Origin of the sequence: Chryseobacterium sp. S0630 (genome assembly GCF_024158915.1) — a bacterium.
Classification (GTDB): domain Bacteria; phylum Bacteroidota; class Bacteroidia; order Flavobacteriales; family Weeksellaceae; genus Chryseobacterium.
On sequence record NZ_JAMZGF010000045.1, the window covers coordinates 1 to 44331 of the forward strand.

Here is a 44331-nt window from a genome sequence, read left to right on the forward strand (position 1 = left end):
CAAAAAAATCATCCTAAAAAAATAATATGGGTAGTTTATAAACAAAAACCGCCTCAAGGAAAATGAGACGGCTTCAAGAATAAAAAAACAGACATCCCTTAGAATGCCTGTTAGAGGTATAAAATTTAAAATTAAGGTTCTGTTTTTGTAGTTATTCCCTGGTTCCAATACTTGGCTTCCGGCATATAATAGAGATAAACATTACTTGATTTCCCTGTATATGTTCCGGCAAACTCTACTTTAAGGTCAAGATTAACGGTTTTTGTTTCCTCAGCATCAAAATGTTCCCAGTATAAAACCAGATAGTTATCAAAAATCTCGTAGTAAGAAACCAGTTTTTTCTCAATCATATCTTTCAGTAATGCATTTTGCAGAGTCAATCCGGCTGGTATACCAATTTTTGCTATGGTCATTGGCAGCTCACCGTTTATTTTGTTTTTTACAATAATGGTCATTCTCTTAGTCTCCCCTACTTTAGATATTCCGGATTTTAATTTAGTCTCCATGGTAACAGGAATGTCTTTGCTTTCCGGAGCCTGTAGTGTATAATATTGATATTCCAGCTTATAAGGGAGTCCATTTTTATTTGGATAATGAATATTAATAGTATTTTCTCCGGCTTTAAATGCTGATGAAGCACTTATCATAGGTGAGGCTTTTGCATCATTAATCCTGATATCAGGTTTTTCAGTTCCATATAATTTTCCATTCTTAGAGAAAAAATCTGATAATGCCTTTATTGCCAGTGTTGTGGCCTGTGTAGAACCGAAACCGTAATATCCATTGAGACCAATAAGCTGATCAGCTGCTTCAGCAATTTTCAACTCATTGAGTTTCTCATCTTTCTGAAGTGCCATTATATATAACGAAAGTGTTTCAGCATCTGCAGACATTCCCCATGAGCCTGTAAAAGTGATTTTAGATTTTATATTCTTCGTTTCATATTGCTGGTCCAGCATCTGCATCAGGTCATCATATTCCTTTTGTTTTCCTAAGTGAGCCGCAGCATTGGCAAGCAAAGCCAGCTGATAAGAATCTTTTGTAGCTAAAGCTCTTTTGAGCGTTACCTGAAAGGAGTCTTCAATTTCATTTTTAAACCCAAGTTTAGACAGAGCATATACAACATACATATTTCTAGACCAGGAAAATTCAGAAAACTCTTTTTTTGACTCATAGGGCTTTCTTACTTCAAATAATCCGTTGGCATTCTTTTTCGACAAAATAAATGAAGAAAGTCCCTGGATGAGCTTAGCATCCGGATTCACGTACTTCTTTAATTCCGTAAATTCCAATAACGCAAATGCTGAAAGAGCGACATCTGATTCTGCGGAACTGAAATATCCGAAACCTCCGTCTTTATTTTTATAACTCAGCAGCTTCTGGAATCCTTTTTTCAGGCTTTTTACCACCTGATGTTCAGTCGCCGTGTCTATTTTTTTATTTGATTTTAAATAATCAAGAATAAAAATGTTAGGATATACTGTTGATGAAAGCTGTTCAAAACATCCATGAGGCTCTTTTTTAAGTTGCTCTATGTCTCCAAACATCTTCAGCGCTGTACTTTCAAACACATAATAGGATGAATACAGGCTTCCATTGATATACTCCGGAATATTGATTTTGAGATCTTCTGTTTTGTTATTGATCATGGAAAACTGATGGAGGAATCCTTTTTCTTCTACTTTAAACGGAAGAATCATGGTTTCCCTGAAATCTCCGGACCTCACGGAAAACTGAATATCAGAATTCACAATCTCGTCTGTCTGTATTTTCACAAATAATCTTCCTGATTCTAATGGCTTCAGAGTGATAAGACTGTCAGAACTGATGAGTTTTACATGGTTCGGAACAATCATATCCATGGTCATTTTGCGCGTTTCAGAAGAATTATTTTTAATCACCACAGGAATTGTCATCTGATCTGTTCTCGTCAGGTATTGTGGAATTTTGGCATCTATTGAAATCAAACTCTGGGCAGCATACGTCGTTTCATCTCTTCCTAAAAGTCCCGATGCAGCAATTCCTTCTGTCATAATTCTGAAAGTGGAATTGGCATCAGAATTATAAAACTCCACTTTTGCCTTCCCATTTTTATCCGTTTCTACTACCGGATTCCAGTAAAGCGCTTCTCTGTAATCAAAACGGTAAGAGGTATTGGTTGTTTTATATTCAGGATAAACAAATTCTCTTGCTCCGTCATATGAAATAAGCTTTCCATAAGGCAAGGCTTGTATGGCGAGATAAGATTTAGGGGTAATATCAAAACTTATTTCTGATTTTCTGTTTTTGGATGAGTTGACGATCACTACTCCATTCACAGCTCTGCTTCCATAAATAGCAATAGCAGCAGCATCTTTCAAAACGGTAATACTGCTGATATCATTTGGATTGATCGTAGTATTAAAGTTTTCGATAGGAATACCATCTACAATGAATAGAGGGTTCTTATTGGTCATGGATGCCGTTCCTCTAATATTAATCTGTTCTCCTGCTCCTGGTTGTCCGGTGTTTGTTACCACTACTCCGGCAACTTTTCCACTCAACAGAGAAGTTACACTGGCATTCTGCATTTCCATAGAAGATGCTACTGTTGTAGAAGCAACCGCTAATTGGTCTTTCTTTACACTGTACCCCAGCACAACTACTTCTTCAATACTCTTATTTCTACTGATCGTATCAGTTTTTGACCTTCCACGGTTATTTACGTGATTGGTATTGTTTTTATTTTCTTTTTTTACTTCTTCTTTTCTCTCAGATTCCTTTACAATTTCTTCTACGTCTATGTTGGTAAGTTTCTGTTTTACCAAAGGATTAATATCCAGATTATAAGACAGAATCCTTATTTTCAACTGATGTTTAGGTTGAAAAGACTTTGCAATAATTTTATAAGAATTATTTGCATTTAAATCCGAAAAATAAAACTTCCCATTTTCTGCAACGGTCTGCTTGAGAATTTTTTTATTATCTGTATCCAAAAGAAAAACATCTGCTTTCACCGGCTTTTTGTTTTCATCTTCTACCACGCCATAGATTGTGTTTTTCTTTTCAGGAAGGTATTTGTATTTACTGGTCTTCAGAATTTCCGGAATAGGTTCAAAATATCGGTAACCGTTTGTCAGCATAACAAGATCTAAGCTTTTATCTGCTTTTTCTTCTTTTTTATCAAAATAAAACTGAGGTTTTTCAATTTTCCCTTTGAGCTCAGAGTCCATCAAAAGCCAGGAAATAATATGATTCTGCTTATCATCAGCATACGTCCATAGCTTATCATCTACCACACTTATTCCAAGATTGGCAGGAACAGGTTTATTATTTTCATCTGTAGTTTCAATATTCAGCATTACTTTTTCTCTCGGCAGATAATGTTGCTTTACAGGAGTAACTTTTATATTCAGCTGGTTTACTTTATTGGTAAAAACAATCCGTTCTGCAAGCGGCATATTGTTTTCCAGAACAGTGAACCTGCAGATTCCTGTGGGGAAATCCTTTTCTGCAATTTCCAAAGAATTCATACCTTTTTTCATCGAAATGATTTTCCTGTAAATGTCTTTTCCGCGGAAACTTCCCAGCAGCGTAATTGTTTTTTCCTGGGTAGAAACGATGGTAAAATTCAGGTTTTTATTTTCATTCTGAATATTCAAAACCAGTCCATCATTTTTTGCTACAGGGAGATTAAATGTCTGGGTAATATTCTCCGGCTTTACAACTTTTGCATAATAAAATTCTCCTATTTTAGGGGTAAACCGGAAGCTTCCCATTCCGAAATTGTAGGCTGAAATTTCTTTTATTTTTTCCTGATTCTGATTGTAAACTGCCAGAACAGCATCTACAGGCTTTTCAAACTCATCCAGAATTTTAAAGGCGATATTCTGTTCTATTCCATTGATAAAAGTTCCGCCTTCCGGTAAGAATTTCACATCCAGATTATTCAGAACAATAGGAATATTTCTGGAAATGGATTCTGTAAATCCGTCAAAATTCACTTTGATATTCAAAAGAGCATCAGAGGATTTCAAGATCTCAGGAAGCTTAAAGGTCAATAATTTTTTGCCTTCTTTATCGGTAATGAGTTTACCTTCTGAAACGGTTTCTCCGTTATGCATTACAGTGTAATCGGCTTCATAAAAAGGAATCGGAAGATTACTAAGACTTCTCATTGAAAAATCGGCACTTACCTCATCTCCCGGGCCATATCCTTTTTTAGGAAAATCAAGCTTCATTAAAATCCTTGGTGATACTATTTTCTGGAGGGTAATTTCTTTCTCAAACGCATTTTTACCTTCTTCATTCTGCATCCAGTTGGTAAAAGCTCTGATTTTATAGATGCCACCTTTCATATCTTCGGCAAAATAGAAGTCTCCCCGGGCGTATCCATTGGTAATTTCGTATTTTAATTTTCTCACAACACTTCCTGCAGGATCTGTTATTTCAAAATTTACGACTCTGCTTTCTTCGACCGGTAAATTATTGTTTCCTTTTACAACATATATTTTAAAATACATTTGCTCCCCAGGTTTATAAAAAACATGATTGGTCTGAATGTAGGTCTTTTCTTTTTCAAAGTCCTGAAATGATTGCTGCCCCTTCACAGAAAAGCCTGAAAACAATAAGCACAGCAGGGTGATATAGGTGGATATAAACTTGAGATTCATGAGTTAAAATTTAAGTGAAACAATACAGCCAAATGTTTTAAAGGAGGGCAGGTTAAAGAAATCCAGTCCTCTTCCATTACTCATATCATAAAAATTCTGGTTGGGATCTGCCCCATTATTAGCCTGCCAGAGCATGATATTGTTTACATAAAAAGTCAGTTTAAGATTTTGTTTCCTGTTGTTAATCGGGAAATCTGAGGAAAGTGATATATTGTTGATTCTTATATAATCTGCTTTTTGAACATAATTTTCAGCCACGCCTAAGTAGCCGTACCTCGACCATCTGTTCTCCAGAACATTTTGGTTGGGATCATAGAAATCAACAGGAATCTGATTGACAGTTCCATTGGCCTGTACGCCTTCGAAAATATAATTTTTGATATTCCTTTCTTCTCCTGAGGCATAAGAACGACCGTAGTAATTGAGAACAGCCTGCGTTCCGTTCCAAAGATGGCCTCCTTTTTTCCATTCCCAATTAATATCTAAAGACCAGTTTTTATAGGCAAAACTGTGGTTGAATTTCATCACAAAATCCGGTGTAGGATCTGCAATAATTTTCATTCCGTCTGCTTTTTTAGGAAACCCAAACTCATCAATGATCAGTTGTCCGGCTGCATTTCTTTCAAAGTAACTTCCCATCACAGCACCCAAAACCTGTCCTTCCGAAAGGGTTTTATAAATATCTTTAAATCCCGAAACGGCAAGGTTCTGATATCCGGGAACAATGCGGTCAACAATATCTTTGTATTTAAAGAATGAGACTTTATTGGTGATATAAAAATTATATCCAAGCTGCAACTTCTCGTAAGCAAAATTGAATTCATATCCGCTGTACGTATGATCTGCTACATTCTTTAACCTCAGCTGATTGTTTTCAAAGACAGGAAATATATCGTCAGTATTCTTTTTATTAAAATATTCTCCATCTACATTTATTTTATACCCAAGATTCAGCCTAGCTCCAATTTTCCATTCTTTGGTATTGATATTGGATAAACCTCTGAAGCTTTCCACTTCCTGTATCGGAAAGTATTGATTGTAATTTTCTGCATTCAGCAAAGTAGTAGAATACGAAGCATAGGATCTTGTAATTTCCGGCTCGGAGCTTAATTGTGTGTAGCTTCCTAATAATTTAAAATTGTAATTATACCAATTGAAGATCCCATTGAACGTCAAATAAAAGTTAGCCTTTGGAAGCCAATAATTATTTTTAAGTGAAGTATTGGAGATATAAAATGAATTTCCAAGATTAAAACCTGCTTCAAAATCATAATCGCGGATGTTCATATTATAATTAAAAATATGATCCTGTGAAGTTCTCTGATAGAGATATTTTTGATGGGTCAGGCTGTTATAAATGTCAGATTTTTTATCATTTAAAATAAAATTCAGACTGAAAGTATTTCTAAAGTCATAATTTCCCAATGAATAAGAGCCCTGTATATTGGAATGATAGGAGCTGTTGTTTTGGGTCCTTTCATTCGATACTCCGCTGATAAAACCATAAGTAGTGGGTTTATATTGATCCTGATTCCAGATAGTAATACTTTCATAGGACTGAGTAATATTCAGTTTAAATTGATCCCAGTCTTTTGCTACTTTCAGACTAAACTGTCTGTCCCGATTCTTATAGCGGTATTTGCTATCCTGCTCCAAAAGGAATGAAGGATTGTCTGCATATTTGCTGTAGCTTCTCTGCGAGCCATTATTCAGGAAAATATTTTGTTCATTTGAAAAAGAAACCGGTGTTAACAACGAGTTTTGGTAAGCTCTGTTGAACAGTCCTATTCTATTGGTATTGGTTGCTTTATCTTCTTCGTAATTAAAAGCAAGATTAATGTAATATTTACCCAAATCTGCATTCAGCTTTGCTTTAAGGGTATTGGTAATATCAAACTGATCAATAAAATACATCTGATTCTTTTGCTGCCCCAGATTCAGTGAAAGACGGATTTTTTCATTGTACCCCTGTTTTATAAAAGCATTTACATTCAACTGGTTATTGTAACCTACCGTTGTTCTAAAGAGGTTATTATCATATCTTTTTGCCCGCTGAAGTCCATCAATCCACGGAATCAGTTTTCCATTCTGATCGTACTCGTAAGGTAATCCATTAAATCCAAGGGTAGATAGATCTGGTCCAAAACTGAACATTTCATTCGTTTCAGGGCCTTTCCAAGCAAGATTTCCATTTTCAGATCTTCCCTGAACATACTTATTTTGAGTCCCCGGAACAGCATTCCTGCTTTTAATATCAAAAGATGTGGTAAAGCTTCCGTTAAAGAGTAATGTTGTCTCATTGATCCTTTTTAAAACATAAACACTATCATTCTTTTGCTTTAATTTTCTTATTTTATCAAAATATGAGTGAGATCTTTTACTTAGGAGGTTTTTAGTTTTTTCAATACTGAAATCATCTTTAACCTCCTTTGAAACAAGACTGTCATAGGCTTTACTGTAAATATTTTCTACACTTTTACTTCCTGTCTGACTTTCCAGAATCGCTTTTATTTCCCTGAGTTCATAGGTAGAAATAACATGGGTATTTTTCCCTTGATTCCACACAAGTGTATCATAAGGTTTAGCTGCAATAATCGCAAATCCTTCCTCATCAGTCAGTTCATAGATACCGCTGTTTTTATTATAAACCTTTAAAAAGTTCTGTTCTTTATTTTTGGTAGTTAAAAATTTTCCGGAATAATATAATTGTGAGTTTTGCGCATGCAAAAAGGTAATGGTAAATGGCAATAACAGCAAATAATTCTTTTTCATCGGTTATTAATATGCTTAAAAATATAAAAAAAGAAATTTCCTGGGAAATTTCTTTTTTTATGAATTACTTTTGAATTGTTTTATAGCTCTCTATCAGCCTTATAAATTCTGACCGATAGCCTTCTTCATCCTTACTTTTTCCCTGTTTAGCAAGGTTTTCAATATCGGAAAGATCTTTTTTGGTAATCAGTTCTGAGTTTCTTAGTACCAAACCGAACCAGGCTACGGAAGAGGCAAATTGAAAATCCGAACTTACTGAAGATTTATCTTCTTTTTTAATCACTTTAGTTATCTCAATGCTTTTGTCTCCATCAGGTTTTTTGTACCTGAACTTTACCGTTGCCATTTCATCTCCAAAGTTCTTTGTTTCTGAAGTTTCAGAGTATTTCAATTTTGTTTCTTTTGGTATAAATTCAGAATCTACGTTGGCCGGGATAACTTCATATAATGCAGTTACTGTATGCCCGCTTCCTAGTTCTCCTGCATCAATCTTATCATTTACAAAGTCTTCATTTCTCAGTTTTCTGTTTTCATAACCGATCAGTCGGTATGATTTTACATATTTAGGATTAAATTCAATCTGGATTTTTACATCTTTGGCAATGGTATAAATATTTCCTGCAAATTCTCTTCCCAGGAATTTATTGGCTTCCTGCATATTATCAATATAGGCATAATTTCCGTTTCCTTTGTCCGCCAGAATTTCCATGGTATTGTCTTTGTAATTTCCCATTCCATAGCCAAGGCAGGTAAGGAAAATCCCTGTTTTCCTTTTTTGCGTAATTAAAGTTTCAATATCTGAGGTAGAAGAAGCTCCCACATTAAAGTCACCGTCTGTTGCCAGAACAACCCTGTTATTTCCTCCTTTTATAAAGTTTTGCTTCGCTAGTTTATAGGCCAGTTCAATTCCTGCCCCTCCTGCTGTACTTCCTCCTGCCTCAAGCTTATCTAGTGCCTGAATTATTTTTTCTTTTTCACCTGCTGATGTTGGGGGAAGTACCATTCCTGCACTACCCGCATATACTACAATCCCAACCTTATCCTTAGGTCTGAGCTGATTCAGTAAAACTTTAAGAGAAGACTTCAGCAATGGCAGTTTATTTTCCTGACTCATTGAACCTGAAACATCAATAAGAAAAACAATATTGGATGCAGGCAGACGATCCATCGGAATATTTTTCCCCTGAAGTCCTATTTTGAGCAGTTTATGTTTAGGATTCCATGGAGATTCACTGTATTCTGTATTAATTGAAAAAGGATCGCCATTTGCGGGTTGAGGATAATTATACTTAAAATAATTAATCATTTCCTCTACTCTCACTGAATTTTTATCAACCTTAGATCCATAATTAATCATTCTTCTGACATTGGAATAAGAAGCATTGTCTACATCAATAGAGAAGGTAGAAACAGGTTGATTACGGGTTAATTCAAATGCATTTTCAACTAACGCTGCATATTCTTCATTGTTATAATCAATATCCTGATCAGCTTTTATTGTAGCCTTTTCAACATCTTTTTTGTCACCTACCTGATGGTCATACACTCTTCTCGATTCATGAAATTTCCTTGAACTTACTACTTCCATTGCAGTAACTGATTTCGGTTTTGGGCAGCCATTATATTCCGGTAATCCCGGAACCGTAGGACAGGCATCATCTTTATCCAAAACACCATCTCCATCTGTATCCGGCCATGGACAGCCATTATTTTCAGGAGGTCCTGCCACTGTAGGACATGCGTCATCTTTATCAATAACACCGTCTCCATCCGACTCTACCCACGGACAGCCTTCATTTTCTACCGGACCGGCAATATCAGGACACTTATCCAATTGATTAGGAATTCCATCCTGATCTTTATCTTTCCTGACACTGTAAGTCTTTGGTTCGTTGGCTGTTTCAGTATTTTTTTGAGTTTTACAGCTTGTCAATGCAACAAGCGCTAGCATGGTTATTACAATTTTTTTCATCTTTAAAAATTTCGACAGGAAATTATTAAAATAAATTCAATCCTGTTAATAATTGTTAAATAAAACTTATTCTTTAAATAAAAAAGAGAGTTAATTTTTAATGACCTTAAATGTTTCCCACAAATCATTCGTATGAACACGCACAAGATAAATCCCTTGAGGATAAGAAGTTAAATCAATTGTGTTTTTACCTTCGGGTAATTTTTCTTTTCTCATAATAATCTTTCCGGCAAGGTCGTAGACAAACAGTTCTTCAATTGATTTTTTTGTTTTTATCTGTATCTGACCTTTTGTAGGATTGGGAAATAGTACAGTTTTACTCTCACCCTGGCTGTCAATTTCTTTTTCCATCTTTTTATTGATATGATCATTTGAAATTCCTGCACCACATTCTGGCAAAACAGCTCTCTGAAGGATTAATCTTAATAATAAATCATTCAGTTTTTCAACTTCATAAGAATCTATGGTAGGTTTGATATGGCTGTTTCCTATTCCGCTGTCATCTGTAAGGAAGGTATAGGTACCATTTGTAAGTAAAGCAAATGTCCGCATCAGATATTCCGTTTGTTTATCAGTATCACTTGCTGCCAGTGGAATAATGGTAATTCCTTTCTTTGCAGCAGTCTTAATTGTACTATATAAATCCTTTATATTCTGCTCTGAATGGTGTGGTGGTGCATCCAGAATTAAAAACATTATTTTGGTTGAATTTCCATCACTCCACTTCAGTTCATCAACGGAAACCTTCAATGCTTCTACAACCGCTTCAGGTGTATCTCCGCCACCTCCAGCTTTCTGTTTTTTAATGAATCCAACAAGATCTTCCGCGTTATCTGAAAAGTCAAATTTCCGGGTCACATATTCATCTCCCTGATCTCTGTAAAAAACTGATCCATATCTTACGGTTGTATTTTTAAGCTGTCCTTCTATTTTTTTCAACACATCCAGAAGTTCAGACTGAAGATAAGAAATTTCATCACCCATAGAACCTGTAGCATCCACTACGAAAGCAAGATCCAAAATACGTTTCTGCTGGCAAGGCTGATCCAGAATGATGAGGTTCTGTCCATTTTTAAAAGTTCTGAGATTACTGCTGATTACCTGTCCGGTGTGATCCGACAAATAATATTTCTCTGAATCTGATTTTTCATCTGTCAGTGGTGATATCCATAATTCTACATTACCCAGATTATCTGAAACGGCTTCCCATATAATGTTTTTCTTATCATCCAATAGTTTTACCTTTTCCCCTATTACCGGTTTTCTGTCTTTATTGGCCAACTGAACTGAAACCCTTTTATCAGGGAAGAACTTCCACGTATTTTTATACTGATCCAGAGTAGGAACTGCAATATCTTTCCAATAATCCCACTTAGAAAAATCGTTAACTTCTCCAGCTGTCAACTGACCTGCTTTAGGAAGTACTTTTTCAGGCTCTTCAGGTTCTTTTAGTATTTCCTCTTTACTTTCTGAAGAAACTTTTTTAAGTTTTTCTATTTCATCTTTAGATAATCCATTCGTGGTGACTACAACAACTCCGTTATTAGCTTTGCTTCCATACAGGGCAGTAGCTTCAAGCCCTTTCAGTACTTTTAGTTCTTTTATTTTTTTAGGATCCAGAGTATTTAAAAATCCAGATTCTCTGCCTAATACAATTCCATCAACAATATATAAAGGATTCGTAGAATGGCCATCTATACTTTTTGCTCCTCTGATTGATATTTCATCACGTTTTTTAATTCCAGTGGTTACTTCTATTCCGGCAACACTTCCTGCCAATGAAGATATTGCAACCGGAGCATGTACAGAAGTTTTGTCTGTGGAAGCAATCATCACAGTGGAAGCAGATGAAACAGTCTTACTTTTAACTGTTTTTGAATATCCCATAACGACCACTTCTTCAATACTCTTAACAGCATTGGTATCTTTGCGTTGCCCTGAATAGATATAATCTACTTTTCTATCACTATATAAAGTATCATTTTTCTCTTTTTCTGAAAACAAGGGATTGGGTAATGTTTTCTGAGGAAATCCCACAGGATATTGAGTATGAGTTGGCAGTGTATTAATTGCCAGTTTTTCTACAGGCTTAACAATACTTTTCTCTTTCTGGATATTCTGTTTTGTAAGGCTGTCTATTTTTGCAATATCAACTTTATTACCAGGAACGGTTGACATTTTATTTTCTGTTATTACAGGCTGTAAAGGTTCTGCAACCTCTTTTTTATTCATAAAGTAAAAAGCCCCTAAACCAATCATCAAACTTGCGGCAATACCATACGGCAGCCAAAGAGGAATGGTTCTCTTTTTCTCTTCTTTTTTATCTAGTTTCTCTTCAATCTTTTCCCATACTTTTTCAAAACCAGGAAAAACTGTTGGCTCTTCTGAAAGCTTGGAAGCTTCATTGAATTGTTGATCTATATGATTATTTTCCATTGTTGTAAAAGTTTAAATATTTTGATTCACGAGAAGTTCCTGCAATTTCTTTCTTGCAAAATTGAGCTGGGATTTTGATGTTCCCTCGCTGATAGAAAGCATGGTTGCTATTTCTTTATGAGGATATCCTTCAATAGCAAAAAGATTAAAGATCGCTCTGCAGCCTTCCGGGAGAAAATTCAATAAGCTCAGAATATCTTTTTCCAGAGAAAGGTTTTCTGTAGTTCCTTCAGAATGATCCATAAAGTTTTCTTCCAGGGAAATAAACAGTCCTTTGTTGGATCTTAATTTCTGAAGGCATTCGTTCACTGCAATTCTTCTTGCCCATGCTTCAAAGGTATCAGCATTCTGAAGCTGGGTAATTTTCGTGAAAATTTTGTAGAATGTATCGGCTAATACTTCTTCTATATCTTCGTCGTTTTTCAAATAGCGTCTGCAGACTGAGTATAGCCTGCCCGCCATTTTCTCGTAAACTTTCCGCTGGGCATTGCGGTCGCTACGCTGACATTCTAATAATAATTCTTGTTCCATAGTCAGGAGTTATACTATTATAGATGCGGAAACTTTTGAAAGGGTTGGAAACATGATCAACTTTTTTTGAATAAAAAGGCAAATCTGTAAATTGGTTTTACCTTTTTACGATTTTATCTTTTAATAATTTTTTTCATTTCAAATTTAACTTTTCCATCTGTAACAAATCTCTATTATCAACGACTATTAATACAAATAATCTTTTTATAGTAATGAAAAATGCCAAAATTGCATCATTACTTTTTGTTTTGTCTGCAGGAAGTATGATGTTTGCCCAAGATGACTTAATCAATAAGTTAAAAAACAACCAATCACAAAATGCTAATTTTCAGTTCACAACGTTAAAAGACGTTGGTGCGACATCTGTAAAGAACCAGGGTTCATCAGGAACTTGCTGGAGCTACTCCGGAAACTCTTTCCTTGAATCTGAAATGCAGAGAATGGGCAAAAAACCTGTAGATCTTGCTGAAATTTTTACGGCGAGAAATTCTTACCACGATAAAGCAAAATTATACGTTTTGAATAATGGTGCTATCAGCTGGGGAGATGGAGGAGAACTTCACGACGTAATCAATATGTATAAGAAGTATGGAGCAGTTCCTCAGGATGTTTACACAGGATTAAAAGCCGGACAGACTACGAATAACTTCAAGGAAATGCAAGGGAAACTGAAGCCGGTTCTTGACAGCCTTGTTCAGGCTTCTTCAAAAGGAAAACTGACAGATAACTGGATGGATTCTGTAGATGCTATTCTTGATGAATATTTAGGAAAAGTACCTGCTAACTTTACGTATGAAGGGAAAAATTACACTCCAAAAACATTTGCTAAAGAAGTAGTAGGAATTAATCCTGAAGATTATGTAGAATTATCTTCTTATAAAGATTATGCTTATTATGAGAAATTTGTAGTTCCAATTCCTGATAACTGGAGCCACGATTCTGACTGGAATGTTCCGATGAAAGACCTTACTGCAATCATTGACAATGCTGTAACTAAAGGATATTCTGTAGGTTGGGCAACGGATGTTTCTGAGCCTTATTTCTCTTACAAAAACGGTGTAGCCTACGTTCCGGACATGGATCTTGATCAAATTACTGCAGAAAACAAACAAACTTTGTTTACAGAGCCTAAAAAAGATAAGACCATCAGTGAAGACATGCGTCAGAAAGCACTTAACAATCTTTCTACAACGGATGACCACGGTATGCATATTGTAGGTTTGGCAAAAGACCAGACAGGTAAAGAATATTATATGGTGAAAAACTCATGGGGTGTAACCAATGATTTCGCCGGATATCTTTACGTAACAAGACCTTATGTTGAATATAAATCAACAGCAATCCTTGTTCACAAAAATGCAATCCCGAAAAGCATCTTAAAACAATTGAAACCAACTAAGAATATTGGTTTATAAGATAAAGAAATCATTTCTGCCATTTTAAAAGGCAGTTTTAGATATTTAAATCTGTTAAAACCCGCTTCTGGAAATTCCAGAAGCGGGTTTGTTTTTAGAATATGTTATTTTTCATTCAGTTGAATATAATAATCAACTATATTCCATAGCAATTATCTTAGAAAGAGATAGCGCTAATCTTTTCTATATACTCTGTTTCTGTAATTTATAACGGGTTTTTCAATATACTTATAAGAGATTCCAGCTGCTATAAAAGAAAAGAGAAAGAAAAGTATAAATTTTATTACATCAGGAATAAAACTGAAGTAAGGTAATTCCAGGAACTTGAAAACCAGCCAGTGCAGCAGATATAAAGAATATGAAATTTTACTAATATACCGGATGATCGTTAAAAACAAACTACTGGAACATTTAACTTCCTTAAAAAACGGAAAAACAGAAGCCAGTGCTAATCCTAAAACAGAATAATAAACTGTATTAAAATAATAAAGATCTGAATAATTATTTCTAAAAATAAGATACTGGTTAAATATCAATACTCCCATTCCCATCCCCAAGAGAGCATATCTCCTGGCAAAAATTTTCTCATGATAAAAATGAAAAGTAATAGCTGCTAGAATCCCAAAAGCAATGGCATCCAAACGGAAAAAAGCTAGTTTTCTAACTCCTTCATAAAAGGTAAAATCATAATAACTGAAAGCAATGATCCGCATTAAAAGAAAATAAAACAGGAATATCAAAACTCCAATACTCAATATTCTTTTAGCAGAGAAGTTCTGATTTGTCTTTTTCATTAAAAATAATGTAAGTGGAAACAAGACATAAAACCATTCCTCAATACCTAAACTCCAAGAAATCCCAAAGAAAGTTGGCTGTATGTGAAAGAAGTTCTGAATAAACAGAAAATACTTCCACAACGCCACATCTGCATTTTCAATTGAATCAAAGTATTTATTACCTACCCAATAAATCATAAGCATTATAAAATACAGTGGCAAAGTACGAAGCCATCTTCTGATAATAAAAATTTTTAAGTGTTCCCACACATGTTCACTGTCAAAAACCTCTATCAATAATTGACCTATAAGGACTCCGCTTAAAAAATAAAAAACATCTCTACTCCCAGAAAACCACTTAAGAAAGCAATAAAAAAGGAATATTCACCCGCATAAACATAACCAAGTACATGACCTGCCATGACCAATATAATAGCTAGGGAACGAATAACATCAAAACCAAAGACTCTCTTTTCCAAAACAGTTCAATATCAATTGCTTCAGTGATATTCATTATTTGTCACTTAACAAACATCACAGGTATGCAATCATTTATGCATCGATAAAAATATTGAAATTAAACTTTAACAAATTTCTCAATATAATTTATAAATTGATCTAAAAATAGAAATTATATGAAATTTTTATTGAATTTTAATAAAGTGGCTGATTCATGGATTGGCAAAAAAATGATTGACTTCCAGAAATCTGAAAGTCAATCATTTAATAAATAGGTGAAAATTAAATATAAAATAAAGTGAATTATGCTGATTTAATACCAGATTGAATCGTCAATTCCTCTTCGCAAGTGAATAAATTATGCTGTTAAAAAACCACTGCAAAACGAATTCACAATTCATTATTGATATTAAAATAAAACGCCCATACTTTCTGCTGAAAAGTCCAGAAGAGCTTCTGTATTACCGTCTTTGATCTTTTGTACCCACTGGTGATCCTGTAAGATAGCTCTTCCTACAGCCACAAGATCAAACTCTTCATTGTCAAGTCTTCTGATCAATTCTGTAAGGTCTCTTTTTTCTGTTCCCTGCCCTGCAAAAGCATTCAGGAAATCTCCGTTCAAGCCTACAGAACCTACTGTAATAGTTGGTTGTCCGGTAATTTTTTTAGCCCATCCTGCAAAGTTTAAATCAGAACCTTCAAATTCCGGCTCCCAGAAACGACGCTGTGAACAATGGAAAATATCTACTCCAGCTTCTTTTAATGGTAATAACCAGTCTTCCATTTCGTTTGGAGTGAATGCCAGTCTGGTTTTATAATCCTGCTGTTTCCACTGTGAAAGACGGATAATAATCGTGAAATCCTCTCCTACTGCTGCTCTGATCGCTTTTACTACTTCTACTGCAAATCGGCTTCTTTCTTTTAATGTTTTACCGCCATATTCGTCAGTTCTTGTATTGGTAACTTCCCAGAAAAACTGGTCGATAAGATATCCATGCGCTCCATGGATTTCAATACAGTCGAAACCAAGATCTTTCGCAGATTTTGCAGATGCCGCAAACTGAGCAATCGTATCCTGAATATCTTCAATCGTCATTGTTGAAGCCTTTTCCATTGGAACCAATGGATAGTCTTCTGACATTCTTGTATCTCCAACATGCCAGATCTGAGGTCCCATTTTACCTCCATTCTGATGTACAGTATCAATAACGTTTTTCCATCCGTTTAAAGCTTCTGTTCCATAAAAATCAGGAATATTCTGCATATTTTTTGATCCCGGTCTGTTGATCACAGTTCCTTCAGAAAGAATCAATCCTACTTCTGAAGCAGCTCTTCTTCCATAATAATCTGCAATGTTCTGTGTAGGAACTCCATTATCAGATTGTGCTCTGGTCATTGGAGCCATTACAATTCTATTTTTAAGCTGTAAATTCTTGTATTGAAACGGTTTAAATAATGATGATGTGCTCATATTTAAATTTATATTTTATAATTGTTACACAAAGTAACTAATAATAGTTCGTTTTTGTATCTTTTATTAAAAAAATAGTGGTAACTTCGCAGTAACTTACATTAGTAACATCAAAGTAACGTATGAAATTTATGTTCCTTACTGTTATTTAAAATAAATTTCTCCTTATGAAAAAGAATGAATTGATGCAATACAGCTGTCCTTTGGGCAAAGCAATGGCCGCTTTAGGAAGCAAATGGAAGCCTATTATTGTTCTTGTTATTAAAGACAGGAAATTACGTTTTGGTGAACTGGCAGTGCGTATTAATGTCATTTCCAGAAAGGTCCTGACTGATCAGCTGAGAGAGATGGAAACTGATGGACTGGTGATCCGTGAAGAGTTTAAAGAACTGCCTCCAAGAGTAGAATATTCTCTTACAGAAAAGGGATTGGCTTTGTTGCCTATTTTGTACCAATTAGAAGAATGGGAAACGAAATATCATGTGTATGATCCTGAGAAGGAGAAGGATTGTAAAATGATTATGGAAAGTAAGAAAATACAAAAGACCCCTTTTTAATAGACTTTTTATTGTATAGTTCTCGCAACAACGGAAATTAAGTTTCCAGAACTATCAAACGTTTCATCTAATTGGATAAATGTCAAATTTAAATTTATTAAATCTGAATATTTGAGTATAATATAATTCCCTTTTATATCCTTATATGAACCTCTTGAATCTGAAATAAGTTTTCTTTGCGCGTTTGTTAAAATGAGTAAATCTAAACCACCATCTTTAGCTAATTGATAATCAGCAAGAACTCCTTTGTAAATAAATGTTTGATCATTAACATTTACTAATGCATCGATATGAGTGAAATCAACATCCTCTACAGTATCATTTTGTAAAATATGAGAGTTTTTTTCAAAATTTAATAATCTTGCAGTAATAATATAATGCCAAATATTTTTGTATTTCAAAATATCATAGCTTGTATCTAAGGATTCTGATAAAACATACTTTTTTAATCCATTACCAATTAAATACCCAATAGTATTAATCAAAATTTGATAAATTATAATAGCAATTTTATTTTTCTCAATTGTTTCAATTGCTAATTTTATTACATCATCATTAGAAGATACTAAACCTAAAAGAATATCAAACTTGAAATCGTAATTAAAAAGATATATTATAGGATAGGATAACAAATAAAGAATTAGGCTTGGAAAAAGAGTATTTATCAATAAATTATAAAAATCACTTGTGGTATATTGATTAGAAAATTCTCCAGAGTAAAATCCTTTGGCAAATGAGATTCCAGGAAGAATAAGAATCAAAAGAACAATTCCACTTAATGCAATATCCACTATTTCGAAGTTTCTAATTCTTCCTTTGTAATCGGTTGCTCTAAATTGATCTTTTCAGATATTCCATCTTTAGCCGCAGCCCTAATAGCAGAAATAATATTAGTAGAATCTGATTTACTATGAAGTAATATCCTCCCAAGAGCACTGCTAACAGCAACTCTTCCTGTAGACAAATCTCTTCTACCTAATAAAGATTTTTTAATATTACTTTTCATATATCAAACTTATGAATTTTATTTTTAATATACAACCCCTTCATTTTAAAACAAATGAATTCAAATTTCATTAATAAAAACAAAACCGCTCCCAAAAAGGAAGCGGTTTTTAAAATTTATCTAAAATCCCAATTAGAATATCGCCGGATATTTCTGAGGATTTGTTTCATTGAACATAGCATAGATTTTTTCTACCATATCATCTGTAGACGGTTTGCTGAAATAGTCACCATCACTTGCATAAGCAGGTCTGTGATCATTTGCTGAGATCGTCAACGGATCTGAATCCAGATATCTGAAAGCTTTCTGCTTTTCAAGGATCTGCTGTAGGATAAATCCTGTAGTTCCCCCTTCCACATCTTCGTCAATCACAACTAATCTGTTGGTTTTCTTAACACTTTCAGCAATCTCGTGAGATAAATCGAAAGGAATCAATGACTGAATATCGATTACTTCTGCAGAAATTCCTAATTTTTCCAATTCATTAGCAGCTTCCGTTACAATTCTCCATGTAGAACCGTACGTTACCAAAGTAACATCTTTTCCTTCTTTAGTTACTTCAATTTTTCCTACAGGAACAGTGAATTCGCCTAAGTTATCCGGTTGTTTTTCTTTTAGTCTGTATCCGTTCAGACATTCTACGATGATCGCAGGTTCGTCAGCCTGAAGCATAGTGTTGTAGAATCCTGCTGCTTTTGTAAGGTTTCTAGGTACCAATACTAAAATACCTTTTGAAAGGTTCAGAATACCCGCCATTGGAGAGCCAGAGTGCCAGATTCCTTCTAATCTGTGACCTCTCGTTCTGATAATTAATGGAGCTTTCTGACCTCCTTTTGTTCTGTAATGTACCGTTGCAAGGTCATCACTCATTCCCTGTAAACAGTAAAGAACATAGTCTAAGTATTGGATTTCAGCGATTGGTCTTAAACCTCTCATCGCCATACCAATTCCCTGTCCAAGGATCGTTGCTTCACGGATTCCTGTATCAGCGATACGTAAAGCACCGTATTTTTCCTGCATTCCTTCCAATCCCTGGTTTACGTCACCGATATTTCCGGTATCTTCACCAAAGATTAACGTTTCAGGATATTTTTCAAAAATTTTGTCAAAGTTGTTTCTGATTACCACTCTTCCGTCTACATCTTCAGAGCTGTCAGAATATACAGGCTTGATTTCCTGAACATTTTCCGATTTCCATTCAGACTGAGAATATAAGTGAGAAGAATAGTTGTCTTTTTCAACAGCAGATACTTCATTGTATTTCTGCATCAATTGATTTCTTTCTGCAGAATTTGTTCCTCTTGTCGCCAGTAAAGTTTGTCTTACCAAATGGAAAATATCTTTCTTAGCTTTTGAAACCAACTTATTGAATTGAGCAATATACGTTTCTACTTCAGCATTTTGTCCTTTAAGGTTTTCTACTAAAGGTAAGATAGACTGGATAAGTTCTGTAATAGCTTTTTGGTAATTTTCCCATGCTACTTTTTGTCCTGTTTTTGCTGCTTTTTTCGCTTCTTCATCAATAGCCTCCAATTCTTCAGCTGTAGCAATTACTTCTTCTTTTCCATCTATTTCGATAGAATAGTTAAGGATCCATTCTTTGAATTTTGCAAGACCATCATATTCTGCTTCCCAAGCCAGACGCTCTTCATTTTTATATCTTTCGTGAGATCCGGATGTAGAGTGTCCCTGAGGCTGAGTAACGTCTACCACGTGCACTACCACCGGTACACTTTCTGTTCTTGCGAAATGCTCTGCCTTAGCATATGCATCTAATAATGCAGGATAATCCCAAGCTTTCACCTGGATAATCTCACATCCCTGGTTTTCCCCTTCTTTTCTCTGGAAACCACTTAGCATTTCACTGATATCAGCTTTTGCTCTCTGATTTTTCGTAGGAACTGAAATTCCATATCCGTCGTCCCAGATAGAAACAATCATAGGAACCTGAAGAGCACATGCTGCATTCAGAGTTTCCCAGAAGTGTCCTTCTGCTGTAGAAGCATCCCCGATAGTTCCGAAAGCAATTTCGTTACCTTCTCTTGAGAATTTTTCTGAACCGTCAAATTTTACGCTTTTATAGATCGTTGAAGCCTGAGCTAATCCCAATAATCTTGGCATTTGTCCGGCTGTAGGAGAAATATCGGAAGAAATATTTTTCTGAGCTGTCAAATCTTTCCAGCTTCCGTCTTCATTTAAACTTCTTGTTGCAAAATGCCCGTTCATTTGTCTTCCCGCAGAAGCAGGCTCTCTTTCCACGCTTGTATCTGCATACATCTGTGCAAAGAAACTTTCTACTGTTAAGGCATCTATTGCCAATGCAAAAGTCTGATCCCTGTAATATCCTGAACGGAAGTCTCCATTTCTGAAAACTTTCGCCATTGCAAGCTGAGGAAGTTCTTTTCCATCCCCAAAAATTCCAAATTTAGCTTTTCCAGTGAGTACTTCTCTCCTTCCGAGATAAGACATTTCACGAGAGATCCTTCCTAACCTGTAGTCTCCAAGTATCTGATTTTTAAAATCTTGAAAGGATATTTGCTGTGTTTCAATATAGGTTGTTTGCATAGCTAAGTAAAAAAGTTTTTTAATCTTCAAGTATTTTGCTAATATACACTTTTTAAATTAATTTTAATTTTTAATAATCTTTTTTAAAAATTTGATAATAAAAAAAATTGTGCTTTATTTTGAAAAAAATTGTAAATGATGGAAAAAAAGTCACCCCACATCTTGAATGCTTCCAGTAATCTTTTAGGATTTTCATTAATCATTATTACGTCACTGAAAATCTCTAAGATCAGTCAGAATACGTATTTGGACGAATTTGCAGGATTTGCCTGTATTCTTTTTGCCTGCAGCTGTTTCTTTTCATTTCTGGCGATCAGGACTAGGAATAGAAAGCGGGAATCTACGTTTGAGAACATTGCGGATTATTTATTTTTAATCGCTTTATTTTGTATAGTTCTAGCCGTTATTATTGTAACCCTGAAAATAATTTAATTTAAAATTTTCGCACAATTGCGTTATTTACGGTAATATATAAGAGTAATTGTATGAAAATCCGAGAATTCATTAAGGAGCTATTTCTTCTTTTTTAAACAGAATCAATATCAGATTCTGAATATAAAAGAAAAAGTGTTCTGTATACATTTCCAGTTTCCCGAAACATATACAAAACACTTTAGTTTTAATTATAGTAAAAGATAGAATTATATCTTCTGAACAGTTACATTGGTAACATTTCCGCTTCCTGTAGATCCTGTTTCTGTTGAAATAATCGTAGCATTTTGATTGGGAGCTGCTGTAAAACGAATCTGGTATCCCGCTGTAGGAGCAACAACTACAGTTGTATAATTCATCAGCTCACCTACAGTTCCTGAAGAAGCAACTGCATTATAATGGCTTCCTCTTCCCAGGTAATTAGCATCTGGTACAGGTCTGATACCAATAAGCAACTGAGTATCTGCAGGCATATTGGTAAAACTTGCCTGTAATGTTACCAGATAATTCCCAGCCTGATTAAAAGTCATCACTCCAGTTCCGGTATTATAGGAATAGAAAGGAGAAGTTGCTATTGGTGCAGCGAATAATAAAGTAGTAATTGTTGAAGAACTGATGTTCTGGTTAGCCGCTAAACGGGCATGAAAAAGCGAATAAGCAGTAAAGTCTATAGTCTTCAGTACTCCGCTAGCATCCGCTACCACAACCCTGTCAGTTCCTCCGACCCCTATATTTGAATTAATATTACGGATACGGGCATTTCCGGACGCTACGTCTAATTTTTCACTTGGAGAAGTTGTACCTATCCCTACTTTAGCGGTTGACGTTACACTAAAATCATTATCCTGTTGAGCAGCAGAAGGTATACCTGTGGCAGGATTATCTTTAGAGCCATCAATATGAAAAGTTGTTTGAGGATTTTGGGTGCCAATTCCCACTTGTGCATACATAAGGAAGCACGAACAGATAGCTGATGCTATCATCATTGATTTCATTTTTTTCATTATTTGTTGTTTTTTCTTGCGACAAATTAACAAAAATTATTCTGAAACTCAATGAATTGTTAACAAGCACTTTATGTGAATCATGCAAAATATTAGTTTACAGTAATTTACTATTACAAAAAAATACAAATAATCACAACTGATTGATTTATTGAAAGATAACTCTATTTTTTCTCCAATGATGAAGAATTTACATACCACACGGAAATAAAGGGAAACAAGTAAATAAAAAACTCAGAACGGTTAAAAAATATTAACATCAGAATTTTCGCTCAATCACATAATCAAGCATAATATGCAATGACTTCCTTGCTTCAGAATCCGGAAATTCATTCAGGATATCTTTCGCTTTTTGCTGGAAATCTTTCATAATGGTAATAGCATATTCCAATCCTCCGGAACTTTTAACAAATTCTATCAGCTCTTTTACACGCTTAGGATTGTTATTGTAACGTTTTATGGTATCGAAATAGTACTTTCTGTCTTTTTCACTGGCGATTTTTAAGGTATGAATCAAAGGCAGGGTCATTTTCTGTTCTTTAATATCAATTCCTACAGGTTTACCAATCACATTTGAACTTAAATAGTCGAAAAGGTCATCCTTTATCTGGAATGCCATTCCGGTAAAAGTACCGAAATCCATCATCTTCTTGGCAAGAGCTTCATCCGCATTATTGGAAAGAACTCCTATTTCACAACATGCAGCAATCAGAGTAGCAGTTTTCTGGCGGATAATTTCATAGTACACCTCTTCAGTAATATCCAGTTTTCTGGCTTTCTCCAGCTGAAGAAGTTCTCCTTCGGACATTTCACGGATGGTTCTGGAAATAACTCCAAGCAGGTCATAATCTTTGTGATCTGTAGATAACAAAACTGATTTTGATAAAAGATAGTCTCCCACCAAAACTGCAATTTTATTCTTCCAAAGTGCATTGATTGAAAAGAAATTACGACGTTTAAAACTTTCATCCACCACATCATCATGTACCAGAGTAGCAGTGTGGATCAGCTCGATCATAGAAGCACCACGGTACGTTTTTTCCGTCACCTCACCCACAAGTTTGGCACAAAGAAACACAAACATAGGACGCATCTGCTTTCCTTTGGTGGTAACAATAAAACGGGTTACTTTATCCAATAAAGCTACTTTACTCTGCATTGACTCATAAAACTTCTGTTCAAAAAGTTTCATTTCATCATTGATCGGTCGTTTAATCTCTTCTACTGTATTTGCCACAATCTGCGAATGCTGGGTGAATAATTATTAATTCTCACAAAGATAATTTTTTTCGCTCAATTTTAAGGTAAATTAATCTTTGAGTTGATCTTTCGGGATAAAATAAAAGGAAGGTTTTGTAGTTCCCAACGGAGACCTGAACTTTTCCCCTGAAATATAAATTCCCGTTTCATCTACACTTATTCCCTCAATCTGTGCTAATGAAAGCGCAGTCCCGAGGTAATAATGTTTTGGTTTTTCTTTAAAAAATATTCCTGGTTCTGTTTCTGTAAGAATATCTAAAAAGACTTCTGTTTTCCTGGTATATCCTACCAAATAAAGCTTTTTATCAAAATAAGAGGCATCTGTAACCACGAAACCAGTTTTATAAGTTTCTATCTTCTCTGCCTTTTGAAGTGCTGAAATTTCAGGGTTTACAATATAATGTGAGGTTGCTTTTGAAGCCCATTCTTTGGTAAACAGATGCAGCTTTCCATTTAAATAAATCATGGCTTCTGCATCAAAGTCGTTCCTCATATTTTTAGAAATAAATTCAGTCTGTTCAGGATAATAAAAAGAAATAGCTGTTCCATCTAAAGCCCTTTCTGAACCGGGAATGTTAGAAATATTCGAAGAATCAAGACGTCCATAGGGAACTTTGTAAATCATCAGATCTTTTCTTGTGCCCGTATTATTTCCGAAATCTCCGATATAAAAATTTTCTCCATCATTGGCTAAAGCTTCCCAATCTGTATTGATTACGTTGGTTTTCAGTGTTCTGATAATTTCACCACTTTTTTTATCCAATTCAAAAAGCTCGGCAGTATTTCCACTGTCATTGAATGTATATAATTTGCCGTTTAAAATATTCAGTCCTGAGGTTTCCTCAATCTTGTTATCCAGATAATTAACTCTGTATTTTTTTATTTTCAGAAAGTCGGTTTGCTGAGAAAATGCAGATTGACCAACGAAAAGAGCAATAATCAGAAGGAGTTTTTTCATAAGACAAAAATAGGGTTTTATTCTGAGGTGAGATTCGGGATGCGGGGATTGAGTTGGAGGGTTTGAGAGTTGGAGGGTTTGAGAGTTTGAATGAGATATGAGATATGAGATTCGGGTTTCGGGATGCGGGATTCGGGTTTGGATTTTGGTTTGGATGTGGGATTCGAGTTTCGGGATTCGGGTTTGGGTTTTGGTTTTGGTTTGGATGCGGGTTTCGGGATGCGGGTTTGGGATTGTAGTTTCCTATGGAATGGACAAACTAAGCGTTTTTATTTATCTCCACATTGTCATTCCACAGAAATCTAAATATTGTATGGAGTCAATGGAAAAAATTCTGGATTTTTGAAGAGATTTATTGTTTTGCTTATTCTCCGTTTTACCTTTTCTCTCTTCTTAAAAAAGAAAAGCAGGCCAAAATAGCCCGCTTTTCACTTAGATTTCTATTGATTTTAAATCAGAAGTTAAGCAGTTTTCTGCTCTTTCTGATTTTGCTGTTGGTCTTTCTTTTTAGCCTGTCTGGCAAAATATTCCTTCTGATATTGCCTTACCGTTTTTCCAGTTCCATCATGTCTCCATCCCGGTGAATTGAAAATATAATTGATTCTGTCTGTGAATTTTAATCCGGGCTGCTTCAGATCTTTCCAAATTTTTCTCCATTCATAAAAAAGAACGGTATCGGGTCTGTTATCCGGCATTTTTGGATAGATTCCATATTTCACGGGTACATTCGGATCTTCTTTTTGGAAGGTTCCAAATATTTTATCCCAGATGATGAGACACATTCCCATGTTTTTATCCAGGTATTTTACATTACATGCATGATGCACACGGTGATGGGAAGGTGTTACCAAAATATATTCCAAGAATCCCATACTCTTCACAGTTTGTGTATGTACCCATGTTCCATACACCTGTCCGATTGCGTAAGCCACCATGATATGCCATGGATTGAATCCTAAAAATGCAAGTGGTGAAAAATACAAGTATCTGTAAAGCGGCTGTAATACAGGGCTTCTGAATCCTGTTGTCAGGTTAAAATATTCTGAACTGTGATGGGTAATATGAACTGCCCAGAATGCTCTGGAACGGTGGTCTACATAATGTAATACGTAATAAGCAAAGTCTGTGATTATAAAACAAGCCAGCAAATACCAGATGCTAAGATCCCATGAGAAAATCCTGTGATGGTAAAAGAAAAACATCACACCCATGGCAAATGCCTTCATGATAAGGTCAAGACCAAAGTTCATCAATGCAAGATAAACATTCGTGGCAAGATCTTTTCCACTATATAGCTTAGCTTCTGAAACGTGGCTGTAAATCATTTCAGCTAAAATAACAGTAGCATGCAATGGAATAGCCCATGCATACACATTTTCCAGCCCATCCTCGCTCATAAGAAAATCCATCATCACAAAATAATTTGTGCAAAGGTAGGGTTTTAACCTATTTTTTATGAAAGTTTTAGGCTTTTTTTAAGGAAATTTTAATCTGTTGTTTTGTTGGCTAACTGTCCGCAAGCGGCATCAATATCACCTCCACGGCTTCTTCTGACCATTACCGTTACTCCTGCATTTTCAAGCTGTCGGATGTAATTTTCTTCCGCCTGTTTGTTGCACTGATCGTATTTTCCATCTCCGATCGGGTTGTACTGGATAAGATTTACTTTTGAAGGAACCTGTTTGCAGTATTTGATTAAAGCTTTAATGTCCTCGTCACCGTCATTAATTCCTTTCCATACGCAGTATTCAAAAGTAATCACAGAACCAGTCTTTTGGTACCAGTACTGAAGAGCTTCCATAATATCTGTCAACGGGAATTTATCAGAGAAAGGCATGATCTCATTACGCTTGGACTCGATTGCAGAGTGAAGGGATAAAGCCAGCTTCACACGCAGTTCATCATCTGCAAGCATTTTAATCATTTTAGGAATACCGGATGTAGAAACGGTAATTCTTCTTGGAGACATTCCCAATCCTTCCGGCTGGGTAATTTTTTTGATGGCTTCCACTACGTTTTTGTAATTCATCATTGGCTCTCCCATTCCCATAAATACGATGTTGGAAAGCGGTCTGTCGAAATACATCCTACTCTGGCTGTCAATCAGAGCTACCTGATCTACAATTTCAGCTACTTCAAGGTTTCTCATCCTTTTCAATCTTGCTGTAGCACAGAATTCGCAGTTTAATGAGCATCCTACCTGTGAAGATACACAGGCTGTAGTTCTTGTTTCTGTAGGAATAAGAACAGATTCCACCATCAGACCGTCATGAAGTTTCACTCCGTTTTTGATGGTTCCGTCAGAGCTTTTTTGAAGAAGGTCTACGGAAACAGGATTAATGGTATATTCTTCCGAAATTCTCTCACGAAGTGATTTGGAAAGATTCGTCATTTCGTCAATCGAATGGAGGTTTTTACTCCATAGCCAGTCATAGACCTGTTTCGCACGAAACGGCTTTTCTCCTAAAGATACAAAGTAGTCTTTAAGCTGGTCTAATGATAATGTACGGATATCTTTCATAATATTAAAGAGCCAAGTTAAAAGTAAAAGGTTTAAAGTTTAGTATTGTTAACTATTGAAGCCAAAATGTTTTTTAATTCGTTACTTTCATTCAATAAAGCTTTAAATTCATCAGAATCATAACCATCCAGTTCTTCTAAAACCCGAAGCCAGAAATGACTTTCTCTAGCTTCTCTTAAAGCAATTTTTACTTTATTTTTAAAATCTGCTTTAGAAGATCCTGCCTGGGATTCTTCATAATTAGCACCTATTGAAGTAGCTGATTTTCCGAGCTGGAACCTTATTAATTTACTTTCAGAATCATTGGGCAGTGTTCTTAAAAACTTAAGACAATTAACTCCAAATGTAAAAGTTCTGATAAGCAAATCATTTTGTCTCATTTCTACTTGTATTACCTTTAACTTGGCTCTTTTTACTTTTTTTATAGAATTAACATTGCGTCACCGTAAGAATAGAATTTATACTTTTCTTTTACGGCTTCTTCATAAGCATGCATTACGAAATCTCTTCCGGCAAATGCAGCAATCATCATGATCAAAGTAGACTTCGGTGTGTGGAAGTTCGTGATCATTGAGTTGGCTACTCCGAAATCGTGAGGAGGATAAATGAATTTATTTGTCCATCCGTTGAAAGCAGAGATTTTTTTGTTTGAAGAAACAGAAGTTTCCAATGCTCTCATTGTAGTAGTACCTACTGCACATACTCTTCTGTGAGATTCTACCGCTTTGTTAATGATCGCAGCATTTTTCTCATCAATGATGATCTCTTCAGACTCCATTTTGTGCTTAGAAAGATCTTCTACCTCAATTGGGTTGAATGTTCCCAATCCTACGTGAAGCGTTACTTCAGCAAAATTGATCCCTTTGATCTCTAATCTCTTCATCAAATGCTTAGAGAAGTGAAGACCTGCTGTAGGGGCAGCTACTGCTCCTTCTACTTTTGCATAGATCGTCTGATATCTTTCTGCATCTTCCGGCTCTACTGCTCTTTTGATATATTTTGGAAGTGGAGTTTCTCCCAATTCTTTCAATTTCGTTCTGAATTCGTCGTAAGAACCGTCGAATAAGAATCTTAACGTTCTTCCTCTTGAAGTCGTGTTATCAATAACCTCAGCTACCAAAGACTCATCTTCTGTGAAGAATAATTTGTTACCAATTCTGATTTTTCTTGCAGGATCTACCAAAACGTCCCAAACTCTTGTTTCTTTATCAAGCTCTCTTAATAAGAAAACTTCAATTTTAGCACCTGTTTTTTCTTTATTTCCGTAAAGACGTGCAGGGAAAACTTTTGTATTGTTGAAGATGAACAAATCCTCTTCATCAAAATAATCCACAACATCCTTGAATAATTTGTGCTCGATAGTTTGTGTTTTTCTATCAAGTACCATTAATCTCGCTTCGTCTCTGTGCTCTGATGGGTGTTCTGCTAATAATTCCGCAGGAAGATCAAAATTAAAATCTGATGTTTTCATTTTTTAAATTACGGTTTAAAAATTATTGAAATTACAAGGTGTAATTTTCGGAGTGCAAATATACGACATTGAACACCCCTTTGTCAAGTATTATTTACAATCAAATATAAAACCGTGATTTTACGGGGATTTCCAAGGCATAAAAAGAGTATTTTTGGAAAAATAAAAACTCATTATGGAATCTGTAAGTAAAATATACTTCATTGATAATCCGTATCCTAATGGTCACAAAATTGAAACTTTCAACTGGAGCGGAAGAATTGACGAGTATGGATTTATCTGGTTTGATTTTCATTTAAAAACTGAAAATTATTACGCCAATGATGATGAAAACAGTGAAGAAGAAGACGAAGATCTGTCCGACTGGAACTCCAAAATCGTATGGGAAAACTACCATACCTGTACACTGTCTTCCAACTATTGGGGTGAACAAAGAGGAATCAGAATTAACAATCTTGATGAAAAACTGGACTTCGATACAGTTATTAAAAACGATCTTTTCAGCAATGATCTTCCGTCTGAACAACATTTTGATGATGATGACCTTGCCTTCAATATTTACCTGCTGGGACATGACAGCTGTGCAGGACATCAGATCCGGTTTTCAAAAACAGACAATAACAACTATGATATTACATGGACGGGTAAAATAGCATTGACCTATGCTGGTGATGACGAGTTTTCGCATGATTTCAAAGCGCAGATTTTCAATGCTGAATTTGAAGGTTTTCATTATCCTAAAACATGGTCAGTAGAAAAAGCAACAGAAATGTTCAAAGCCAGACTTTCCAATTTTGAAAAGTATGAATTTGTAGATCTGAATCCTAAAAGTAACAAAAGGGAGTATAAACTCGACAAACTAAAGTAATAACACTATAAAAACAACAAATTAAAAAATTATCATTATGAGTAAATATTCAATTGAAGCATTTATCAACGAAACGAAAGAGAATCCGCAGCAAAGAGATTATTTTGAGCTGGAGACGAAACATCTTCTGGAAATCAACCTTAACAATCAGGCGGTATGGACCAAAAGAGGAAGTATGGTAAGCTATGTGGGAAATATCAATTTTGAAAGACAGGGAATGCTGTCCGGAGGACTTGGAAATCTTTTGAAGAAAGCTATAAGCGGTGAAGGTGCCAAGCTGATGAAAGCAGAAGGAACAGGAAAATTATATGTTGCAGATTCCGGGAAGAAAGTCCGTATTCTGTATCTGAATAATGAATCTGTATGTGTAAACGGAAATGATATTCTTGCCCATGAACAAAGCGTAAAAAGTGATATCACGATGCTTAAAAGTATTGCAGGAATGATGTCCGGAGGGCTTTTTCAGGCAAAACTTTCAGGAACAGGACATATTGCCATTACTACACACGGTGATCCTTTAACCTTACTTGTAACTCCAGACACTCCTGTGTTTACAGATCCTAATGCTACAGTTGCATGGTCCGGAAACTTAAGCCCGGAACTGAAAACCAATGTTTCTTTCAAAAGCCTTATTGGCAGAGGAAGCGGCGAAGAATTCCAGATGAAGTTTTCAGGACATGGATGGGTACTGATTCAGCCTTATGAAGAGGTATACTATATGGAAAAATAAACCAGACCAATCTTAGAAGTGATTTAAAATATTCGTAATCATTAAAATTGCAGCCAGTGAATACCCTTATAAAACTATTTTTCGTGATCATTCTACTTCCTAACGTAATGATTGCTCAGACTTCAAAAAAAAATTACGAATATTCTATTGATCTTCTTCATATGAACAATGATGAAGTCCGGGTATCTTTTTCGCCCCCAAAGAATAATCTTAAACAGGGCAAATTTATCATTCCCAAACTGGTACCCGGGTTTTATCAGGCTATGAATTTCGGACAATATGTTTCTGATTTCACAGCCACCGATAAAAACGGTAAAAAAGTAGTAACCGAACGTCTGGATAAAAACAGCTGGATGGTACATGATCTTAACCGGGTAAAGAAAATATCTTATCAGGTAGCCGATGGATGGGATTCTCTGGAAAAAGAATCTAATGAGGCAAGATCTGCCGGCAGCATGTTTATAAAAGACAGCGTTTTTGTCATCAATTACAATTCTTTAGTGGGATATTTTGAGGAAATGAAAGATATTCCTTATCAGATTACGATTACCAAGAACAAAGATTTTTATGCTTCTTCTGCTTTAGATTATCAACAGAAAAATAAAAATACGGATATGGTTTGGGCAAAGGACTACCGTGAATTGGTAGATTCTCCTGTTTTATATTCCGTTCCTGATACCACGTGGTTGAAAATAGGTCATACCAAAGTGCTTGTATCGTTCTACAACAAAAAGGAAAGACATTACTCCAAAACGATTGCTCATGAAATAGAAAACATTCTGAAAAATCAGCAGGCTTATCTGGGAGGAACATTACCCGTCAACAAGTATGCTTTTCTGATTTATTATGAATCTTCCAATGAGAATGGGTTTTTAGGAGACGGACTTGAACATTCCCACTCTACAGTCTGCCTGTACCGTTCCGGAAGTATGAAGTTTCTTCCAAATGCCTTAAACAGGGTTGCTTCTCACGAATTTTTCCATGTGGTTACCCCACTCAACATTCATTCAGGAGAAATTCAGCATTATGATTTCCTGAATCCTGTCATGTCTCAACATCTTTGGCTATACGAAGGGATGACGGAGTATGCCACCATTCATATGCCTATCAAACAAAAAATGATCAGTCTGGAAGATTTTGAAAAAAGTCTGGAAGAAAAGATCAATGGTATGAAAGCATTTGACAACACTCTCTCTTTAACAGAAATGAGTAAAAAATCTATGGAAAGGCAGGACCAGTACATGAACTTTTATATGAAAGGAGCATTAATCGGATTGTGTCTGGATATAAGATTAAGAGAACTTTCTAACGGTAAAACAGGAACTCAGGATCTGATGCAAATGCTTATGAAAAAATATGGAGCAGGTAAATATTTTAATGATGATGAGCTTTTTGATGAGATTACAAAAATGACTTATCCCGAAATACGTACTTTTTTCAGAGATTATGTAGCGGGCAATCAACCCATTCCTTTGAAAGAATACCTGGAAAAAGCAGGATTCAACTATGATGAAACTAATGGAAAAGTAACTCCTGTTTCCAATCCCGATTCAAAACAGATTGCATTAAGAAAAGCCTGGATCAATCAGTAGGTTTTGAGGTGAAAGGATGAAATTGCGGAGAGGCCTCCAGAATTTTTTTCCAAAGGCAACATACAAAGTTTAGATTCCTGAATGACAAAGTGGATGAATACATAAAGCGCGTAGTTTGTCTATTCCATAGGAATCTACTCTCTTACTCTCAAACCCTCCTACTCTCAAACCGTAAACCTCTCCCACTCAACAAACCTCGCATCACAAAACTCTCAAACTCCTCTCACCTCATCGGGATTTACAAAAGTTTTAATATATTTAGGAAAAAAATAGATGAGCAATAGTAATTCCCGCAGAAACTTTCTTAAGACAGCTGCTTTAGCAAGCTTTGGAGCATTGGTTTTACCCAATTCTTTATTTGCTTATTCCAATGATTTTAAAACAGATAAAAAAGTCCGCGTCGGTTTTATCGGCGTAGGTCTTCGTGGTCAGGAGCATGTAAAATTACTGGCAAAACGTAGTGATGTAGAGATTGTTGCATTTGCAGATCCTGAAAAAAGAATGCTTGCCGCCTCTCAAAAAATCTTAAAAGACAATAATAAACCGGCTGCTCAGGAGTTTTCCAACGGAGAATATGACTATCGAAATCTTTTAAAATTAAAAACAATAGACGCTGTTGTGATTGCTACTCCATGGGAATGGCATCTTACTCAAGGTGTGGAAGCTATGCGTGCTAAAAAAATTGTGGGCATGGAAGTTTCCGGGGCGATAAAGCTTCAGGACTGCTGGGAATTTGTAAAGGTATATGAGGAAACGAAAGTTCCTATCTTTATGATGGAAAACGTGTGTTACCGAAGAGATATCATGGCTATTCTGAATATGGTCCGTAAAGGAATGTTCGGGGAACTGGTACATGGAAGAGGTGGTTATCAGCATGACCTGAGAGGTGTTCTTTTCAATGATGGAGTTAATCCGTACAATTCCGGGGCTGAATTTGGAGAAAAAGGATTCAGTGAAGCAAAATGGAGAACCGAACATTATGTAAAACGTAATGGAGAGCTTTATCCTACCCATGGATTAGGTCCGGTTGCGATGATGATGGATATCAATCGAGGAAATCGTTTAACAAGGCTTTCTTCATTCTCATCCAAATCTGTAGGCCTTCATAAATATATTGTAGAGCATCCAAAAGGGGGAGAAAACCATCCTAGCGCCAAAGTAAAATTCAACCAGGGAGATATTGTAACCACACAGATTGCCTGTGCCAATGGAGAAACCATTCTTCTTACTCATGATACAAGTTTGCAGAGACCTTATGATCTTGGCTTAAGAGTTCAGGGAACTGAAGGATTGTGGCAGGATTTCGGATGGGGAGATTTCAACCAGGGACACATCTATTTTGAAAAAACAATGAACCATACCCACCGTTGGGATAATACTGAAAAGTGGATGAAAGAATATGATCATCCGATGTGGAAGAAGTTTGAAACTACTGCTGCAGGAGCCGGACATGGAGGAATGGACTTCTTTGTGATGAATACTTTTATTGAATGTATCAAGCGAAATATAGAATTCCCGATGGATGTATATGATCTTGCCTTGTGGTATTCCATTACCCCATTGAGTGAAGAGTCTATTGCCAAAGGCGGTCAGGTGGTTGATATCCCTGATTTTACCAATGGAAAATGGAAAACCCGTAAACCTGTATTTGGAATGACCGATGAGTTCTAGGAAAACATTACTCATATTAGCAGGCGGATTAGGCAGCAGGTACAAAGGACTTAAGCAGATAGACGGAATACTTGATAACGGCTCGCCGATTCTTGAGTATTCTATCTTTGATGCTCTGGAAGCCGGTTTCCAAAAAATAGTTATTATTGTCAACAAACTGATTCCTGAAAGTTATATTGAAAGGCTCAATGGCATTTCAAAAGCTAAAAATTTTGAATTGCTTTGGGTATATCAGGAGATAGACACCATTCCTATTTCACTGGAAGGCTTTGATTATCCCGATCGTGAGAAGCCATGGGGAACTGCTCATGCCGTACTTTGCGCCAAATATTCAATACAGGAGCCTTTTGTGATGATTAATGCAGATGATTTCTACGGAAAAGAAGCCTATCAACTGGCTGCCGATGAAATTAATCATCATTATATTTCAGATATACAATTAGGGATGATTGCTTATCCTGTGGGTACAACATTGAGTGGCAACGGTGCTGTAGCAAGAGGAATATGTACGTTGGATGCTGAAAATTATCTGATCAAAGTAGAGGAACAAACTTCTATTCAAAAGATCAATGATTCCATCATTTATGTTGAAAACGGAGAAAATATAAAATTAGATCCCGAAACATTGGTATCCATGAACTTTTTTATTTTCCATCCTCACATTTTCTGTTATCTGGAAGCCTATTTCTATGATTTCATTGAATCTGATCCACTGCCCAATCAGGAATTTTACATTCCTTCCGCAGTACAAAAAATGATGAACGAAAACAGAGTAAAAGTAAAAGTGAAAGCATCTCCATCCCGATGGATGGGAGTTACCTATGCTGACGATAAAAAGGAAATTATAGATTTTCTGACTTCAGAGATTAAAAATAACAGATACCCGGAAGATTTATGGAGCTAAATGATATTGTTGCAGAATTTATTACTACTGATAATTACGACCTCACTTCTATTACTGATGGATTGATCAATACAACCTATCTTTTGGAAAATAAAGATCAAGGGAAAAAGTTTATTCTACAGAAAATCAACAATCATGTTTTTAAACAGCCGGAAGTGGTCGTTAATAACCATTTAATGATTAATGAAGTTCTCAGGTCAAATAATTATCAATTTGAAATTATAGAACCCATTCCTTCTCTTACCGGTCAAATTCTGGTAAAAGATTCAAATGGTCAGCCATGGCGTATGTTAAGTTTTGTAGAAAACAGTATTACATTCCTTACTGCTCCATCTTTACAGACCGCTTTTGATGCTGCTAAAACCTTCAGTTATTTTCTAAATACTGTAAATACTGAAAAACTACCTGCCATTGAAGATTCTCTTCCCAATTTCCTCAATTTTGAGAAGAGGGTTGCAGATTATAAAGACTCCCTAAAAAATGCTGAGCCTTATTTAAAAGAAAACGCCAAGGCTGAAATAGAAATCACTAATCAGCTTTTGTCCTTACCTGACCGATGGATTGAAATGGAAAAAAACAACCAGATTCCTAAAAGAATTATTCATGCTGATGTAAAAATCAGTAATATTCTCTTTGATCAGAATCATAACCCGTTAGCTGTGATTGATCTGGATACTATGATGATTTCTACTATTTTGTATGATTTCGGAACCATGATTCAGTCCTACACCAATACAACACAGGAAGATGATGGAACTGCTCAAAACAATTTCAACCCTGAAATGTATAAAGTTGTAAAAGAAGGATTTCTATTTCATTTAAAAGAAAAACTGACACCTGAAGAATCTGAGAATCTTGATTATGCGGCACAAGTCGCTATTTATATTCAGGAACTTCGCTTTTTAACGGATTACCTTAACGGAAGCACCTATTATTCTATCATTCATCCTGAACACAATCTGGACAGAACAAAAAACCAATTGGAACTGTTGAAGGGATTGAGAGATTATTTGGAAAGTAAATGATTGCAATTCTTTACTAAGGATTAAATATGATATTTAGATTCCTACGGAATGACAAACACAGCACTTTATTTACCCATACACTTTGTCATTCCGCAGGAATCTGGCTTTATCTTCTCATTCCCAAACTCTCCCACTCTCAAACTCTCCCACTCAATATCCCGAATTCCAGAACTCCTAATCATCCCAAAAACTCAAGAATTTTCTTCCACTCTTCCAACTTCTTTTCAAAGGAAACGGTATGAAGCGGACTTGTAGAAGGCAATAAAAAAATAGGTAGCTTATAGTTTTTTCCCAGTAATTTCTGTAAGTTTTTGTGAGATTTTCCACCATTGCAAAAAATGGCTTTTACATTCGGGTGTTCTTCCAGCAGTTCTGCAATCTGATTGGCTTCTTCGTTCCTGATTTCAGAATCCAGGCTTCCTTTTCTCTCACAGGAATCGATGACATCCCAGAGCGCAATATGATGTTTCCTGATGGTTTCAATTCTTTGCGTGTAATCATCTGTGAATTCTTCGTTGAGCAATTCAAAAATAATTTTCCAGAATTTGTTTTGAGGATGACCATAATACTGTTGTTTTTCCAATGATTTCACTCCGGGAATTGAGCCTAGAATCAGAATCTCAGATTGGGTATCAATAAGAGGGGGAAATGAAGAAATACGATTTTGCATCTTCAAATATAGAGATTTTATTGCTTGCAGATTAGGAAGCTGGAAGAGGGAGGCTGGAAGTTAGTCAGATTATTCATTATAAAAAAAACGGGCTAAAGCCCGTTTCTATTGATATCTTATATTGTCTGTCTATAAAGTTTCCTTCAGCCAATCGAAGAATTCTCTCTGCCATACCAATCCGTTTTGTGGATGAAGTACCCAGTGGTTTTCGTTCGGGAAGTAAACCAGTTTAGATTTTAATCCTCTTAATTTTGCAGCCTGGAAAGCTTCCTGCCCTTGCTCATAAGGAACACGGAAATCAATTCCTCCCTGAACAATCATGATAGGTTTGTTCCATTTTTCTACAAAGTTGCTTGGGTTGAATTCTGTATAGGCTTTTGGAAGTGGTTTTTCCCATGGAGAACCAAGATCCCAGTTTGCAAACCAAAGTTCTTCAGTAGTCAGATACCAGGATTTCATATCAAATAAACCATCATGAGCGATGAATGTTTTGAATCTGTTCTCATGGATTCCAGCTAACATAAATACGCTGTATCCTCCGTAACTAGCTCCTACAGCTGCTACTCTGTCACCATCTACGTAAGGTAAAGTTTTCGCAAAATCTGTTGCTGCAAGATAATCTCTCATTGGCTGTCCGCCCCAGTCTTTTGAAATCTCTTCGTTCCATTTTGTTCCCCAGCCTGGCATCCCTCTTCTGTTTGGAGCCACTACGATATAATCGTTAGCTGTCATGAGAGCAAAGTTCCATCTTACGCTGAAAAACTGAGTAAGAGCAGACTGCGGTCCACCCTGGCAGTATACCAAAGTAGGATATTTTTTGTTCGGGTCAAAGTTCGGTGGATAGTGGAACCACACACCCATTTCTTTACCGTCTGAAGTTTTCACCATTTTAAGTTCAGATTTCCCCTGAGCTAACTTAGCGTATGTTTCTTTGTTCGCTTCAGTTACCTGCTTCATTTCTCCATTTTTAACGTTTACAGAGAATAATTCTGTAGCATGGTTTACGTCTGTTCTTCCTACTAAAAGTGAAGTTTTATTGTCTGTAAAGATTTCGTTTACGTCAAAATCTCCTTTGGTGATCTGTTGTACTTTTGCTGATTTTGAATCCAAAGCAAAAAGTTGTTTCGTCCCTCTGAATGCTGCTGTGAAGTAGATCGTTTTTGAATCAGCTCCCCAAAGCACATCTCCTGAAACACTTTCGTCCCAACCTGAAGTAAGGTTGGTGGTCTTCCCTGACTTCCAGTCCAGGATTTTCACATCATTTTTATCTGCTTCATATCCGTCTCTGGCCATACTCTGCCAGATTAAAGATTTTCCGTCCGGGCTGAACTTAGGGTTTACATCATATCCTTTATTGGATTCTGTAAGGTTTTTGGTAGTCCCTGATGCCAGATCGTAAGCAAAGATATCCGTATTCGTGCTTGTAGAATATTCTTTACCGCTTTTAGGTTTTGTAACATATAAAAGCTGGGCAGAATCCGGGCTCCAGATAAAATCTTCAGCACCACCGAAAGGTCTCTGAGGAGAATCCCATGTTTTTCCTTCCAAAAGATCTTTCGCTCCTTCTACTTTATCGGCTGTATTTACAACAAATACATGGTTGTATTTTCCTTCATTGAAATAATCCCAGTGTCTGTGGTTCAGGTCTGTGTATACCTGAGCTGTTGTTTTAGGAGTATCGCTGAATTTATCTTTCCCCATCACTTTCTCTACCAGTACCTGCTTACTGAAAGCAATTCTCTTCCCATCCGGAGAAATTACAATATTGTCTGCTTCACCAATGGTATAAAATTCTGTCCAGGTTTTTCCGGCATCTTTAGAAAGATAGATTTTATCTCCTTCCTGAGCATAGATTCCGTTTTTATCCCACTGAATAAGGGCTTTTTTTCCGAAATCAATTTTGGAAGACTGGTTATTAAGAACATTCAGAAAATAGTTCTCGTTTTTTGTTTTCTCTGTTTTCAGGTCTACCTGTCCTACTTTGTAGATAAGAGAACCCTGATCTGGTGAAACTGCCTGTACCCCAACTTTTTTCAAAGTCCAAAGAATTTCAGGCGTCATTACTTGTTGTGCATTCATTAAAAGCGGAGCTGCCAAAGCCAGCAGGCTGTACTTAAGTTTCATATGTTGATATTCATTTTTAACGGATGTACAAAATCAGCTGATTTCTTACATCCTTTTATTAAATTCAAAGATTGCCAAAGTTAATATTTAAAATAAAAACGGACTAAAGAATTAACATTAAAATTCTTTTTTCATTGATAAAACCTTTTCGGGGAAAACACCTAATTTTTAAATATAGGGATTTTCTCTGTTACTCTGCATATCTCAAATACTGAAATTTACAATATCAGACGTCCGATATCATCAATTATAACCCAATTAAAATTTTACATTATGAGCACACCAGACACAGGAGATTTTAAAGCAACGCGTGTAGATGCAGGCGCGCCCAATCTTTGGCACGTACACGAAGGTCATTTCAAGTATGGATCCATAAAGGAAACGAGAGTCAATTTTGCAGGCAGAACTCTTGAGCAAATCATGGCAAAGATTGCCGAGAATGAGCCTATTAATGCACCTTACATGAAAACAGACAACCAGGTACGGACTTATGAAGATTGTATAAAATGGATTAAAAAGAATTGTTAAAAAGAATAGGCTGTCCAAACGGGCAGCCTATTGTATAAGATCGTTATTTATATTTTACTCTCCATCTGAGAACATGGAGTTCGCCAGAGAAGTTACGATTGACAATAATATACTGAAGATAAATGCCCACCAGAAACCATCTACCACCATACTGTCTATGAAGTAGTCTGCAATCAGGATAATTCCGGCATTGATTACCAAGGCAAAGAATCCTAAGGTAAGAATGGTCAACGGAAGACCGAACAGACTTAAAATAGGCTTTACAAATATGTTAAGAACCCCAAGTACTATAGCAAAGATAATGGCTGAAGAAAATCCTTCAAAATGTACTCCCGGTAAGATTTTAGTTAAAAGATAAGCAACAATTGCCGTAATAAATAGTCGGATAATTAAGTTCATTGTGATATTTTTTAATGTTTATGGGGTTTGTGGAGCAAAAGCTATTCCATTCCGTAAAAAAAAATGCATTAAAACCCTTTATTAAAGGAATATTTTGTCTTTTATTTCCTTTAATCTCTTATTTTATTTTCATCATGGTGACTAATGAAGTGGCCACATGACTTTCGGAATCAGAACCTTCGGTCTGAACATAGATTTCCGTTCTCACCACAACAATTTTTCCTCCCCCTTTGATGACATAGGATTTTGAAACCAAAGCATCACCCATTGCCGGGCGAAGATAATTTACTTTCAATTCAACGGTCACTACATAACAGTCTTCCGAATAATGGCTCACAGCAGCGTATCCTGAAGAAACATCCACCAGAGAGGCAATCATTGCGCCGTTGAACATTCCTGCTTTTCGGGTCATCATTTCCATTTTAGGGATCTTCATGGAGATAAAATCGGTTTCTACTTCCAGCAGTTCTGCTTTATAAAACTGTAAAGTTTCCGAACGACCAAAGCTGTCTGTAATGAGTTTCTTTTTTTCTGGTGTCATGAATTTTATTTTAAACAAAGGTAAGTGCTACAGCCTTCTTTATCTCAATGATCTTTAATTTTTTCATTAAAAAGCCGCTCCATAAATATGAAACGGCTTCTTTTCAAGGTTTTAACCCTTCTTACACAACAAACGATAACTTTTCAGATGAACCTGACGCTTTCAGATGATGATCTTCTTTGATCATATCAGCGGCTTTTTCACCAATCATAATGGTAGGTGCATTGGTATTCCCGGAAACCACATCCGGCATGATGGATGCATCTGCTACCCTTAATCCTTTTATTCCATATACTCTCAGTCTCGGATCTACTACAGAATGACTGTCAATTCCCATTTTACAAGTTCCGGTCATATGATGATAGGTGGAACATGATTTTTTGATATAATCAATCACTTCTTCTTTTGTTTTTCCTTCTCCGGGATAGATTTCACCGTCATTCCATTCTTTCATAGCTTCTGTTCTTCCCATTTCACGGCATATTTCTACACATTGGTATAGGGCTTCGAGATCAGATTCTTCAGAAAGATACATCGGATTAATCTCTGGTGGTACAGAAGAATCGGAAGAAGTCAGTTTGATATATCCTTTACTGGCAGGTCTGATAAATCCCGCGCAGAACGTAAATGCATTTTCAGGTCCTGTAAAACCGGGGCTATAATAAGGAAGTCCCATGAACAAAGGCTGTAGGTCAGGAAAAACCATTTCTTCTTTGCTTTTCCAGAATAACTGAGCTTCCAGCAGATTGGCTTCCGGGGCTGGAATTTCTTTTTTAGCTTTAAAAATAACACTGGTCAAAAGGTGATCCTGAAGGTTTTTTCCAACTCCTTTCAAATCTTTTACTACCGGGATTCCTACTGATTCCAACTCCTGTTGATCACCAATTCCGGAAAGCATCAGAAGTTTGGCAGATTCTATGGTTCCGCAGGATACAATCACTTCTTTTTCTGCTTCTACTTCTACTAATTCACCGTTTTTCAAATACTGAACTCCAATACATTCATTTTCTTCAAAAATCAGTTTCTGAGCCAATGCATTGGTATGAATATGCAGATTCGGTCTCGATTTTACAGGATCTAAAAACGCTTTCGCCGTAGAACATCTTTTATGATCTTTTCCTACACTAAGGTGATTAAGACCTGCTCCCCAGATTTCTTTATTAAAATCATCTGTCAAAGGATAACCCAGTTCTTTACAGGCTTCAATAGCACTTATTGAAATGGCATTCGGGTGTTTGATACGGCTTACATACAGCGGACCTTCTCCTCCATGAATATCATCTTCACCTTCTTCATGCGTTTCTGATTTCTTAAAATAAGGCAGAACATTTTCCCAGTCCCAGCCCACACATCCTTTATAGGCCCAACTATCATAATCCTGCTGATCCCCTCTGATGTAAATCATTCCATTGATGGAACTTGAACCTCCCAATGTTTTACCACGGGGCCAATATCGTGTATTTCCTCCTGCATGTTCCTGCGCAATGGTATGATAGGCCCAGTCTCTTTCGGTGTTCCATATAGCGGGCCAGCCGGCCTGTTCTTCCACTTCAGCAACTTTATCATCGGGACCTGCCTCCAACAGGAGAACATTTATATTTTCGTTTTCACTTAATCTGTTGGCTATTACAGCGCCTGCCGAACCGGATCCGACAATTATAAAATCGTATTTCATGAGTTCTAACTTATTTTTTAATGCTGATGACTTTAGGAACTGTGACTGCTTTCAATCCTTCCATTCCGAATTCTACTCCATAACCGGATTGTTTTGCACCTCCGAAAGGAACGAACGGATGAATAGCTCCATGTTGATTAATCCAAACTGTTCCTGCTTCCAATTGTGTGGCAACTTTCTGGGCTTCGTCAAGATCATCACTCCAAACAGATGCTCCAAGTCCGTTTTCTGAATCATTGGCTTTGCTGATAGCTTCTTCCAATGTTTTATACTTAATGATTGGCAGCACCGGACCGAACTGCTCTTCGTCTACAATTCTGTCTCCATTATCTACATTTCCAACCAGAGTTACCGGAATAAAGTATCCTTCCAGATCAGGTTTCTGTCCTGTGAATATGAAGTCTGCCCCGATATTTTCAGCATCAAGAATCAGATCCTGAATTTTATCGTACTGCATTTTATTCTGGATAGGTCCTAAAACGCTGGATTCATCGGCTCCGTTCCCCATTGGAATATTGGAGGAATAATCAGCCAACGCTTTAACGACTTTTTCGTAATCATTTTCATGAACGTATAATCTCTTTAAGCATGCACAGGTTTGTCCCATATTCAGGAAAGCACCCCAGAAAATGCTGTCAATATGTTGGGCAATATCAAGTCCGGGTAAAATAATTCCTGCATCATTTCCTCCGCATTCAAGGGTTAGTCGTGCCATATTTTTAGCAGAAGCCTCAATGACTTTCTTCCCTGTGGCAATGGATCCTGTAAACATAATTTTCCCAATTTCCGGATGTGAGGTAAGGTAACCTCCAACGTCTCCTTTTCCTGTAACCACTTGTAAAATATCTTCTGGAAGTACACTGTTAATCACTTTTATCATTTCCAGACTGCAGAAAGTGGTATATTCTGAAGGTTTAATGATCACCGCATTTCCCATTCTCAATGAAGGAATAATCTGCCAGATAGCAATCATCAGAGGCCAGTTCCAGGGAGCAATGGCAGCTACTACTCCAATCGGATTTCTGTATAAAACATCTTTTCGGGTGTCATCTTCAAAAACAATTTCTTCGGGTAAATCCAGTGAAGCAGGAACCTGTGTCCAGCCTACGCAAGCCTGTATTTCAAAGTTTGCCCCAGGACCATTCAACGGTTTTCCCTGCTCTCGGGTGATCCATTCTGCAAGATGTTTTGAATTTTGCTGTAAAGCTTCCGCTACTTTTAATAAAATGTCTTTTCTTTCTGCATCCGGTCTTGCTGACCATAGTTTCTGGGCTTTTTTTGCTTTCTCAATTTTAGCATCAATCTCCTCACGGGAAGTATTGGTTACTTCGCCTATAACCTCTAAGGTAGAAGGATTTAGGGATAAAAACCGGGTATCTGGAGTATGGGTTTCTTTGACTGCTGATGTATTTTCCATTGTTTTAAATTATTTTGTATTTTACGTAGTTCGAAAATGGCAATAACATGATATAAATCATTTACCTATTCTCTATTTTTTTTAACCTAAACTCTACCTATCATGGAAAAGATCGAAGAAAGAACTGTTTTCAACATTCCTTTTGGTGAATTGAATGTGTTTGAAACGAATGTGGTTTGTCATGATTTTCCTTTCTATTTTGAAAAACCTGTCATCACGCTGATGTTGAGTGGCAATAAGATCATTCGCAGTGAGGATGAAACTTTTGAGTTTAATGAAAGAAGTGTATTTATTCCGCCCTGCAACAAGGAATTGAGCATAGATATTCACCCTGTTTTCAAAGAACCCACCAAATGTCTTGTATTAAATATTGAGCAGGAATATATTGACAGTGTATTCGCCGAAGTGATTGAAAACTGGCATCCGGACTGGGACAGAACAGGAATTATGATGAAAGAAAATGCAGTAAAAAAGTTCGTAAGCTCGGATGAGTCTTTGTGGAGAAGCCTTACCAATCTTTATAACAGAAGAATTGACGGGAATCTTCATAATACCTCGGATTTTCTTTTAAGTTTGAGTCTGAAAGAACTGATTTATGAGCTGATGAAAACCAATGCAAAACATATCCTGCTGTATTCTGACAAGACAGAAAATGTGCAGAACGGACTTCAGGAAGTAGTTCATTTTATCAAACAAAATTACAGAGAGCCAATTACCATCAAGAAACTTTCTGTGATTGCAGGAATGAGTGAAGCCAATCTGTTTAAAAAGTTTAAGCATTCTTACAACTGTACTCCGGTAGAATATATTATCCAACTGAGAATAGAACATGCGAAGCAACTTTTAATCAGCAATCCTGAAATTGGAATAAAAAATATATGTTTTGAATCCGGTTTTAATACGTTGGAATATTTTTACAGAAAATTCACTCAGATCACCGGAAAATCACCGAAAAAATTTAAAATAGACTGATAGATAAAGCTGGAAGATGGAAGCGAGAAGATGGAGGTTAGTACCAGTCTTTTTATTTCCGGTAGTTATCATTATTCAATAAAGTAATCATCTTATGTACTGTAAAAAAGTGTTCATTGTTGTAAGTCTTCTCTTATGCTGTCTTTTTCATGCGCAAACGCTGCATTTGTATGGAGGCGCAGATCAGAATCAGTATCTGGGATGCTTAAACTGTGATAATTTTGATAAAAATTCGATTTGGAATAAGTTCGGTGATTATGGAAATACATTGAGTTCAAAATCTATCTGGAACACCTATGGAAACTACGGAAGCACTTATGGACCTTACTCTCCGTGGAATGCTTATGCTTCTTATCCTCCGGCCATTCTGGATCAGGATGGAAATTTCTTTGGATTTCTTACTTTGAATCCTTATAAATCTGAAAGGTCTGAGCTAGAATTAGCTATGATTTTGTGCAAGCATCATGAGGAGATTAAGAGTGATGTTGGAGCCTGGTATGAGAGGTTGTTCCGGTAAACCACCCCGTCAAAAATTCTTTGAATTTTCGCCACCCCTCCGGAAGAGGGGAATTTATACGTCTTCAGTTGGAATATTTGTCAATAAAGTAAAGATGGAGACTGCATAGAAAAGTATAAGGTTAGATTCCTGCTGAATGATAAATACAACGCTTAGCTTATCCGTACAGCTTGTCATTCCGGGGAAATCTCTGTATAGATGGGTTGGAAAACGCAAAGACGCAAATTGTTTCCAAATTGTATGTCTTTAAGGCGCTAAGATTTTATCTCCGATAAAATGGATTACTGGTGCATAATAGCTAGAAAACTGTAAGGCTGGATTATTTCAGAATGACAAATACAACGCTTCGTTTATCCATACACTTTGTCATTCCGTTGGAATCTCTGTATAGATGAGTTGGAGAACGCAAAGACGCAAATTGTTTCCAAATTGTATGTCTT

35 protein-coding genes are annotated in these 44331 nt (G+C 36.2%); 12 read left to right on the forward strand and 23 right to left on the reverse strand.

Going from position 1 to position 44331, the window contains the following annotated elements; translation table 11 throughout:
• Positions 1–131: 131 nt before the first annotated feature.
• The 5 genes from NK356_RS17375 to NK356_RS17395 form a co-directional block, all read right to left on the reverse strand.
• Positions 132–4652 carry a TonB-dependent receptor plug domain-containing protein gene (locus NK356_RS17375; RefSeq protein WP_253317572.1) on the reverse strand — a complete coding sequence of 1507 codons (4521 nt, stop codon included), beginning with the start codon at positions 4650–4652 and terminating at the stop codon, positions 132–134.
• A gap of 3 nt (positions 4653–4655) precedes the next feature.
• On the reverse strand, positions 4656–7424 hold the full coding sequence (locus tag NK356_RS17380; protein WP_253317573.1) for a hypothetical protein: 2769 nt from the start codon (positions 7422–7424) through the stop codon (positions 4656–4658).
• A gap of 64 nt (positions 7425–7488) precedes the next feature.
• Complete coding sequence (locus NK356_RS17385) at positions 7489–9396, reverse strand: VWA domain-containing protein (RefSeq protein ID WP_253317574.1); 1908 nt, start codon at positions 9394–9396, stop codon at positions 7489–7491.
• Between the two features lie 90 nt (positions 9397–9486).
• Positions 9487–11832, reverse strand: a complete 2346-nt coding sequence (locus tag NK356_RS17390; RefSeq protein ID WP_253317575.1) for a T9SS type A sorting domain-containing protein — start codon at positions 11830–11832, stop codon at positions 9487–9489.
• Positions 11833–11844: 12 nt separating this feature from the next.
• Positions 11845–12363: an RNA polymerase sigma factor gene (locus NK356_RS17395; RefSeq protein ID WP_253317576.1), complete on the reverse strand. Its 519-nt coding sequence runs from the start codon at positions 12361–12363 to the stop codon at positions 11845–11847.
• A 212-nt stretch (positions 12364–12575) separates the two neighbouring features.
• On the opposite strand from NK356_RS17395, the gene NK356_RS17400 reads away from it, so the two are divergent.
• Complete coding sequence (locus NK356_RS17400; protein ID WP_034696380.1) at positions 12576–13778, forward strand: aminopeptidase C; 1203 nt, start codon at positions 12576–12578, stop codon at positions 13776–13778.
• A gap of 173 nt (positions 13779–13951) precedes the next feature.
• Here NK356_RS17400 and NK356_RS17405 read toward each other — a convergent pair whose 3' ends face one another.
• Both NK356_RS17405 and NK356_RS17410 read right to left on the reverse strand, forming a co-directional pair.
• Positions 13952–14938, reverse strand: a complete 987-nt coding sequence (locus NK356_RS17405) for an acyltransferase family protein (protein WP_367399313.1) — start codon at positions 14936–14938, stop codon at positions 13952–13954.
• 484 nt (positions 14939–15422) lie between these two features.
• Positions 15423–16484, reverse strand: a complete 1062-nt coding sequence (locus tag NK356_RS17410; protein WP_034696378.1) for an NADH:flavin oxidoreductase — start codon at positions 16482–16484, stop codon at positions 15423–15425.
• Between the two features lie 167 nt (positions 16485–16651).
• Between NK356_RS17410 and NK356_RS17415 the strand changes: the two genes are divergently transcribed.
• Positions 16652–17041 (forward strand): helix-turn-helix domain-containing protein, encoded by a 390-nt coding sequence (locus tag NK356_RS17415; protein WP_253317578.1) that lies wholly within the window; start codon positions 16652–16654, stop codon positions 17039–17041.
• A gap of 8 nt (positions 17042–17049) precedes the next feature.
• Here NK356_RS17415 and NK356_RS17420 read toward each other — a convergent pair whose 3' ends face one another.
• The 3 genes from NK356_RS17420 to NK356_RS17430 all read right to left on the reverse strand — a co-directional run bounded on the left by NK356_RS17420 (position 17050) and on the right by NK356_RS17430 (position 20612).
• Positions 17050–17832: a hypothetical protein gene (locus NK356_RS17420; protein WP_253317579.1), complete on the reverse strand. Its 783-nt coding sequence runs from the start codon at positions 17830–17832 to the stop codon at positions 17050–17052.
• Positions 17832–18047, reverse strand: a complete 216-nt coding sequence (locus NK356_RS17425; protein ID WP_253317580.1) for a hypothetical protein — start codon at positions 18045–18047, stop codon at positions 17832–17834. Before NK356_RS17425 ends, NK356_RS17420 begins: the two co-directional genes overlap by 1 nt.
• A 132-nt stretch (positions 18048–18179) precedes the next feature.
• Positions 18180–20612 (reverse strand): thiamine pyrophosphate-dependent enzyme, encoded by a 2433-nt coding sequence (locus NK356_RS17430; protein ID WP_253317581.1) that lies wholly within the window; start codon positions 20610–20612, stop codon positions 18180–18182.
• 135 nt (positions 20613–20747) lie between these two features.
• Between NK356_RS17430 and NK356_RS17435 the strand changes: the two genes are divergently transcribed.
• Positions 20748–21044 carry a hypothetical protein gene (locus NK356_RS17435; protein WP_238594269.1) on the forward strand — a complete coding sequence of 99 codons (297 nt, stop codon included), beginning with the start codon at positions 20748–20750 and terminating at the stop codon, positions 21042–21044.
• A gap of 209 nt (positions 21045–21253) precedes the next feature.
• On the opposite strand, the gene NK356_RS17440 is transcribed toward NK356_RS17435, so the two are convergent.
• The 7 genes from NK356_RS17440 to queA all read right to left on the reverse strand — a co-directional run bounded on the left by NK356_RS17440 (position 21254) and on the right by queA (position 28258).
• Complete coding sequence (locus NK356_RS17440; RefSeq protein WP_051934348.1) at positions 21254–22048, reverse strand: hypothetical protein; 795 nt, start codon at positions 22046–22048, stop codon at positions 21254–21256.
• Positions 22049–22307: 259 nt separating this feature from the next.
• On the reverse strand, positions 22308–23285 hold the full coding sequence (locus tag NK356_RS17445; RefSeq protein WP_034696374.1) for a polyprenyl synthetase family protein: 978 nt from the start codon (positions 23283–23285) through the stop codon (positions 22308–22310).
• 72 nt (positions 23286–23357) lie between these two features.
• Positions 23358–24266 carry a hypothetical protein gene (locus NK356_RS17450; protein WP_253317582.1) on the reverse strand — a complete coding sequence of 303 codons (909 nt, stop codon included), beginning with the start codon at positions 24264–24266 and terminating at the stop codon, positions 23358–23360.
• Between the two features lie 461 nt (positions 24267–24727).
• Positions 24728–25678 (reverse strand): sterol desaturase family protein, encoded by a 951-nt coding sequence (locus tag NK356_RS17460; RefSeq protein ID WP_034696371.1) that lies wholly within the window; start codon positions 25676–25678, stop codon positions 24728–24730.
• 74 nt (positions 25679–25752) lie between these two features.
• Positions 25753–26787, reverse strand: coding sequence for a 23S rRNA (adenine(2503)-C(2))-methyltransferase RlmN (gene rlmN, locus NK356_RS17465; RefSeq protein WP_034696370.1), 1035 nt, complete (start codon positions 26785–26787; stop codon positions 25753–25755).
• A gap of 32 nt (positions 26788–26819) precedes the next feature.
• A complete protein-coding gene (locus NK356_RS17470) occupies positions 26820–27167 on the reverse strand; it encodes a four helix bundle protein (protein WP_034696369.1) in 348 nt (115 codons plus the stop codon).
• A gap of 41 nt (positions 27168–27208) precedes the next feature.
• Positions 27209–28258, reverse strand: a complete 1050-nt coding sequence (gene queA, locus NK356_RS17475) for a tRNA preQ1(34) S-adenosylmethionine ribosyltransferase-isomerase QueA (RefSeq protein ID WP_034696367.1) — start codon at positions 28256–28258, stop codon at positions 27209–27211.
• 175 nt (positions 28259–28433) lie between these two features.
• On the opposite strand from queA, the gene NK356_RS17480 reads away from it, so the two are divergent.
• From NK356_RS17480 to NK356_RS17505, 6 genes are all read left to right on the forward strand, one after another.
• Positions 28434–29126: a hypothetical protein gene (locus tag NK356_RS17480; protein ID WP_034696365.1), complete on the forward strand. Its 693-nt coding sequence runs from the start codon at positions 28434–28436 to the stop codon at positions 29124–29126.
• 37 nt (positions 29127–29163) lie between these two features.
• A complete protein-coding gene (locus NK356_RS17485; protein WP_034696363.1) occupies positions 29164–29856 on the forward strand; it encodes an AIM24 family protein in 693 nt (230 codons plus the stop codon).
• A 56-nt stretch (positions 29857–29912) separates the two neighbouring features.
• Positions 29913–31448 (forward strand): peptidase M61, encoded by a 1536-nt coding sequence (locus NK356_RS17490; RefSeq protein ID WP_156106459.1) that lies wholly within the window; start codon positions 29913–29915, stop codon positions 31446–31448.
• 273 nt (positions 31449–31721) lie between these two features.
• Entirely contained in the window at positions 31722–33119 is a 1398-nt protein-coding gene (locus NK356_RS17495; RefSeq protein WP_253317583.1) for a Gfo/Idh/MocA family protein, read from the forward strand.
• A complete protein-coding gene (locus NK356_RS17500) occupies positions 33109–34023 on the forward strand; it encodes a sugar phosphate nucleotidyltransferase (protein WP_253317584.1) in 915 nt (304 codons plus the stop codon). The genes NK356_RS17495 and NK356_RS17500 overlap by 11 nt, the downstream gene beginning before the upstream one ends.
• Positions 34014–35048, forward strand: a complete 1035-nt coding sequence (locus NK356_RS17505; RefSeq protein WP_034696359.1) for a phosphotransferase enzyme family protein — start codon at positions 34014–34016, stop codon at positions 35046–35048. Before NK356_RS17500 ends, NK356_RS17505 begins: the two co-directional genes overlap by 10 nt.
• A gap of 178 nt (positions 35049–35226) precedes the next feature.
• Here the strand turns inward: NK356_RS17505 and NK356_RS17510 are convergent, their stop codons facing one another.
• Entirely contained in the window at positions 35227–35718 is a 492-nt protein-coding gene (locus tag NK356_RS17510) for a DNA-deoxyinosine glycosylase (RefSeq protein WP_034696357.1), read from the reverse strand.
• Positions 35719–35847: 129 nt separating this feature from the next.
• On the reverse strand, positions 35848–37842 hold the full coding sequence (locus NK356_RS17515) for a S9 family peptidase (RefSeq protein WP_034696355.1): 1995 nt from the start codon (positions 37840–37842) through the stop codon (positions 35848–35850).
• 273 nt (positions 37843–38115) lie between these two features.
• Between NK356_RS17515 and NK356_RS17520 the strand changes: the two genes are divergently transcribed.
• On the forward strand, positions 38116–38370 hold the full coding sequence (locus tag NK356_RS17520; RefSeq protein WP_156106458.1) for a hypothetical protein: 255 nt from the start codon (positions 38116–38118) through the stop codon (positions 38368–38370).
• A gap of 54 nt (positions 38371–38424) precedes the next feature.
• Here NK356_RS17520 and NK356_RS17525 read toward each other — a convergent pair whose 3' ends face one another.
• The 4 genes from NK356_RS17525 to NK356_RS17540 all read right to left on the reverse strand — a co-directional run bounded on the left by NK356_RS17525 (position 38425) and on the right by NK356_RS17540 (position 42402).
• The gene (locus NK356_RS17525) at positions 38425–38769 is read right to left on the reverse strand and encodes a phage holin family protein (RefSeq protein ID WP_253317585.1); all 345 of its coding nucleotides are present in this window, start codon (positions 38767–38769) and stop codon (positions 38425–38427) included.
• Between the two features lie 118 nt (positions 38770–38887).
• Positions 38888–39310 carry a PaaI family thioesterase gene (locus NK356_RS17530; RefSeq protein WP_034696351.1) on the reverse strand — a complete coding sequence of 141 codons (423 nt, stop codon included), beginning with the start codon at positions 39308–39310 and terminating at the stop codon, positions 38888–38890.
• A 121-nt stretch (positions 39311–39431) separates the two neighbouring features.
• Complete coding sequence (locus NK356_RS17535) at positions 39432–40985, reverse strand: GMC family oxidoreductase (protein WP_253317586.1); 1554 nt, start codon at positions 40983–40985, stop codon at positions 39432–39434.
• 10 nt (positions 40986–40995) lie between these two features.
• The gene (locus tag NK356_RS17540) at positions 40996–42402 is read right to left on the reverse strand and encodes an aldehyde dehydrogenase family protein (RefSeq protein WP_253317587.1); all 1407 of its coding nucleotides are present in this window, start codon (positions 42400–42402) and stop codon (positions 40996–40998) included.
• Positions 42403–42504: 102 nt separating this feature from the next.
• Here NK356_RS17540 and NK356_RS17545 point away from each other — a divergent pair, with 102 nt between their 5' ends.
• Together NK356_RS17545 and NK356_RS17550 are read left to right on the forward strand one after the other, a co-directional pair.
• Positions 42505–43374, forward strand: a complete 870-nt coding sequence (locus NK356_RS17545) for a helix-turn-helix domain-containing protein (RefSeq protein WP_253317588.1) — start codon at positions 42505–42507, stop codon at positions 43372–43374.
• 94 nt (positions 43375–43468) lie between these two features.
• On the forward strand, positions 43469–43891 hold the full coding sequence (locus NK356_RS17550; RefSeq protein ID WP_034696346.1) for a hypothetical protein: 423 nt from the start codon (positions 43469–43471) through the stop codon (positions 43889–43891).
• The last annotated feature ends 440 nt before the right edge of the window (positions 43892–44331 follow it).

Coding starts and splice junctions, on each gene's coding strand:
- NK356_RS17375 (WP_253317572.1), bottom strand. CDS start 4,652: ATGAATCTCAAGTTTATATCCACCTATATCACCCTGCTGTGCTTATTG.
- NK356_RS17380 (WP_253317573.1), bottom strand. CDS start 7,424: ATGAAAAAGAATTATTTGCTGTTATTGCCATTTACCATTACCTTTTTG.
- NK356_RS17385 (WP_253317574.1), bottom strand. CDS start 9,396: ATGAAAAAAATTGTAATAACCATGCTAGCGCTTGTTGCATTGACAAGC.
- NK356_RS17390 (WP_253317575.1), bottom strand. CDS start 11,832: ATGGAAAATAATCATATAGATCAACAATTCAATGAAGCTTCCAAGCTT.
- NK356_RS17395 (WP_253317576.1), bottom strand. CDS start 12,363: ATGGAACAAGAATTATTATTAGAATGTCAGCGTAGCGACCGCAATGCC.
- NK356_RS17400 (WP_034696380.1), top strand. CDS start 12,576: ATGAAAAATGCCAAAATTGCATCATTACTTTTTGTTTTGTCTGCAGGA.
- NK356_RS17410 (WP_034696378.1), bottom strand. CDS start 16,484: ATGAGCACATCATCATTATTTAAACCGTTTCAATACAAGAATTTACAG.
- NK356_RS17415 (WP_253317578.1), top strand. CDS start 16,652: ATGAAAAAGAATGAATTGATGCAATACAGCTGTCCTTTGGGCAAAGCA.
- NK356_RS17425 (WP_253317580.1), bottom strand. CDS start 18,047: ATGAAAAGTAATATTAAAAAATCTTTATTAGGTAGAAGAGATTTGTCT.
- NK356_RS17430 (WP_253317581.1), bottom strand. CDS start 20,612: ATGCAAACAACCTATATTGAAACACAGCAAATATCCTTTCAAGATTTT.
- NK356_RS17435 (WP_238594269.1), top strand. CDS start 20,748: ATGATGGAAAAAAAGTCACCCCACATCTTGAATGCTTCCAGTAATCTT.
- NK356_RS17440 (WP_051934348.1), bottom strand. CDS start 22,048: ATGAAAAAAATGAAATCAATGATGATAGCATCAGCTATCTGTTCGTGC.
- NK356_RS17450 (WP_253317582.1), bottom strand. CDS start 24,266: ATGAAAAAACTCCTTCTGATTATTGCTCTTTTCGTTGGTCAATCTGCA.
- NK356_RS17460 (WP_034696371.1), bottom strand. CDS start 25,678: ATGATGGATTTTCTTATGAGCGAGGATGGGCTGGAAAATGTGTATGCA.
- rlmN (WP_034696370.1), bottom strand. CDS start 26,787: ATGAAAGATATCCGTACATTATCATTAGACCAGCTTAAAGACTACTTT.
- NK356_RS17470 (WP_034696369.1), bottom strand. CDS start 27,167: ATGAGACAAAATGATTTGCTTATCAGAACTTTTACATTTGGAGTTAAT.
- queA (WP_034696367.1), bottom strand. CDS start 28,258: ATGAAAACATCAGATTTTAATTTTGATCTTCCTGCGGAATTATTAGCA.
- NK356_RS17480 (WP_034696365.1), top strand. CDS start 28,434: ATGGAATCTGTAAGTAAAATATACTTCATTGATAATCCGTATCCTAAT.
- NK356_RS17485 (WP_034696363.1), top strand. CDS start 29,164: ATGAGTAAATATTCAATTGAAGCATTTATCAACGAAACGAAAGAGAAT.
- NK356_RS17495 (WP_253317583.1), top strand. CDS start 31,722: ATGAGCAATAGTAATTCCCGCAGAAACTTTCTTAAGACAGCTGCTTTA.
- NK356_RS17500 (WP_253317584.1), top strand. CDS start 33,109: ATGAGTTCTAGGAAAACATTACTCATATTAGCAGGCGGATTAGGCAGC.
- NK356_RS17505 (WP_034696359.1), top strand. CDS start 34,014: ATGGAGCTAAATGATATTGTTGCAGAATTTATTACTACTGATAATTAC.
- NK356_RS17510 (WP_034696357.1), bottom strand. CDS start 35,718: ATGCAAAATCGTATTTCTTCATTTCCCCCTCTTATTGATACCCAATCT.
- NK356_RS17515 (WP_034696355.1), bottom strand. CDS start 37,842: ATGAAACTTAAGTACAGCCTGCTGGCTTTGGCAGCTCCGCTTTTAATG.
- NK356_RS17520 (WP_156106458.1), top strand. CDS start 38,116: ATGAGCACACCAGACACAGGAGATTTTAAAGCAACGCGTGTAGATGCA.
- NK356_RS17525 (WP_253317585.1), bottom strand. CDS start 38,769: ATGAACTTAATTATCCGACTATTTATTACGGCAATTGTTGCTTATCTT.
- NK356_RS17530 (WP_034696351.1), bottom strand. CDS start 39,310: ATGACACCAGAAAAAAAGAAACTCATTACAGACAGCTTTGGTCGTTCG.
- NK356_RS17535 (WP_253317586.1), bottom strand. CDS start 40,985: ATGAAATACGATTTTATAATTGTCGGATCCGGTTCGGCAGGCGCTGTA.
- NK356_RS17540 (WP_253317587.1), bottom strand. CDS start 42,402: ATGGAAAATACATCAGCAGTCAAAGAAACCCATACTCCAGATACCCGG.
- NK356_RS17545 (WP_253317588.1), top strand. CDS start 42,505: ATGGAAAAGATCGAAGAAAGAACTGTTTTCAACATTCCTTTTGGTGAA.
- NK356_RS17550 (WP_034696346.1), top strand. CDS start 43,469: ATGTACTGTAAAAAAGTGTTCATTGTTGTAAGTCTTCTCTTATGCTGT.